General features: G+C 43.6%; 55 protein-coding genes, 16 tRNA genes and 3 pseudogenes (2 of these 74 only partly in view). 36 read left to right on the top strand and 38 right to left on the bottom strand.

Annotated elements, in window-relative coordinates; translation table 11 throughout:
- Nucleotides 1-846, top strand: partial view of a beta-N-acetylhexosaminidase gene (locus CAG57_RS15505; protein ID WP_161428257.1) — the 3' end only. Its footprint begins 1,806 nt before the window's first position; the window shows 846 of its 2,652 coding nt (coding positions 1,807-2,652); its start codon lies beyond the left edge, outside the window; its stop codon occupies nt 844-846.
- Between the two features lie 135 nt (nt 847-981).
- On the opposite strand, the pseudogene CAG57_RS15500 reads toward CAG57_RS15505, so the two are convergent.
- Nucleotides 982-3,198 (bottom strand): annotated as a pseudogene (locus CAG57_RS15500) (heavy metal translocating P-type ATPase); the annotation flags it as partial.
- A gap of 656 nt (nt 3,199-3,854) precedes the next feature.
- Here CAG57_RS15500 and gltX point away from each other — a divergent pair.
- On the top strand, nt 3,855-5,279 hold the full coding sequence (gene gltX / locus CAG57_RS15495; RefSeq protein WP_161428255.1) for a glutamate--tRNA ligase: 1,425 nt from the start codon (nt 3,855-3,857) through the stop codon (nt 5,277-5,279).
- A gap of 109 nt (nt 5,280-5,388) precedes the next feature.
- Here gltX and CAG57_RS15490 read toward each other — a convergent pair whose 3' ends face one another.
- The 3 genes from CAG57_RS15490 to CAG57_RS15480 form a co-directional block, all read right to left on the bottom strand.
- On the bottom strand, nt 5,389-5,895 hold the full coding sequence (locus tag CAG57_RS15490) for a Fe3+-citrate ABC transporter substrate-binding protein (RefSeq protein WP_099611591.1): 507 nt from the start codon (nt 5,893-5,895) through the stop codon (nt 5,389-5,391).
- Nucleotides 5,896-6,052: 157 nt separating this feature from the next.
- Nucleotides 6,053-6,129, bottom strand: a tRNA-Arg gene (locus tag CAG57_RS15485).
- A 54-nt stretch (nt 6,130-6,183) separates the two neighbouring features.
- On the bottom strand, nt 6,184-7,317 hold the full coding sequence (locus tag CAG57_RS15480) for a flagellar assembly protein FlgT (protein ID WP_161427184.1): 1,134 nt from the start codon (nt 7,315-7,317) through the stop codon (nt 6,184-6,186).
- Between the two features lie 160 nt (nt 7,318-7,477).
- Between CAG57_RS15480 and CAG57_RS15475 the strand changes: the two genes are divergently transcribed.
- Nucleotides 7,478-8,113, top strand: a complete 636-nt coding sequence (locus CAG57_RS15475; RefSeq protein WP_161427183.1) for a FlgO family outer membrane protein — start codon at nt 7,478-7,480, stop codon at nt 8,111-8,113.
- 16 nt (nt 8,114-8,129) lie between these two features.
- A complete protein-coding gene (gene flgP, locus CAG57_RS15470) occupies nt 8,130-8,561 on the top strand; it encodes a flagellar assembly lipoprotein FlgP (protein ID WP_099611589.1) in 432 nt (143 codons plus the stop codon).
- 109 nt (nt 8,562-8,670) lie between these two features.
- Here flgP and CAG57_RS15465 read toward each other — a convergent pair whose 3' ends face one another.
- From CAG57_RS15465 to flgA, 3 genes are all read right to left on the bottom strand, one after another.
- Nucleotides 8,671-9,096: a flagella synthesis protein FlgN gene (locus CAG57_RS15465; protein WP_161427182.1), complete on the bottom strand. Its 426-nt coding sequence runs from the start codon at nt 9,094-9,096 to the stop codon at nt 8,671-8,673.
- Nucleotides 9,097-9,126: 30 nt separating this feature from the next.
- Nucleotides 9,127-9,456 (bottom strand): flagellar biosynthesis anti-sigma factor FlgM, encoded by a 330-nt coding sequence (gene flgM / locus CAG57_RS15460; protein ID WP_161427181.1) that lies wholly within the window; start codon nt 9,454-9,456, stop codon nt 9,127-9,129.
- A 109-nt stretch (nt 9,457-9,565) separates the two neighbouring features.
- A complete protein-coding gene (gene flgA / locus CAG57_RS15455) occupies nt 9,566-10,309 on the bottom strand; it encodes a flagellar basal body P-ring formation chaperone FlgA (protein ID WP_161430622.1) in 744 nt (247 codons plus the stop codon).
- 80 nt (nt 10,310-10,389) lie between these two features.
- On the opposite strand from flgA, the gene CAG57_RS15450 reads away from it, so the two are divergent.
- From CAG57_RS15450 to CAG57_RS15380, 16 genes and pseudogenes are all read left to right on the top strand, one after another.
- On the top strand, nt 10,390-11,316 hold the full coding sequence (locus tag CAG57_RS15450; RefSeq protein ID WP_099611585.1) for a chemotaxis protein CheV: 927 nt from the start codon (nt 10,390-10,392) through the stop codon (nt 11,314-11,316).
- Between the two features lie 10 nt (nt 11,317-11,326).
- Nucleotides 11,327-12,154, top strand: coding sequence for a protein-glutamate O-methyltransferase (locus CAG57_RS15445; protein WP_099611584.1), 828 nt, complete (start codon nt 11,327-11,329; stop codon nt 12,152-12,154).
- A gap of 423 nt (nt 12,155-12,577) precedes the next feature.
- Entirely contained in the window at nt 12,578-12,976 is a 399-nt protein-coding gene (gene flgB, locus CAG57_RS15440) for a flagellar basal body rod protein FlgB (RefSeq protein WP_099611582.1), read from the top strand.
- Nucleotides 12,977-13,393, top strand: a complete 417-nt coding sequence (gene flgC / locus CAG57_RS15435; protein ID WP_099611581.1) for a flagellar basal body rod protein FlgC — start codon at nt 12,977-12,979, stop codon at nt 13,391-13,393.
- A gap of 16 nt (nt 13,394-13,409) precedes the next feature.
- Nucleotides 13,410-14,114, top strand: coding sequence for a flagellar hook assembly protein FlgD (locus CAG57_RS15430; protein WP_099611580.1), 705 nt, complete (start codon nt 13,410-13,412; stop codon nt 14,112-14,114).
- A 28-nt stretch (nt 14,115-14,142) separates the two neighbouring features.
- The gene (flgE, locus tag CAG57_RS15425) at nt 14,143-15,447 is read left to right on the top strand and encodes a flagellar hook protein FlgE (protein ID WP_161433770.1); all 1,305 of its coding nucleotides are present in this window, start codon (nt 14,143-14,145) and stop codon (nt 15,445-15,447) included.
- 232 nt (nt 15,448-15,679) lie between these two features.
- Complete coding sequence (locus tag CAG57_RS15420) at nt 15,680-16,429, top strand: flagellar basal body rod protein FlgF (protein WP_099611578.1); 750 nt, start codon at nt 15,680-15,682, stop codon at nt 16,427-16,429.
- 16 nt (nt 16,430-16,445) lie between these two features.
- Nucleotides 16,446-17,234 (top strand): flagellar basal-body rod protein FlgG, encoded by a 789-nt coding sequence (gene flgG, locus CAG57_RS15415; RefSeq protein ID WP_099611577.1) that lies wholly within the window; start codon nt 16,446-16,448, stop codon nt 17,232-17,234.
- 23 nt (nt 17,235-17,257) lie between these two features.
- Nucleotides 17,258-18,037, top strand: a complete 780-nt coding sequence (flgH, locus tag CAG57_RS15410) for a flagellar basal body L-ring protein FlgH (RefSeq protein WP_161431119.1) — start codon at nt 17,258-17,260, stop codon at nt 18,035-18,037.
- Nucleotides 18,038-18,128: 91 nt separating this feature from the next.
- Nucleotides 18,129-19,214, top strand: a complete 1,086-nt coding sequence (locus CAG57_RS15405; RefSeq protein WP_161427337.1) for a flagellar basal body P-ring protein FlgI — start codon at nt 18,129-18,131, stop codon at nt 19,212-19,214.
- Nucleotides 19,215-19,224: 10 nt separating this feature from the next.
- Nucleotides 19,225-20,145 (top strand): flagellar assembly peptidoglycan hydrolase FlgJ, encoded by a 921-nt coding sequence (gene flgJ / locus CAG57_RS15400; protein ID WP_161427338.1) that lies wholly within the window; start codon nt 19,225-19,227, stop codon nt 20,143-20,145.
- Between the two features lie 163 nt (nt 20,146-20,308).
- Nucleotides 20,309-21,698: pseudogene (gene flgK / locus CAG57_RS15395) on the top strand (flagellar hook-associated protein FlgK); the annotation flags it as partial.
- 152 nt (nt 21,699-21,850) lie between these two features.
- Nucleotides 21,851-22,234, top strand: a pseudogene (locus CAG57_RS16315) (flagellar basal body rod C-terminal domain-containing protein); the annotation flags it as partial.
- A gap of 12 nt (nt 22,235-22,246) precedes the next feature.
- A complete protein-coding gene (flgL, locus tag CAG57_RS15390; protein WP_099611572.1) occupies nt 22,247-23,440 on the top strand; it encodes a flagellar hook-associated protein FlgL in 1,194 nt (397 codons plus the stop codon).
- 422 nt (nt 23,441-23,862) lie between these two features.
- Nucleotides 23,863-25,002, top strand: coding sequence for a flagellin (locus tag CAG57_RS15385; protein ID WP_099611571.1), 1,140 nt, complete (start codon nt 23,863-23,865; stop codon nt 25,000-25,002).
- A 452-nt stretch (nt 25,003-25,454) separates the two neighbouring features.
- Nucleotides 25,455-26,588: a flagellin gene (locus CAG57_RS15380; protein WP_099611570.1), complete on the top strand. Its 1,134-nt coding sequence runs from the start codon at nt 25,455-25,457 to the stop codon at nt 26,586-26,588.
- Between the two features lie 191 nt (nt 26,589-26,779).
- Here CAG57_RS15380 and CAG57_RS15375 read toward each other — a convergent pair.
- The 20 genes from CAG57_RS15375 to lolB form a co-directional block, all read right to left on the bottom strand.
- Nucleotides 26,780-26,864 (bottom strand) — tRNA-Leu (locus CAG57_RS15375).
- A 45-nt stretch (nt 26,865-26,909) separates the two neighbouring features.
- Nucleotides 26,910-26,984, bottom strand: a tRNA-Gln gene (locus CAG57_RS15370).
- Nucleotides 26,985-27,061: 77 nt separating this feature from the next.
- Nucleotides 27,062-27,138, bottom strand: a tRNA-Met gene (locus CAG57_RS15365).
- 13 nt (nt 27,139-27,151) lie between these two features.
- A tRNA-Leu gene (locus tag CAG57_RS15360) sits at nt 27,152-27,236 on the bottom strand.
- A 45-nt stretch (nt 27,237-27,281) separates the two neighbouring features.
- A tRNA-Gln gene (locus CAG57_RS15355) sits at nt 27,282-27,356 on the bottom strand.
- 34 nt (nt 27,357-27,390) lie between these two features.
- Nucleotides 27,391-27,475, bottom strand: a tRNA-Leu gene (locus CAG57_RS15350).
- Nucleotides 27,476-27,520: 45 nt separating this feature from the next.
- Nucleotides 27,521-27,595: transfer RNA gene (locus CAG57_RS15345), tRNA-Gln, on the bottom strand.
- Between the two features lie 13 nt (nt 27,596-27,608).
- Nucleotides 27,609-27,695, bottom strand: a tRNA-Leu gene (locus CAG57_RS15340).
- 40 nt (nt 27,696-27,735) lie between these two features.
- Nucleotides 27,736-27,810, bottom strand: a tRNA-Gln gene (locus CAG57_RS15335).
- Nucleotides 27,811-27,848: 38 nt separating this feature from the next.
- A tRNA-Leu gene (locus CAG57_RS15330) sits at nt 27,849-27,933 on the bottom strand.
- Nucleotides 27,934-27,958: 25 nt separating this feature from the next.
- Nucleotides 27,959-28,043: transfer RNA gene (locus CAG57_RS15325), tRNA-Leu, on the bottom strand.
- Between the two features lie 45 nt (nt 28,044-28,088).
- Nucleotides 28,089-28,165 (bottom strand) — tRNA-Met (locus CAG57_RS15320).
- Between the two features lie 79 nt (nt 28,166-28,244).
- A tRNA-Gln gene (locus CAG57_RS15315) sits at nt 28,245-28,319 on the bottom strand.
- Between the two features lie 36 nt (nt 28,320-28,355).
- Nucleotides 28,356-28,440, bottom strand: a tRNA-Leu gene (locus CAG57_RS15310).
- Nucleotides 28,441-28,484: 44 nt separating this feature from the next.
- Nucleotides 28,485-28,561: transfer RNA gene (locus CAG57_RS15305), tRNA-Met, on the bottom strand.
- 291 nt (nt 28,562-28,852) lie between these two features.
- Nucleotides 28,853-29,944: a redox-regulated ATPase YchF gene (ychF, locus tag CAG57_RS15300; RefSeq protein WP_161427193.1), complete on the bottom strand. Its 1,092-nt coding sequence runs from the start codon at nt 29,942-29,944 to the stop codon at nt 28,853-28,855.
- 11 nt (nt 29,945-29,955) lie between these two features.
- Nucleotides 29,956-30,546, bottom strand: a complete 591-nt coding sequence (gene pth / locus CAG57_RS15295; protein ID WP_099611568.1) for an aminoacyl-tRNA hydrolase — start codon at nt 30,544-30,546, stop codon at nt 29,956-29,958.
- Nucleotides 30,547-30,691: 145 nt separating this feature from the next.
- Entirely contained in the window at nt 30,692-31,636 is a 945-nt protein-coding gene (locus tag CAG57_RS15290; RefSeq protein ID WP_099611567.1) for a ribose-phosphate pyrophosphokinase, read from the bottom strand.
- A 29-nt stretch (nt 31,637-31,665) separates the two neighbouring features.
- Nucleotides 31,666-32,553, bottom strand: coding sequence for a 4-(cytidine 5'-diphospho)-2-C-methyl-D-erythritol kinase (gene ispE, locus CAG57_RS15285; RefSeq protein ID WP_161427192.1), 888 nt, complete (start codon nt 32,551-32,553; stop codon nt 31,666-31,668).
- Nucleotides 32,535-33,149 (bottom strand): lipoprotein insertase outer membrane protein LolB, encoded by a 615-nt coding sequence (lolB, locus tag CAG57_RS15280; RefSeq protein WP_161427191.1) that lies wholly within the window; start codon nt 33,147-33,149, stop codon nt 32,535-32,537. The genes ispE and lolB overlap by 19 nt, the downstream gene beginning before the upstream one ends.
- A gap of 333 nt (nt 33,150-33,482) precedes the next feature.
- Here lolB and hemA point away from each other — a divergent pair, with 333 nt between their 5' ends.
- The 7 genes from hemA (at nt 33,483) to ybaK (ending at nt 39,370) form a co-directional block, all read left to right on the top strand.
- Nucleotides 33,483-34,742, top strand: a complete 1,260-nt coding sequence (gene hemA, locus CAG57_RS15275; RefSeq protein WP_161427190.1) for a glutamyl-tRNA reductase — start codon at nt 33,483-33,485, stop codon at nt 34,740-34,742.
- Between the two features lie 37 nt (nt 34,743-34,779).
- On the top strand, nt 34,780-35,868 hold the full coding sequence (prfA, locus tag CAG57_RS15270) for a peptide chain release factor 1 (RefSeq protein ID WP_099611563.1): 1,089 nt from the start codon (nt 34,780-34,782) through the stop codon (nt 35,866-35,868).
- Between the two features lie 3 nt (nt 35,869-35,871).
- Nucleotides 35,872-36,714, top strand: a complete 843-nt coding sequence (gene prmC / locus CAG57_RS15265; RefSeq protein WP_099611562.1) for a peptide chain release factor N(5)-glutamine methyltransferase — start codon at nt 35,872-35,874, stop codon at nt 36,712-36,714.
- 16 nt (nt 36,715-36,730) lie between these two features.
- Nucleotides 36,731-37,114 carry a SirB2 family protein gene (locus CAG57_RS15260; RefSeq protein WP_099611561.1) on the top strand — a complete coding sequence of 128 codons (384 nt, stop codon included), beginning with the start codon at nt 36,731-36,733 and terminating at the stop codon, nt 37,112-37,114.
- A 21-nt stretch (nt 37,115-37,135) separates the two neighbouring features.
- Nucleotides 37,136-37,945, top strand: a complete 810-nt coding sequence (locus CAG57_RS15255) for a SirB1 family protein (protein WP_161427189.1) — start codon at nt 37,136-37,138, stop codon at nt 37,943-37,945.
- A 20-nt stretch (nt 37,946-37,965) separates the two neighbouring features.
- The gene (gene kdsA / locus CAG57_RS15250) at nt 37,966-38,817 is read left to right on the top strand and encodes a 3-deoxy-8-phosphooctulonate synthase (protein ID WP_161427188.1); all 852 of its coding nucleotides are present in this window, start codon (nt 37,966-37,968) and stop codon (nt 38,815-38,817) included.
- A 73-nt stretch (nt 38,818-38,890) separates the two neighbouring features.
- Nucleotides 38,891-39,370, top strand: coding sequence for a Cys-tRNA(Pro) deacylase (gene ybaK / locus CAG57_RS15245; RefSeq protein ID WP_099611558.1), 480 nt, complete (start codon nt 38,891-38,893; stop codon nt 39,368-39,370).
- A 42-nt stretch (nt 39,371-39,412) separates the two neighbouring features.
- On the opposite strand, the gene CAG57_RS15240 is transcribed toward ybaK, so the two are convergent.
- Nucleotides 39,413-40,660: a uracil-xanthine permease family protein gene (locus CAG57_RS15240; RefSeq protein ID WP_099611557.1), complete on the bottom strand. Its 1,248-nt coding sequence runs from the start codon at nt 40,658-40,660 to the stop codon at nt 39,413-39,415.
- Between the two features lie 212 nt (nt 40,661-40,872).
- On the opposite strand from CAG57_RS15240, the gene CAG57_RS15235 reads away from it, so the two are divergent.
- Complete coding sequence (locus CAG57_RS15235; RefSeq protein WP_161427187.1) at nt 40,873-42,012, top strand: DUF2066 domain-containing protein; 1,140 nt, start codon at nt 40,873-40,875, stop codon at nt 42,010-42,012.
- A gap of 150 nt (nt 42,013-42,162) precedes the next feature.
- Here CAG57_RS15235 and CAG57_RS15230 read toward each other — a convergent pair whose 3' ends face one another.
- Genes CAG57_RS15230 through CAG57_RS15215 form a run of 4 tightly spaced genes read right to left on the bottom strand, consistent with a single transcriptional unit; the run spans nt 42,163 to nt 45,026 of the window.
- Nucleotides 42,163-42,591: a DUF2069 domain-containing protein gene (locus tag CAG57_RS15230; RefSeq protein ID WP_161427186.1), complete on the bottom strand. Its 429-nt coding sequence runs from the start codon at nt 42,589-42,591 to the stop codon at nt 42,163-42,165.
- Nucleotides 42,588-43,157, bottom strand: coding sequence for an NAD(P)H:quinone oxidoreductase (gene wrbA, locus CAG57_RS15225; RefSeq protein ID WP_099611554.1), 570 nt, complete (start codon nt 43,155-43,157; stop codon nt 42,588-42,590). The genes CAG57_RS15230 and wrbA overlap by 4 nt, the downstream gene beginning before the upstream one ends.
- Nucleotides 43,154-43,504: an arsenate reductase (glutaredoxin) gene (gene arsC / locus CAG57_RS15220; RefSeq protein WP_099611553.1), complete on the bottom strand. Its 351-nt coding sequence runs from the start codon at nt 43,502-43,504 to the stop codon at nt 43,154-43,156. The genes wrbA and arsC overlap by 4 nt, the downstream gene beginning before the upstream one ends.
- 49 nt (nt 43,505-43,553) lie before the next feature.
- Nucleotides 43,554-45,026 (bottom strand): beta-barrel assembly-enhancing protease, encoded by a 1,473-nt coding sequence (locus CAG57_RS15215; protein WP_161427860.1) that lies wholly within the window; start codon nt 45,024-45,026, stop codon nt 43,554-43,556.
- A gap of 267 nt (nt 45,027-45,293) precedes the next feature.
- On the opposite strand from CAG57_RS15215, the gene CAG57_RS15210 reads away from it, so the two are divergent.
- The 3 genes from CAG57_RS15210 to CAG57_RS15200 all read left to right on the top strand — a co-directional run bounded on the left by CAG57_RS15210 (nt 45,294) and on the right by CAG57_RS15200 (nt 48,585).
- Nucleotides 45,294-45,533, top strand: coding sequence for a sulfurtransferase TusA family protein (locus CAG57_RS15210; protein WP_099611551.1), 240 nt, complete (start codon nt 45,294-45,296; stop codon nt 45,531-45,533).
- The gene (locus CAG57_RS15205) at nt 45,526-46,596 is read left to right on the top strand and encodes an AI-2E family transporter (protein WP_161439550.1); all 1,071 of its coding nucleotides are present in this window, start codon (nt 45,526-45,528) and stop codon (nt 46,594-46,596) included. The genes CAG57_RS15210 and CAG57_RS15205 overlap by 8 nt, the downstream gene beginning before the upstream one ends.
- 117 nt (nt 46,597-46,713) lie before the next feature.
- Complete coding sequence (locus CAG57_RS15200; protein WP_161430909.1) at nt 46,714-48,585, top strand: methyl-accepting chemotaxis protein; 1,872 nt, start codon at nt 46,714-46,716, stop codon at nt 48,583-48,585.
- Nucleotides 48,586-48,713: 128 nt separating this feature from the next.
- Here the strand turns inward: CAG57_RS15200 and bcp are convergent, their stop codons facing one another.
- On the bottom strand, nt 48,714-49,184 hold the full coding sequence (gene bcp, locus CAG57_RS15195) for a thioredoxin-dependent thiol peroxidase (protein WP_161430907.1): 471 nt from the start codon (nt 49,182-49,184) through the stop codon (nt 48,714-48,716).
- Between the two features lie 16 nt (nt 49,185-49,200).
- Entirely contained in the window at nt 49,201-49,743 is a 543-nt protein-coding gene (locus tag CAG57_RS15190) for a glycine cleavage system protein R (RefSeq protein ID WP_099611547.1), read from the bottom strand.
- Nucleotides 49,744-50,025: 282 nt separating this feature from the next.
- On the opposite strand from CAG57_RS15190, the gene dapA reads away from it, so the two are divergent.
- Both dapA and bamC read left to right on the top strand, forming a co-directional pair.
- A complete protein-coding gene (dapA, locus tag CAG57_RS15185; protein ID WP_099611546.1) occupies nt 50,026-50,904 on the top strand; it encodes a 4-hydroxy-tetrahydrodipicolinate synthase in 879 nt (292 codons plus the stop codon).
- A 52-nt stretch (nt 50,905-50,956) separates the two neighbouring features.
- A complete protein-coding gene (gene bamC / locus CAG57_RS15180; RefSeq protein ID WP_161430905.1) occupies nt 50,957-51,979 on the top strand; it encodes an outer membrane protein assembly factor BamC in 1,023 nt (340 codons plus the stop codon).
- Nucleotides 51,980-52,023: 44 nt separating this feature from the next.
- Here bamC and CAG57_RS15175 read toward each other — a convergent pair whose 3' ends face one another.
- Genes CAG57_RS15175 through CAG57_RS15160 form a run of 4 tightly spaced genes read right to left on the bottom strand, consistent with a single transcriptional unit; the run spans nt 52,024 to nt 54,455 of the window.
- A complete protein-coding gene (locus CAG57_RS15175; protein ID WP_161427055.1) occupies nt 52,024-52,272 on the bottom strand; it encodes a DUF2897 family protein in 249 nt (82 codons plus the stop codon).
- Nucleotide 52,273: 1 nt separating this feature from the next.
- Nucleotides 52,274-52,954 (bottom strand): M15 family metallopeptidase, encoded by a 681-nt coding sequence (locus CAG57_RS15170; RefSeq protein ID WP_161427060.1) that lies wholly within the window; start codon nt 52,952-52,954, stop codon nt 52,274-52,276.
- Nucleotides 52,954-54,090, bottom strand: a complete 1,137-nt coding sequence (gene dapE, locus CAG57_RS15165) for a succinyl-diaminopimelate desuccinylase (RefSeq protein WP_161427056.1) — start codon at nt 54,088-54,090, stop codon at nt 52,954-52,956. The genes CAG57_RS15170 and dapE overlap by 1 nt, the downstream gene beginning before the upstream one ends.
- A gap of 17 nt (nt 54,091-54,107) precedes the next feature.
- Entirely contained in the window at nt 54,108-54,455 is a 348-nt protein-coding gene (locus tag CAG57_RS15160) for an ArsC family reductase (protein WP_161427057.1), read from the bottom strand.
- 327 nt (nt 54,456-54,782) lie between these two features.
- Here CAG57_RS15160 and CAG57_RS15155 point away from each other — a divergent pair, with 327 nt between their 5' ends.
- The 3 genes from CAG57_RS15155 to CAG57_RS15145 form a co-directional block, all read left to right on the top strand.
- Nucleotides 54,783-55,070 (top strand): winged helix-turn-helix domain-containing protein, encoded by a 288-nt coding sequence (locus CAG57_RS15155; protein WP_099611540.1) that lies wholly within the window; start codon nt 54,783-54,785, stop codon nt 55,068-55,070.
- Nucleotides 55,071-55,437: 367 nt separating this feature from the next.
- On the top strand, nt 55,438-56,457 hold the full coding sequence (gene galE / locus CAG57_RS15150; protein WP_161427058.1) for a UDP-glucose 4-epimerase GalE: 1,020 nt from the start codon (nt 55,438-55,440) through the stop codon (nt 56,455-56,457).
- A 210-nt stretch (nt 56,458-56,667) separates the two neighbouring features.
- A protein-coding gene (locus CAG57_RS15145; RefSeq protein ID WP_161427059.1) for a UDP-glucose--hexose-1-phosphate uridylyltransferase crosses the window boundary here: on the top strand, nt 56,668-56,749 show its 5' portion. Its footprint extends 986 nt past the window's final position; only the first 82 of its 1,068 coding nucleotides appear in the window; the start codon lies at nt 56,668-56,670; its stop codon lies beyond the right edge, outside the window.

Raw genomic sequence — 56,749 nt, 5'->3', positions numbered from 1 at the left:
CTTGTGAATCAACAAGGAATTCCCCACTTCCAAGCTTGGCAGGATGGATTGAAATACAGTGATAGTCCGGAGTCATTTGCCACTCAAAGCACGCGAGTCAATTTCTGGGATGTCTTGTATTGGGGAGGAACGTCATCCGCTTATGAATGGGCAGAGAAAGGTTATGATGTAATCATTTCTAACCCTGACTATGTTTATATGGATATGCCCTATGAAGCGGACCCTAAAGAGCGGGGCTATTATTGGGCAACACGTGCTACCGATACGCGTAAGATGTTTAGTTTTGCACCAGAGAACTTACCACAAAATGCTGAAACCTCACTGGATCGTGATGGCAATGGATTCAGTGGTAAAGGGGAAGTGAAAGCGAAACCATTCTATGGCCTCTCCGCCCAGCTTTGGTCTGAAACGGTACGCAATGATGAGCAATATGAATATATGGTCTTTCCTCGCGTATTGGCTGCCGCTGAGCGAGCTTGGCACCAAGCCAGTTGGGAGAATCGCTACCGAGTCGATGTTGAATACTCACAGCAAACCTCTCGTGTTAACCAAAAAGCGTTAACGGCGGACTGGAATCGCTTTGCCAATGTGGTTGGGCAACGTGAGTTAGCAAAATTGGAAAAAGCAGGCATTGATTATCGCCTCCCTGTTCCTGGAGCGGTGATTAAGAACGGACATTTGGCCATGAACGTTCAGTTCCCCGGTGTGACGTTGCAATATTCATTCGATGGTGAGCAATGGCAGAACTTTGATGCGGCGAATGCCCCTAAAGTCAATGGTAAAGTGTGGATTCGTTCACTCTCTGCCAGTGGGCAACGAGCAAGTCGTGTTACGATGATTGAATAATCACTCGATACATTGAGTTCATTTCACAATCAAAAAAGCCTCTCACGTGTGAGAGGCTTTTTTATGTTAAGCCAAGGCTTAACAACTTAGGAAAACATCAACTCGATAGCTACCTTTGTGATCACCCTACACCAATTAATCATCAAAACGGGTTTTAACTAAGCGTAGTCGATTGGCATTGCTCACCACAGTAATAGAAGAAAGCGCCATGGCGGCTCCGGCAACAACGGGGCTCAGTAAAAAACCAAATGTGGGATAAAGCACCCCTGCGGCAATCGGAATGCCAAGTGTATTGTAAATAAAGGCACCAAAGAGGTTTTGACGCATATTTTTCAACGTGGCTTTAGAGAGTTCAATGGCATTCACCACGGCTAGTGGTGAGGAGTTTAAGAGTGTCATTTGCGCACTTTCAATAGCGACATCACTGCCGCTACCCATGGCTATTCCAATGTCTGCTTGTGCTAGCGCTGGCGCATCATTGATACCGTCACCTACCATCGCAACATGCCGCCCTTGCTGTTGCAATGCTTGAATATGTTGAGCTTTTTGATCGGGTAACACTTGAGCGATCACTTGAGCAATGCCTAACTGTTTGGCTATCGCATCGGCAACACTTTGCTGGTCACCAGTCAACATAACGCTATGAATACCCATTTCGTTGAGTGCTCGAACGGCTTTAATGGCGCTGCCTTTTATAGGATCGGCAATCGCAATCAACCCGATTAAGCGATTATTGCGCGCAATGGCTACCGGTGTCCACGCTTGTTTAGCAAAAGTGTCGATGGCTTGCTGCGCGATGGTGAGATCAACGGCGAGAGAGTGCATGTGAGGTAAAGAGCCAATGACTATCTCATCCCCTTGATACTGGGCTTTTATCCCCTTACCGCGTTGATTTTCAAATTGCTCAATTGGGGCTGCACTCACTTGCTGCAGCTTGGCATAATCACAAATTGCTTTAGCTAATGGATGTTCGGAGTGTTGCTCTAGTCCAAAGGCGAGGCTCAATAAGGTGGATTCATCCCCTTCAAGGCAGAGCAACTCTTGTACGCTCGGTTTGCCTTGGGTTAATGTGCCGGTTTTATCAAAGACGACCGTATCAATGTTACTGGCCGATTGTAAAACGTTAGCGTCACGAATCAAAATGCCCATTTCTGCGGCTTTACCTACGCCAACGGTCACCGATAGTGGAGTGGCTAAACCAAGCGCACACGGGCAAGCAATGATCAGTACAGTGGTGGCAACCACCAGCATATAACTGGCTTTAGGGTCCGGGCCGAACCAAAACCACATGGCGGCAGAAAAGAGCGCAATGGCGACCACCACCGGCACAAAGACTGCCGAAATTTGGTCAGCTAATTTGGCAATGGCCGGTTTACTGCTTTGTGCTTGGCGAACCATTTGAATGATACGAGCTAGCATGGTTTGTGAACCAATACCTGTCGCTTGGATCAATAAGCTGCCGTCTTGGTTGATGGTGCCTGCGGATACCGAGTCTCCGATTTGCTTATGAACCGGCAGCGGCTCTCCGGTCAGCATCGCTTCATCTACGTATGAGTCCCCCTCTAACACCATACCATCAACTGGGGCTTTTTCTCCCGGTTTGATACGTAAAGTCATTCCTTGAGAGATGTCTGCTACCGCAATGATCCGCTCACCGTTTTCGGTCACTTGGGTGGCTTGTTGTGGCTGTAAATTGATTAATGCTTGCAGTGATTGCGTGGTTCTGGCTTTTGCTTTGGCTTCAATATAGTGACCGAGAGAGATAAGCCCAATAATCATGGCAGAAGCTTCAAAGTAAACATGACGCGCCGCCATCGGGAACCAGTGAGGAAAGCTCACCACTAACATGGAGTAAAACCAAGCAGAGCCGGTACCTAAGGCGACTAAAGTATCCATGGTGGCTCGGCGATGAGTTAAGGCTTGCCAAGCATTGACATAAAAGCTGCGTCCGGCACTGGCGAGCAGAGCGAGACAGGTAAGCCCAACGATACCCCAACCAATTTGGTCTTTGCTGCTTGTAATCATCATGCTGCCACCCAAGACTCCCCAAGCCATCAGTGGAGCACCCAGCAGTAAACCCAGAATAGCGCTGCGTTTATGCTCACGTTGCGAAGCGGCTAATTGTAATTGCTGTTTCGCTTGTTGCTGATTGGGATCGTCAAGAGCTTCAGCCTGATAACCCGCTTGTTTCACTGCGGCTAACAGTTGTTCGGTAAGCGGGTGCTCACTGATGACGAGTGCGCTTTGCTCGGCTAAATTGACTTGAGCTTTTTGGACACCGGAGACAGACATTAATGCCTTTTCCACCGAAGCGACACAACTGGCACAAGTCATCCCCTGAATCAGTAAATGGTCGCTGACCTTACTGATGTCTGGTTGAGCTTCAATATGCGATGTGGTGAGTGGTGATACCTGTTGTGCCGAGTTGAGTTCGGCTTCCACTGTACCCTTATCCTTGGATTGCAAGCTTGCCTGATAGCCAACGTGCTGCACCTTGTCGATAACCTCTGCGTTAGAGAGTGTCGTGACTAAGCTGAGCGTGGTCTTTGTGACATCCAACCGAGCAATCCGTGGCTCTTGGCTCAGCGCTGTGGTGAGTTTCTTGACGCACTTACCACAGTTAAGACCAGCTAAGTAAAAGTGTGTAGGTTGGGCGGTTTGATAGCCTAACGATTCAATGCTATCCACGACATTATCAAGTGAAACTTCTGTATCCAATTCAATAAATGTGGGCGATAGCGAATGGATTTGAACCGTAAAGTCACTCTCTAGTTGACGCTCAAGCTTACGGGCACATCCCATGCAATTCAGCCCAGATAACGGTAAAGCATAGTGGTTCATGGTCATTCCTCCGAAATATTGAGGTAAGGATAAACCTTAACCTAGCGGTAAGGTCAAGCGAGTTTCTGGAAGTTTCTTGGGTCTATGCAATGGGAGTGATAGAATGGCGCACAAAATTTCGCTCATGCCAACTATTCGGCTGAAGTTTCAGAAAAAGGTAATAAATAATGACGGTTAAAACTCGTTTTGCTCCTAGCCCAACAGGTTATCTACACGTAGGCGGGGCGCGTACAGCTCTTTATTCTTGGTTATATGCGAAAAGCCAAGGTGGTGAATTTGTGCTACGCATTGAAGATACCGATTTAGAACGTTCAACTCAGGCTGCGGTTGATGCCATTCTTGAGGGAATGACGTGGCTTGGTCTAGAGTGGGATGAGGGGCCTTATTACCAAACCAAACGCTTTGATCGTTATAACGAAGTGGTTGACCAATTGTTAGCAGAAGACAAAGCCTACAAATGTTATGCCTCAAAAGAGCTGCTGGATGAAATTCGCGCAGAGCAAGAAGCGAATAAAGAAATGCCTCGCTATGATGCAAATCACCCTAAAATTCAAGCTGTGAATGCTGCGGCTAAAGAGGGCGATCCTTGCGTGATTCGTTTCCGTAACCCGAAAAATGGTAGCGTGGTGTTTGATGATCAAATACGAGGCCGGATTGAAATTCGTAATGATCAACTCGATGACTTAATCATTCGCCGGACAGACGGTTCACCAACCTATAACTTTTGTGTTGTAGTCGATGATGTCGATATGGGCATTACTCACGTGATTCGCGGTGAAGATCATATCAATAATACTCCTCGTCAGATTAATATCTATAAAGCAATGGGGGCGACGGTTCCTACTTTCGCCCATTGTGCGATGATCTTAGGCGATGATGGGGCTAAATTGTCTAAACGTCATGGTGCGGTTTCTGTGATGCAGTATCGTGATGAAGGCTATCTCCCTGAAGCTTTAATCAACTATCTTGTGCGCTTAGGTTGGGGGCATGGCGATCAAGAAATCTTTACTCGCGAAGAGATGATCAACCTTTTTAGTTTAAATGCGATATCTAAATCCGCATCTGCCTTTAATACCGATAAATTGTTATGGCTAAATAACCACTACATCAAAACGTCTGATCCTGAGTATGTGGCAAAGCACCTTGAGTGGCACTTTACTCAGCAAGGCATTGATAAAAACCAAGGCCCAGCCTTAGCCGACATCGTTCGTTTGGTTGGCGAGCGTTGCCATACCTTAGTTGAACTTGCCGAACAATCTCGTTATTTCTATCAAGACTTTAATGAATTTGAGGCTAATGCTGCGAAAAAACATTTACGTGGCGTTGCTAAAGAGCCGCTTGCGCTAGCTTTAAGCAAAATTGAAGCGCTAACGGAGTGGAGTGTTGAAAAGCTCCATCAAGTGATTGCTGAGGTTTGTGAAGAGTTAGAGATTGGTATGGGCAAAATTGGGATGCCGCTGCGAGTCGCGGTGACTGGTGGTGGTCAATCACCTTCGGTTGATGCTGTCATGCATTTGATCGGTAAAGAGCGTGTAGTGAAACGTATTCAAATGGCATTGGCTTTTATTACTGAGCGCGAAGCGAACGCATAATTTCGCTTTTCCTCATTGAAACCGTAGCGATGGCTACGGTTTTCTCGAAATAAAAAAGCCCACTTTAGTGAGCTTTTTTATTTTATTGGTAACCAGTAGCATTGCTTGTCTATTTTAAATCAATGCTATTTAAACGTCCCATATAGATAAGAATATCGAGATAGTCTTTATGGGCATCTAGTAATGCTTTTTTGGTTTTTGTATAGGCCGCTAGTTTTCCGTGCCTTTTAATGGAGCAAACGACGCTTTTAAATGCACAGTTCCCAGCGTTATCGTAACTACGCCAGGCGGCAATATAACAAGCGTCACGATAATCAGGGTTTTCTTTGGTCGGGCGAGGCTTATAAATAATCTTTGGTTCCAAGCTATGAGGAAGCCGAGTCATTAAATAAGGATCTTTAAGAATTTGCCGCCAAAATTTTCCCCACATTTCACGACCTAGCTCATTACGTAGCTTAATCGCTTTTTTTAACCCTTTTTTTTCTCCGATACGAATATAACCGACTGACCGATGCAAAACGGCATCATCGGGCGTATGAATATGAATTTTGTAAGCAGTTTTCGCTTTTGAGATAAAGCGATGGCCAGTATTCGTTTCTAGGTTACTTTTTTTCATACCTATCGCTATAGAGTGTTTTGTTAATAACTGAGTGGCAATAGTAATCGGTACAGAGACATTAGTCTAAAACAATAAGAGTATAGTACATCAGAAGTGTGTCAGAATTGTGCGAAAATGGGTTAACGCAGTTATAGGTTAACCCATTTGGTAAGTATGGCGCTCCCGACAGGATTCGAACCTGTGACCTGCCCCTTAGGAGGGGGCCGCGCTATCCTGCTGTGCCACGGGAGCGAAGAGTTGTATCTTACTCAATTATTCCGGTGAGATCATGCTTTCTGGTTGTGTTTATAACTGTTTGTGCATTACATCGCCAATTTGGATACTAGAAGCCAGTTCTGGTTGATCGACCGTTAATTCAGCGTCTTTTTCGTAAACTCGGGTAACGGTTAAAGTAATATCACTTTGGGTCACTTTATTACGTGGAAGCCCATTTTGATCAATAAAAGCTCCCGTATGCCAAAGTTGTAATTTATCACCTTCTTGTACGCCATGAATTCGACCTAAATCCATACTGATGGTATTGCCATATTTTGCAACAACCTCTGGTAGAGTTATTTTACAAGAAAGATTGGCTTCTAGATCGAGCATGATATTACGGCTCACTCTTAGTAGCATCTGTCCGTAGGTCGAAGCCCAAAAGCGCGCACTACGTGTATCGGTATTACTGGTTTTGGCAAATGGCCAGCTAGAAACCTCGCGATAATTTTTTTTCGTGATCTCGTGTCCCGTCTTACCATCAAAGACTCGTAGTTCTAAAGCAAATTGTCGGTTGATGACATCATCGCGCAATAACTTTTGCTCAATGGTGGTGGTTAGATCGGTAATTGATCCCCCGATGATATAGTGAGCGCCAAGATCTTGTGCAATCATTTTTATTCGAGTTGGATTACGAGGGTCAATGTCATAATCTGTGGTTCCCACCGAGATAAAACTGTGGGCTTCTTGCGAGATTTGTCTATCAAGGACATCGGCAAAATCGTCACCTAACTGATAAATTTGTCCCATAACGGCTTGTTGTGGAGAGGCAAGATCAATATTACCGACTAGAACGGTTTTCTTATATTGGTTTGTATGGCAAGCCTTTGCCGATGGATAAATATCTATTCTGGCGACAATTTTCATCACATTACGACGAACTTTTCGACTTTCTATCGAAATATACCGAATTTCATGGTTATTAAATAAATATTCTTGACGATCAGTCTCCAATAGCGGCATTAATGCACTAATGCTACCAATATCAGCTCCAGCAAAGTTGACCGCTTTATAGATGGCATCTTCGAGAGCATGCAATCTTGCCGTCTCTTCTGAAGAAACAACCGTAGCGGTGCCGGTCACTTCATACCAGGCCGCTTGACTGCTTGGTACCCAAAAGTACATAAAAACAATTGAAACGAAAGAATATATATTTTTTTTCATGATAATTTGCCAGTTAGGTACAAAATTTGCTTTACAAATATTAACCGATGTAGGTATGCGTTTCTGAAGCGAAAGCTAATAAAGAAAAGCAAAGAGCGTTCCAGTTTTGCCAATAGGAACAAATGGGACGTTAGCCTTAGTCTATCTGGAGATGAAGAGAATGAAAAAATGGCTGACCTTAGTGCCCGTAGTTTTTTTAACTGCCTGTGCCTATGCCCCCATTTATAACGGCAAAGAGCCATACAATGGTTCACAATTTATGCTCATGGAAAGCCCTCGTCATACGTTGGATTACTTTATTGACAGTTTGACAGAAGATCTCGTTCAGTCCAATACCAGTGTTACGGCTCGGACACCAATTGCCGTGACTTCATTTGTCGATTTACAAAATATGGATACGACAAACTGGCTGGGTAATTCTGTATCTGAAGGGCTAATTTATCAATTCCAGCGTCGCGGTTTTAAAGTGGTGGACTTTAAAACGACGGGTTCAATACAAGTGACACACCAAGGTGATTTCGCCTTTAGTCGTGATTGGAAAGACCTAGCACAAGAGCAAGAGATTCAATACGTATTGACCGGAACGATGTTGCGTCAAGAGGGGGGAGTTCTCGTTAATGCCCGAGTCGTTGGTATGCAATCACGCATTGTGGTTGCGACCGCCCAAGGTTTTTTACCTGAAGACCGTATTGGACGAGATTTAGACACATTAAATACGATTCGTACGCAAGATGGGGTTTTAATTCGCTCTGATCCAACGATGACTCGCCCTTACAATATTATTTTGCGACCTTAGGGCTTAGGAGAGAATAATGAAAGCAGGATGGTTTCTTTTGCTTACACTATTAATGTCTGGTTGCCAGCCTCTGCAATCAATGCGTAGCGATGATTGGTTAACTGCCGTTGGTTACGCCAGTATTAGTGAACAACGAGGCCGTGATGATGAAGAAAAACAAGTGAGAGCGATGAGGGCTTCTAAAATCGATGCGTACCGTGAATTAGCGGAACAAATTTATGGTATGCGAATCTCTGGCAGAGCCGATCTACAGGATCAGCGTCTTGGTACTGAGCTGACTTCGGGGGCCGTTGATGGTGTGATTCGAGGGGCGGAAGTGGTACGGAGTTATAAAGTCGGCGATAGTTATGTCACGGAGTTACGATTGGATATTCGTAAAATGGATCGATTACGTAGTTATGGTGAAGTACAACAAGTGCCAGAAAAGCGTCAACAAACGCTGTTTTAATTTTCCCCTCTCTTCTCTTTTTCTTCGTATAAAAACACCGGCGGCGGTTAATCTTCCGCTGGTCTTACCGTCATCGTTTAGGCTTAAATGAAATGGGAGGAACCCATTTTTACGCTTTTAGATTAGTCCCTAATGTTGAGATGGTATGTGTTTGCCCAGTTGCATTATAGGTCATCCCAATTTTACCATGGCTTTGCTGCATCAAGTTATTGAGTTTATTAAAACTAAGCTGCGCTCTAGCTAAGGCTTCACCGTTGATATTGTTTGATTGCTGGCAGTCGTGAATGATGGAACGAATGTGATTCATCACGCCATGTAAATCGTCATCCTCAGTCAGGCTTTTCACATCCGGATGACGAGAAATCCGCTGATCGGTTTGCTTTAATTGATTTACTAAGGTGATCTTTTGCTTAGCAACCGCTTCAATATCTGAAGAAACTCGACTGGTAATTGCTATTTTTTCTTGATCCAATAATGCAGAGAGTTGTTCGGCATTTTTTAATTGGAATTCGACTAAATCTTTTAACGTTGCCATTAGTCAATCACCTTGTTCATACATTTGCGTTTATTTAAAGCCGCCTAGCTCTTGTTCAAATTTAATCATATTGTCAGCCAGTTTTTCTGGGTCAACAACGTATGAGCCATTTGCAATGGCTTCTTTAATGGCGGCAACTTTTGCACTATCAAAACTTGGAGTAGCAGCCATTTCGTTGTGCATTTCACCCATGGCTTTACTTTGTGTGCTTAATGAAACCGCATCTTGTTGTGGTGCAACACTTGTTTTGCTAGTTGTGTTTGTCGAGCTTGAAGAGCTTGAGTTTGTATCTGAACGAGCAGGTGCACGACTGGTTGTCGTTAACGATTGACCTGAACGTATGTTATCAATACCTGCCATAAAAGAGCCTTTAAAATAATCAACTGGTACCGTCAATATCGACGAAGTAAAGTAAAACTTTAGTATTTTATTTCAGCATAGGGTAAATAAATCACTCACGAGCGATAAATTAAAATCGAACCGTGACTTCACCCATGCCACTGACTTGAGCATCTATTATACGGTTTGAGCGATCATTTTTCACTTTTATCTGATCGCCTAAATTTCCATCAGAGAGAGCAGTGCCTTTTGTTGTGATGTTCATCTCATTACTTACTGCTCTGATCAGCACGTTTTCATTTCGACACACTACACATATGTCATTGTGGTTAATTACATCTCCAAGTTGGAGATTTTTTTTTGTTTTTGCTCCAATAACCATATCTTGTGAGGAAAATCCTTGCCGTCTAAAGCGTAGCAGATCTACCATACTCATAGTAACATCATGTTCTGTTATCATTTGCCCACGAGAAAGGGCGTTGAGAGCTGTTACCATTGGAACCGTTATGGTTAATCTTACTGGTACATACACTCGCCAGCCGTCGGCTGGACATTCGACAAGAACAGTAATATTACTAGTAGAGCCATTATAAGACGATGAAGAAGTGTCTAATTTCTCTGGGCAATCTGTCGCAAAAATACGTTCATCAATGTTGGCCGCATTAACAACCAGTTCTCCACCTATCGGCTTATCTACCGTGTTGAGAACATGATCTTGAGCCGCTTTCTGAATCTGTTCTATCTGTTCTAAAGTGGCGGAAAACGCACAAAGGCTAAAGAAAAATAATAAAAAGCCGATAGAGTTATAAAAAAAGTGGTAGAAAGCTCTACACTTAACAGTGATAAGTAAATATAAACGGGTTTTCGAAAACATAGTTCGTTTCTCTGGTTTCTTTGTGGCCTGATTTAGACTATCACTTTTCCTTATAAAAAGTTTGAGATGGAGATGAGCTTATGACGGGTATTCTTGATTCTGTGAATCAACGTACGCAACTTGTCGGTCAAAACCGAATGGAACTATTGACTTTCCGTCTTAACGGGCGTCAACGTTATGGTATTAACGTCTTTAAGGTTAAAGAGGTTCTTCAATGCCCTAAGCTTACTGCCATGCCTAACTTGCACCGTTTAGTGAAAGGTGTTGCCCATATTCGTGGTCAAACTGTTTCAGTGATTGATATGAGCCTCGCGGTTGGTGGCCGTCCAACGGTTGATGTCGATAAAAGTTTTGTTGTCATTGCGGAATTTAACCGCACCATCCAAGCTTTTCTAGTCAGCTCTGTTGAGCGTATTGTTAATATGCACTGGGAGTCAGTACTACCACCACCTGATGCAGCTGGAAAGGGCAACTATCTCACAGCGGTGACCAATATCGATAATGAATTGGTTGAAATACTTGATGTAGAGAAAATTCTAGCAGAAATCGCGCCAGTAAATGAAACGATGAATTCGAGCATTGGCGAAGAGATCGCGCAAGCTGAGCAAGAAAAACAGATAGTCCGTCGAATCTTGATTGCTGATGATTCAAGCGTCGCTCGTAAGCAGGTACAACGAGCGATTGAGTCGATTGGTTTTGAATGTATTTTGACTAAAGATGGCAAAGATGCCTATGAAAAGCTACTGAGTATGGCTGAAGAAGGTAGTATTTATGAACAGATTTGTCTGGTCATTTCTGATATTGAAATGCCTGAAATGGACGGCTATACATTAACTGCAGAGATTCGCCGTCATAACGATTTAAAAAACCTTTACGTAATCCTGCATTCATCCTTGAGTGGCGTATTTAACCAAGCGATGGTTGAAAGGGTCGGAGCCAATAGCTTTATTGCTAAATTCAACCCTGATGAACTTGGCAATGCGGTGAAAGCTGCATTAGTAGAATAAAGAGAACTGAATGACTGCTATTACTATCAGCGATCAAGAATATCGCGATTTTTGTCGGTTTTTAGAATCCCAGTGCGGTATCGTACTGGGAGACAGTAAGCAATATTTGGTGAGAAGTCGCCTTAGCCCACTGGTGACCAAATTTAAGTTAAGCTCTCTTTCCGATCTACTGCGTGATGTCGTGACCGGGCGAAATCGAGAGCTACGTGTTGCCGCCGTTGATGCCATGACAACCAATGAAACCTTATGGTTTCGTGATTCATATCCTTTTACGGTACTCTCTGAACGCTTACTGCCCGAAATGGCCAAAAATAAGCGGCCACTAAAAATATGGTCAGCCGCTAGTTCTTCCGGTCAGGAGCCATATTCAATGGCGATGACCGTACTTGAACTACAACAAAAAAGACCAGGCATGCTACCGAGTGTATCGATTACGGCCACGGATATTTCTAATAGTATGTTAGATATGTGTCGTGCTGGAATTTACGATAACTTAGCATTAGGTCGAGGGTTATCACCAGAGCGTCGACGTGCTTTCTTTGAGGAAGTCGGAGATGGGCGTATGCGGATTAAAGATAACGTTAAGCGTTTGGTTAATTTTCGCCCACAAAATTTGATGGAAAGTTATGCTCTATTGGGTAAGTTTGATATCATATTTTGCCGTAACGTATTGATTTATTTCTCTCCAGATATGAAAGCTAAAGTGCTGAATCAAATGGCCAGTAGTTTAAACCCCGGTGGTTATTTATTGCTTGGTGCATCAGAGTCACTGACGGGCTTGACCGACAAATTTGATATGGTGCGCTGTAATCCAGGTATCATTTACAAACTTAAATAATACTGAATATATCCAAACAACTTGGAGTTGCAGGTAGGCGGCAAGTGAGTGACAAATTTGTCTGGAACAAATTTGAACAGCCGTTGGCCTTTGGTGAGCGCCACGGATGGCTCTCATCATCCCCATGAGCATAGACAGGCTATGCTCATGGGGTGAAAGAACGTAGCCAACACCCCTGCAGCTTCAAGTGGGAAGGATATAACAAATTAATATCGTATTGACCCGGACTTGTTCCGGGTTTTCTTTCTTTGTCTATTCTTTTTCTATGACTTGGTCTAAATTTTGCGTTAAGGCTTCCTGCACGCATAGGGCGTGTTTATTGTGAGTGGCGAGAGCCGATCATGATACGCAGGTTTTTAAAGTTGGTATGTTAATTGCTTTAAATAATCCAATCACGGTCAGTTCTTAGTTAAAGAGGCAAACATGGCTATTTCTTTTGATAAAGCACTCGGTATACATCAACATACGGTTGGTGTGCGTGAGCGTAATGCTGAGGTCATTGCGACCAACATTGCTCAAGCTAATACTCCAGGCTTTAAAGCGAAAGGAATGGACTTTAAACGGGCATTGCAAGCGGCAAGTTCAGGGGCAAGCATTAGTCTTAGCCGAACAGATGGTCGGCATATTCCTGCCTCAAAAACGGTCACAGGGGAAATGCTTTACCGGACGCCAACTCAACCCGATACCGGTGATGGCAATACGGTCGATGTCGATTTGGAGCGTAATTTATTTATGCAAAACCAATTGCGTCATCAAGCCTCGCTGGACTTTTTAGGAAGTAAGTTTAAGAACCTCACTAAAGCAATTACTGGAGGCAACTAGATGGGCTTATTTAATGTATTCAATGTGACTGGTTCTGCCATGAGTGCTGAGTCTGTTCGTCTAAATACGACCTCAAGTAATTTGGCCAATGCCGACAGCATCAGTAGCTCAGCGAAAGAAACCTATAAAGCTCGGCATGCGGTGTTTGGCGCTGAATTAAATAAAGCCCGTTACCGTAATGATCCGAATGTTCCAGTAAAAGTGTTAGGTATTGTGGAGAGTGACAAGCCACTGACTGCAGAATTTAATCCAGCTCATCCTTTAGCCAATGATGAGGGGTATATTTATAAACCCAATGTTAACGTTATGGAAGAAATGGCTAATATGATTTCTGCTTCTCGTTCATACCAGACGAATGTACAAGTTGCTGATGCAAGTAAACAAATGCTGCTGCGTACGCTGCAGATGGGTCAATAAGAGTAGGAGGTAGCAGATGGCCGGAATCAATAATATTGGTCAAAGCGGATTGTCCTATGTCGACCAGCTAAAAGCGCTGCAAGATCAGAAAAAGCCGACAGAAACCACAGGTAAACAAGATCTTAAGCAAGAAGATTTTCTTTCTTTGCTGACCAAACAGTTAGCACAACAGGATCCGTTTAAGCCCGTCAGTAATGATCAAATGATTGCCCAAATGGCTTCTTTTGCCACTGTTGATGGTATCGGAAAAATGAATGAACAGTTTGAGAATCTCAATTCATCGATGACCTCAAACCAAGCTTTACAAGCCTCGTCACTGGTTGGACGCGATGTATTAGTCCCCGGTGCTGCTGGTATAAAAACCGATGGCCCAATGGCGGCCATGGTGAAGCTTCCGCAATCCGTAGAAAACCTCTTCATCCGCATTGAAAATGAAGCCGGTCAATTAGTTCGTACTTTTGATGCTGGAGCTAAACTCGGCGGTGATAACCGCATTGAGTGGGACGGCAACGATGAAAACGGAAATCCCTTGCCGGACGGCAAATATAAAGTCAAAGCATCAGGGTTACTTGACGGAGAGAACGCTGAATTTGGAGTATCAACCTACGCCAATGTCAATAGTGTTCTGCTTGGAAAGGGTGATGGTAACGTACTACTCAATCTGGCTGGTTTTCAATCACCAGTGCGACTTGCTGAAGTACTCGAAGTTGGCAAAGCATAACCATGCTAGCTAGATAGGAGAATTAGTCATGTCATATATATCTCTTAGTGGTTTATCTTCCGCTCAGTTAGATCTTAATACCACCAGTAATAATATTGCGAACGCCAACACTTATGGCTTTAAAGAGTCAAGGGCTGAGTTTGGTGATGTTTACTCAACATCACTATTTACCAACTCGAAAACAACGCCTGGGCAAGGTGTTCAAGCGAATAAAGTTGCGCAGCAGTTTCATGAAGGTTCAAGTATTAATACTAATAATCCGATGGATTTACGTATTGCTGGAACCGGTTTTTTTGCGGTCGCTAAAGATCGTTTGATTCCTCAGCAAAATGAATTAACGCGTAACGGGGCTTTCCACCTAGATAAAAATAACTATATGGTGACCTCAAATGATCAATATTTATTAGGTTATGAAGTGAATCCAGATAATGGAGAAGTTCTTTCCTACGAGCCTAAACCGATTAATATCCCAGCACAATTTGGTAAACCTAAACAAACAGGCAATGTTGAGCTTTCAGCAAATTTACCTGCTAATGGTGACTTAAAAGATCCCGCCTTGTTCGATTTTAATGATCCCGATACTTATAACCGAACAACCTCTTCGACCATTTATGACTCAATGGGGCAGCCCTATAAGCTCACCACCTACTATTTGAAAGATCAAAACGAAAATAATAAGTGGAATACTTACTACACGGTTACCGATAAAACGGGTGAGAAACCGATTAATATTGCCAATGGTGATGCCACATCACCTTCAGGCCATGTTGGACATACGTTACGATTTAATAATGATGGTACACTCGCCAGCTTAAACAGCGGTAATCCGATTGTCTCTAACCCACTTGGGGATGGTGAGAATCCGATTGATCTAAATGGTGCTGATGGGAGTCAAACACTGGGATTTGATTTAAATGGTGCGACGCAATTTGCCGCTCCTTTTGAACTCACCAAGTTTGATCAAGACGGTGCGACGACTGGCTTTTTAACCAAAATTGATTTTGATGAATATGGTAGTGTATTAGCCACCTATTCCAACGGACAAAATGTCACTTTGGGGAGAGTCGGCATGGTACGAGTTGCCAATGAGCAAGGGTTGGATAAAAAAGGTGGCACCCAATGGGATGCTACGCAACAGTCTGGCGTTAAAATTTGGGGCGAGTCGAGTAAAGGCTCTTTTGGTACCATTAGTAATGGAGTATTGGAGCAATCCAATATCGACATGACTCAAGAACTGGTCGACTTAATTTCTGCCCAACGTAATTTCCAAGCAAACTCTCGTTCGCTTGAAGTACATAGCCAATTGCAACAAAATATTTTACAAATTCGCTAATTATTTGCTCAATTTTAGCCATTGAGCAAATAGAGGGCACAGCTCGAATTGGTTTGATACTGGTTCGAGCTTTTGTTTTTTATTTCCATTCTCATTCATTCTTTACCGCTGTATTGCCGGGTTGCCACTTCATCTGCATATTAAAACTCTAACTTATTGATCTAGAATTGTTTTATGTTTTGGTACGTTAATTGCTTATTTAGTTATTATTGATGATAGTGGAGAACCCCGAATGGATCGTGCTCTGTTTCTTGCCATGAGTGGCGCCAAACAAAATATGCAGGCGATGCAGCTAAGAGCGAACAACCTTGCCAACGTCAGTACGACAGGGTTTCGTGCAGATCTAGAGCAGGCTCGTTCAATGCAAGCGTATGGCGATGGGCTTCCTAGCCGAGTATTCAGTATGACTGAGCGGCCTGGAAATCGCTTTGATCAAGGCAGTGTCATCACCACCGGTCGAGATTTGGATATCACCATTCAAGGTGATGGTTGGTTATCTGTTTTAGATAAAACAGGTAAAGAAGGGTTAACCCGCAATGGTAATCTACGGATTGATGAAAATGGTTTATTGCTGAATGGTAATGATCATCTAGTGCTCGGTGAAACCGGGGCTCCGATTACGCTGCCGATTCCTCTGAATAAAGTTGAGATTGGTAACGATGGCACGATATCTGTTCGTCCGCAAGGGGCTCCCGCGGATGCGATGGAAATTGTTGATCGCATTAAGTTGGTTCGCCCGAATAATCAATCACTTTTTAAAGATATTAATGGGTTATTTCGGTCTAAAGAACCGACAGCCGAATATGAAGCTGATGCGAATGTAAAAATTCTCACCGGTGCTCTTGAAGGCAGTAACGTCAATGCGGTTGGTGAAATGACCAGCTTAATTGATTTACAGCGTCAGTTTGAAATGCAAGTCAAAATGATGAGCACTGCAGAAGAGATGGATAAATCATCGGACTCTTTGCTTCGTATGAGCTAAGTAAGAGGAATTTAATATGCAACCTGCATTATGGGTAAGTAAAACGGGTCTTGATGCACAGCAAACGAATATTGCTACTATTTCGAACAACTTAGCGAACGCTTCCACTGTCGGATTCAAAAAAAGTCGTGCTGTTTTTGAAGATTTGTTCTACCAAAATATTAATCAACCGGGTGGTCAATCATCACAAAACACGGAGTTACCTAGTGGTCTGATGTTAGGGGCTGGCTCAAAAGTGGTGGCAACGCAAAAAGTTCATACCAATGGCAATGCACAAACCACCAATAATAGTTTAGACATGATGATTGAAGGTGATGGCTTTTTTCAAATCTTGATGCCGGATGGAAATATTGGTTATAGCCGTAATGGACAATTCACGCTAAATGCAGAAGGCGTTATTGTAACCTCAGGGTCAGGATACGCCCTTCAGCCAGAGATTGTCATTCCTGAAGATGCCATTTCCATTACCGTCGGTAATGATGGTGAAGTTTCGGTTCGTTTACGCGGTCAGCAAGAAAACCAAGTCTTGGGGCAAATCACTACCGTCGATTTTATTAACCCTGGTGGCTTAGAGCCCGTTGGACAAAACTTGTATTTACCCACTGGAGCCAGTGGCGATCCTCAAGAGGGAGTCCCTGGGTTGGATGGGCTTGGTAACATTCGTCAATCAATGCTAGAAAGCTCCAACGTCAATGTGACCGAAGAACTGGTCAATATGATTGAAGCTCAGCGTGTGTATGAAATGAATTCCAAAGTGATTTCTGCCGTGGATAAAATGATGAGTTTTGTTAACCAACAGCTGTAATGACTAACTAAGAGACTATCTTTATGAAACATCTATTGAGTTTACTCTTTATTGCTTTTCTTTCTGGATGTAGCTTATTACAGCCACCCGTTGAGACTGCGGATGTTATCCAAGGGACAACTGTGGTTGATGCGGTTGAAGGAGATAAAGCTTCAGAAACAAGCTCAGGGCTTATGGATACGCTGCGTAATCGTGCTGACCCGGTCGCTGGCGATCCGGCTTGGGCACCGATTTACCCTAAAGCTAAGCCCGAGCATTATGCAGCGGAAACGGGTTCGTTATTTAATTTGGCTCGAGCGAACAGTCTTTATGATGATACTAAACCGCGTGGTATTGGTGACATCATTACGGTCAACTTGAATGAGAATACCAAAGCGGAAAAAAGTGCTGATGCGGATTTATCCAAAAATAACGATGCAACGATGGATCCATTAAATGTTGGCGGTCAAGAGCTAAATATTGGCGACTATAACTTCTCCTATGCCTTAAAGAACAATAATAAATTTTCTGGTAGCGCCGAAGCGAATCAAAGTAACAGCATTAAAGGTTCTATTACAGTTGAAGTGATTGATGTACTGACCAATGGTAACTTAGTGATCCGTGGTGAAAAATGGTTGATGTTAAATACCGGAGATGAATACATTCGTCTTAGTGGGACGATTCGCCCCGATGATATTGATGCAGAAAACACCATTGCATCTAACCGAATTTCTAATGCCCGTATCCAGTATTCTGGTACAGGAACCAATCAAGATATGCAAGAACCTGGTTTCTTGGCACGATTTTTTAATGTCTCTTTGTAAGGGTTATAGCTCAGTCGATATTTTGACTGTGTAAACGAGGATCAACCGCTAACTCAAGCGTGGTATCTCATAAAGAGCAAGGTGACTCACCATGAAAAAATTTACTGTGTTATTAATGATGCTGGTCGCCACTAACGCTCATGCTGTTCGTATTAAGGATGTGGCTCAGGTTGCGGGTGTCCGTAGTAACCAACTGGTGGGATATGGCCTTGTGACCGGTTTACCAGGCACAGGAGAGTCAACCCCCTTTACCGATCAAAGCTTCAATGCGATGCTACAAAATTTCGGCATTCAGTTGCCGCAGGGAACAAAACCGAAAACGAAAAACGTTGCCGCTGTGATTGTTAGTGCTGAATTACCTCCATTTTCCAAACAAGGGCAGACGATTGACGTCACCGTGTCTTCTATTGGGTCTGCTAAGAGTTTACGTGGCGGGACATTAACACAAACCTTTCTTAAAGGCTTAGATGGTCAGGTTTATGCGGTTGCACAAGGTAATTTAGTGGTGAGTGGCTTTAGTGCAACTGGAGCCGATGGGTCAAGCTTAGTTGGTAACAACCCCACTGTGGGGATTATCTCTAGTGGGGCCATGGTAGAAAGAGAAATTCCGTCCCCATTTGGGCGTGGTGATTTTATTACCTTTAATCTATTCCAATCTGATTTTACAACAGCACAGCGTATGGCTGATGCGGTTAACCAATTTTTAGGGCCAGAAATGGCCTCAGCCATTGATGCGACCTCGGTGCGAGTTCGAGCGCCAAGAGATGTGAGCCAGAGAGTTGCATTTTTATCGGCGATTGAAAATCTCGAATTTGATCCCGCGGATATGGCTGCCAAGATCATTGTCAATTCTCGAACCGGAACCATAGTGGTTGGACAGCATGTACGTTTAAAGCCTGCCGCGGTCACTCATGGTGGCATGACGGTTGCTATCAAAGAAAACTGGAATGTTTCTCAGCCAAATCCTTTAGCGGGGGGAGATACTGCAGTTATTCCGGATACTGAAATGGAAGTTACTGAGAAACAAGGAAAAATGTTTAAATTAGAGCCAGGCGTTACCTTAGATGAACTGGTTCGTGCGGTGAATGAAGTTGGAGCGGCTCCTTCTGATCTGATGGCTATTTTACAAGCCTTGAAAAATGCTGGGGCCATTCAAGGTCAACTGATCATTATCTAAGAGGTTCAGGATGATTAATAACGCGAATGATATTGGCTTTATTCATGATATTGCTAGCTTAGATAAACTTCGCCAGAAAGCGGTAAGTGGTGATGACGGCGCAGAAAAAGAGGCATTAACAGCAGCCGCAAGGCAATTTGAATCGATCTTTACTTCGATGATGTTAAAGTCGATGCGTGATGCGAATTCATCCTTTAAATCAGAACTTTTTAGTAGCCAAAATGAAGATTTTTATCGACAAATGCAAGATGAGCAGATGATCAGTGAGCTCAGTGCATCAGGATCGCTTGGTTTAGCCGATATGATCGTTGCTCAGCTTTCTGTTTCAGATGGTGGTAAACATGTTGAGGGGGATGACCGTTTTCCAGACGCGATGCAACGGGTAAAAGCTGCGCGAGAAGCTGAGAAAAACCGTCCAAGTCATGTTGAGACGACAACGACGTTGGATCATCGTGTGCATGCATTTGATAGTCCTCAATCATTTGTCTCATCGTTAAAACCTTATGCGGATAAAGTGGCTAAAACACTCGGTGTTGATGCCTCCTTACTACTAGCACAAGCAGCTTTAGAGACTGGTTGGGGGCAAAAACTGGTTTCTAATGCACGAGGCAGCAGTAATAATTTATTTAATATCAAAGCGGATCGAAGTTGGCAGGGGGAGCGAGTTGCCACTCAAACGCTGGAATATCATGAGCAAATACCAGTAATGGAAAAAGCAATGTTTCGTGCTTACCCAACATTCCAAGAGAGTTTCGATGACTATGCTCATTTTCTGGCCAGTAATCCTCGCTATCAGACAGCATTAGAGCATGGTGGAAATAATGAAACCTTTATCCGAGGCATTCATCAAGCGGGTTATGCGACAGATCCTCACTATGCGGATAAAGTGTTACGAGTTAAAGCTCAAATCGATCAAATGAATTCTATCTAACAGCCTAGGATGTTTTGCTTATTTTAAGTGAGCATCCAACCCTCAATTATTTTTATCCTTTATTTTCTTGAAGTTAGATGCTTTTTTTCTTGGCTTGAATATTGCTAGATATTTAGTAGTTAGCTAGTCAGAACTGGCATTTACGGTTTTTTTTGGGGGCAATATGGCGTCTGATCTTCTGAATCTGGGTGCGCAAAGCGTATTAACGGCTCAGAGACAACTCAACACCACAGGTCATAACATTGCTAATGCAAATACCGAGGGATACAGTCGGCAGTCTGTGATTCAAGGTACCAATCCACCGCGTCAATACGGTGGTGAAACGTATGGTATGGGTGTTCATGTGGAAAATGTTCGCCGCTCTTGGGACCAATTTGCCGTTAAAGAGTTAAACCTTGCCACTACTGACTATTCCTTCAAGCAAGATACCGAAGAAAATTTGGATATGTTGTCCAAACTGCTTTCTTCGGTGGCATCGAAAAAAATTCCAGAAAATTTAAATGAATGGTTTGATGCTGTAAAGTCACTCGCGGATAGCCCTAATGATGTCGGGGTTCGTAAAGTGGTTTTAGAAAAAGCAGGATTAATTACTCAAAATTTAAATGATTTTCATGAAACGGTACGTCGTCAGTTTGATATTACTAATAAAGGGTTAGATGTAGGTATTGAGCGTATTAACCAACTGGCACTAGAAATTCGTGATGTGCAACGGTTGATGATGAAAACACCGGGACCGCATAACGACTTAATGGATCAGCATGAGAAATTGGTATCAGAATTATCGCAATACACCAAAGTGACGGTGACGCCGCGTAAAAATGCTGAAGGATTCAATATTCATATCGGCAGTGGTCATACGCTGGTATCAGGAACCGAAGCCAGCCAACTAAAAATGATCGATGGTTACCCTGATGTAAAACAGCGCCGGTTAGCGATTGTCGAAGGGAATACCCTTAAACCGATTTCAGAAAAAGAGATTGGGGGAAAATTGGCGGCTCAGTTTGAGATGAGAGATGAGCACATCCCCTATTTAATGGATGAAATTGGTCGACTTGCCATTTCCTTTGCCCATGAAATCAACCAACTACAAAACCAAGGTTTGGATTTACGTGGTAATGTAGGAGAAAATATTTTTAGTGATATGAATTCAGCGTTTATCGCCCGATCACGCGTGGTGACGGCGAGTAACTCAAGCGCTGACATTGCTGTGTATATCGATGATCTTAGCCAGTTAAAAGGTGGCGAGTTTTCGCTGTCATATAATGGCAGTAGCTATATTGCCACCTTACCGGATGGTCAGCAAAAACCATTAACGCTGAATCAGGGCTACCTTTCACTGAATGGTTTAAAGATACAGATCAATACCCCACCAGATATCGGTGAACGCGTTATTATTCGCCCAACTCGTGATGGAGCCGCGGACATCAAAATGGCAACCAATGACGCGACAAAAATTGCCGCACAGAGTTATCAAGCTTCAACCTCTTTTGCGCAGGGCAGCGCTAAATTTACCATTGCGCAAGTTGGCGATGTCAAAGAGTTTGAAGCTTATGTTCTGCCAAGTTCAGACGAGACAAGTAATGAGATGGAAATCCGTATCGTTGATAAAAATGGACAGTTATTGGCAACGCAACCTTATCAATTTGCTCCTGGTGAAGCGGCATTAAATGTGGTGATTCCAGCTCAAACTCCAGGTGGGCAAGCGACAGAGTTTAGCTTAACCAGAGGTGCCGTCGTCAATGATAAATTTACGGCTAACCTTAACCCCGCAGAAGGGGATAACGGTAACTTGCGTAACATGCTATATCTGCAAACCAGTAAGAAAATGAACGATCATGAGTCGACCATTATTAGCCTTTACCATAATTTAAATACTGATTTTGGTTTGCAACTGTCGACCGCTTCACGTCTTACCGATGTCGCTCGTCTAGAAAAAGATTCTGCACAGTCAAGAATTGCCTCAGTATCGGGGGTTAATTTGGATGAAGAAGCCGCGAACATGATGAAATTTCAACATGCTTACATGGCTTCATCTCGCATCATGCAAGCTGCGAATGACACCTTCAATACCATTTTACAGCTAAGGTAAGGGGGATGATAAATGCTCAATCGTATTTCTAGCTTCCATAATTATCAATCCGTACAAAATGATCTTCGTCGGCAAGAAAATAAAGTACACCACAATCAAGCACAGCTCGCTTCGGGTAAAAAGTTACTCTCTGCGGGCGATAATCCATTAGCAACCCATTACATTCAAAATGTCACTCAGCAAGAAGAGCAGTTACGTCAATACCTTGATGCCATTGTGTTAGTACGTAACCGATTAGAGCACCAAGAAGTCATTATCTCCAATACAGAAGATTTCGCGGATAAAACCAAGCGGATGGTGATGGAAATGATCAATGGCTCGCTATCTCCTGAAGACCGAGCGGCCAAAGCACGTGAAATTGAAGAAATTTCTAATAACTTTTTCAACTTAGCCAATGTGCAAGATGAATCTGGTAATTATATTTTTGCTGGGACGAAGCCTAAAAATCAGCCTTTTTTCCGTGATAATTCAGGCAATGTCAGTTACTTCGGTGATGATTATCAACGGAAGATGAAAATATCCAGCAGCTTAGAAATTCCCTTTAATACACCGGGAAGTGATATTTTTATGAATATTGATAACCCATTTGGTGATTTTGAACCAGATTATGATCTCCGTGATGGATCGGAATTACTGCTGGAACGTGCAACCAATACGGACCCTGATGATTTAGCCCGTTATAAAGTGACTTTTGTTGATCTACAAAATGGTAATTTTGCCTATCAACTTGAGCGCAATGGTGAAGTCGTTGCAGTCGATGATCTGAATCCTCGTGAGGGTATCCAGTACCAAGGTGTGACGATTCATTTTAAAGGAGAGATCACGGCAGGTGATGCTATTTCACTCACTCCGCGTAAAACATTTAGTATTTTCGATACGTTTAAGCAGGCAATAGATTTATCAGAAGGTTCCGTTTCTGATGCGTCTAATACCGCAAAATTGCATCAAGTCACCGAAGAGTTCCATAGCGCTTTCATTCATCTAAATAAAGCAAGAACGGAAGTGGGGGCTCGCCTCAGTACGTTAGATATTCAAGAAGACCAGCATGAAGACTTTAAAATCAGCTTAGCGAGGTCGAAAAGTCAGTTTGAAGACTTAGATTATTCTCAGGCTGTGATTGAATTTAACGAAAATTCACGGGCATTACAGGCCTCACAGTTGGCTTTTGGTAAAACAAAAGATTTAACGCTATTTAACTACTTGTAACTTAACTACTTGTAACGGTTTGTGTTGCCATATGTGCTATGCCATATGTGCCAAAGAACAGGAGTGTCACTAACCGGTTTATATGGTTTAGGGGAGTGGACAGAGCGATGGAAAGAAAAGGCTCGATTGAGCAAAAGCGGCAAAAGAGCGGCAAGATGGGCGGTAAATTTTGCAGTGATTCTTTTTGGGCGACTTTTATAAAAAAAGAATGTTTTAAAAGGTCATTAAAAACAATATGTTAATTAATTATTCCTAGTGGGTGAAAAGTTGGCATATAAATTGAATTACTTAAATCAGAGTTGATACAACCCGTTTTTAAATATGCCAGAGGCATGTTTGGCAAGTGATTTACGGTCAGTGCTTCCAAGAGAGTAAAGCTGACCGCTTCGCAAAGGCTTGCGAACTCGATAGGAGAGCAAAGTATGACCATTAACGTAAATACCAACGTATCGGCAATGACCGCCCAACGTTACTTGAATAAATCAAGTAACGATTTAAATACCTCGATGGAGCGTTTGTCCTCTGGTAATCGGATTAATAGTGCCAAAGATGATGCCGCTGGTTTACAAATTTCAAACCGTTTAACGGCGCAATCGCGCGGTCTTGATGTAGCAATGCGTAATGCTAATGATGGTATTTCTATTGCTCAAACCGCTGAAGGGGCAATGAATGAGTCAACCAGTATCTTACAGCGTATGCGTGACTTGGCTCTGCAATCTGCCAATGGAACTAACTCTTTATCTGAGCGCCAAGCGCTAAATGAAGAAGCATCAGCTCTGCAAGATGAGCTGAACCGGATTGCGGAAACAACCTCATTTGGTGGTCGTCGACTGTTGAATGGATCGTTTGGTGAAGCATCCTTCCAGATTGGTTCAAGCTCTGGTGAAGCGATTATTATGGGTTTGACCAGCATTCGTGCTGATGATTTTCGGATGGGTGGACAGTCTTTTATTAGCACGGAAGGTAAAAATAAAGACTGGGCTGTTCCATCAACGGCTAATGATCTTAAGTTTGAGTTCACTGATAAAGCTGGCGAACCTGTTGCCATCGATATTTTAGTCAAAACTGGTGATGATATTGAAGAAGTGGCCACTTACATTAATGGTCAGACTGATCAGCTTACCGCTTCTGTCGATGAAGACGGAAAACTGCAAATTTTTGTCGCTGAACCGAATATTGAAGGTAACCTGACTATTTCGGGCGGGTTGGCTACCGAATTGGGGTTAGAAGGCGGCCCTGGTAAAAAAACAACGGTGCAAGATATTAATATCACAACAGTTGGTGGTTCACAGAATGCCGTCGGGGTGATTGATTCAGCATTAAAATACGTTGACTCACAGCGTGCCGATCTCGGAGCGAAGCAAAATCGCTTGAATCACAGTATTAACAACTTGGCTAATATCCAAGAAAACGTTGAAGCATCAAAGAGTCGCATTAAAGATACCGACTTTGCGAAAGAGACAACGCAATTAACCAAAGCACAAATATTGCAACAGGCTGGTACCTCCATTCTAGCTCAAGCAAAACAGTTGCCAAACTCTGCAATTTCATTATTGCAGTAGTCCCCTGGTTCTTCATTGATAAGCTCAGACGTGAGTATGTAATGAAGATACCTTGGCAAAGTGTGATTATTGGTGATTAGTAAGTTCTCTCAGATACACCTGCTTGCTGATTGAAAGTAATCATACACTCAGGTTAGCCTAAATGTGTTCATTTCTCTTGATCTCCACATTGGCAATGGCTACCTACCATAGCCCCGGTTCTCTCAAAGGAAAAGGGGCTTTTTCTTTCTTTTTTTATTTTTTATTGCTTATTTTTTCTTCATTTTTGGTGTTGCTCCCCTAAATTCCCATCGAGTTCAGATCTTTTTTATCAATAAAGCATAATTTCGTTAAAGAAATATCTCTATGAGTCGTTAATAGAAGTAACTTTGAGAGAACTACGTGGTATTCCGAGACGTCGGAAACCGTTCGGGCAGTTCCGCTACGTCTAAAAACGAATAGGAGACACCAATATGGCGGTCAATGTAAATACCAACGTGTCAGCGATGACGGCACAACGTTACCTAAACAGCGCAACCAGCGCACAACAAACTTCAATGGAGCGTCTATCATCCGGTTTTAAAATTAATAGCGCTAAAGATGATTCGGCAGGTTTGCAAATCTCTAACCGTTTGAATGTACAAAGCCGTGGTTTAGATGTTGCGGTGCGTAACGCGAATGATGGTATCTCAATGGCGCAAACCGCCGAAGGTGCGATGAATGAAACCACCAACATCCTACAACGGATGCGTGATCTATCGCTACAATCGGCCAACGGCTCTAACTCAAAATCTGAGCGTGTTGCGATTCAAGAAGAAGTCGGCGCACTTAATAAAGAGTTGAACCGTATTGCAGAAACGACCTCATTTGCCGGTAACCGACTACTGAATGGCACGTTCCAAACTAAAGCATTCCAAATCGGCTCGCAAAGTGGTGAAGCAGTGATGCTCACCATGAAAGATATGCGTAGCGATAATGAAATGATGGGCGGTAAGAGCTACGTCGCGCAAGACAGAGCTGGCGGTGAAAGCTGGAAAGACTGGCGTGCGGCCGCTGGCGATCAATTAACCATCACGATTAACGGTGCAGCCGACCCGATCACCATCGACGCAAAAGCGGGTGATGATATCGAAGAATTAGCGACTTACATCAACGGTCAAACGGATGCAGTACAAGCATCTGTTAATGAAGAGGGTAAATTACAAGTTTTTGCCAGCAACAAAGATGGCGTAGAAACGGTCGCCTTCGGTGGGGGGTTAGCAACCGATTTGGGGATGTCTGGCCCATCAGAAGTCACCATTAATGATCTTGATGTAACCACGGTAGGTGGTGCGCAAGAAGCGGTGGCCGTTGTCGATGCAGCGTTGAAATATGTCGATAGTCACCGTGCAGAATTGGGGGCATTCCAAAATCGTTTCGGACATGCCATTAATAATCTAGAAAACATTAATGAAAATGTGAATGCATCGAAGAGCCGGATTAAAGATACCGACTTTGCGAAAGAAACGACGGCCTTGACCAAAGCGCAAATTCTTGGACAAGCCTCCAGCTCAGTCCTTGCGCAAGCGAAACAAGCACCTAATGCGGCTTTAAGCCTATTAGGTTAATGAAAAGAAAGAAATAACACAAAAATCCAGCTTCGGCTGGATTTTTTATTCCTTCGATTTGTTATTTGTAGTCGAAGTGTTTCTTACAGTAGATGGTAAGAAAAGATAAATATAGTGATAAACGATAAACGGTAAGATATCTTCAAATGTTAGATAAAACAAAACCCAGCTTAAGCTGGGTTGTTTATTAATGGTGCGGAAGGAGAGACTTGAACTCTCACACCTTGCGGCGCCAGAACCTAAATCTGGTGCGTCTACCAATTTCGCCACTTCCGCACAAATTTTATAGACAATCCGAATGAGTCGAATCATCGTTGTAAATGGCAGGTCTACCTGGATTCGAACCAGGGAATGGCGGCATCAAAAGCCGCTGCCTTACCGCTTGGCGATAGACCTGTAACTTGTTGAATCAATCAACATTAGCAACAAAAATAACTTCATTGCACTTTGAATATGACTAAATATTCAAAAAATGGTGGCTACGACGGGATTTGAACCTGTGACCCCATCATTATGAGTGATGTGCTCTAACCAGCTGAGCTACGTAGCCATAATATAATTAATGGTGCGGAAGGAGAGACTTGAACTCTCACACCTTGCGGCGCCAGAACCTAAATCTGGTGCGTCTACCAATTTCGCCACTTCCGCACAAATTTTATAGATAATCCGAGTGAGTCGAATCATCGTTGTAAATGGCAGGTCTACCTGGATTCGAACCAGGGAATGGCGGCATCAAAAGCCGCTGCCTTACCGCTTGGCGATAGACCTGCAGATGCTAGCCAGGCTATGCATGTTAAAAGCATGGTGCGGAAGGAGAGACTTGAACTCTCACACCTTGCGGCGCCAGAACCTAAATCTGGTGCGTCTACCAATTTCGCCACTTCCGCACAAATTTTATAGATAATCCGAGTGAGTCGAATCATCGTTGTAAATGGCAGGTCTACCTGGATTCGAACCAGGGAATGGCGGCATCAAAAGCCGCTGCCTTACCGCTTGGCGATAGACCTGTAATACTGAACTTGGTGCGGAGAGAGGGACTTGAACCCTCACGTCCTAACGGACACTAGCACCTGAAGCTAGCGCGTCTACCAATTCCGCCACCACCGCAAATTCAGTGAATGCTTTGACAGTATTGAGTTAAATAAATTGGCAGGTCTACCTGGATTCGAACCAGGGAATGGCGGCATCAAAAGCCGCTGCCTTACCGCTTGGCGATAGACCTACATCAGTCAGCAGTGATAAAACTGATAACCTTTAATATGGTGCGGAAAGAGAGACTTGAACTCTCACACCTTGCGGCGCCAGAACCTAAATCTGGTGCGTCTACCAATTTCGCCATTTCCGCAAATTCTTTATTCATAACGAGACGATGGTGCGGAAGGAGAGACTTGAACTCTCACACCTTGCGGCGCCAGAACCTAAATCTGGTGCGTCTACCAATTTCGCCACTTCCGCGTCTCATTATTAATCGTCATTTATTATAAATAACGTTTAATATAATGGTGGCTACGACGGGATTCGAACCTGTGACCCCATCATTATGAGTGATGTGCTCTAACCAACTGAGCTACGTAGCCATCTTTTCAGAGCGAGAAACTATAATACAATCTCGCTTTGAGTTCCAATGGTTTTTACACATTGAAACATAAGGAATAATGGCAGGTCTACCTGGATTCGAACCAGGGAATGGCGGCATCAAAAGCCGCTGCCTTACCGCTTGGCGATAGACCTACAGCCACCTTGCTTTATTAAAGCCAGGCCTAATTATGGTGCGGAAGGAGAGACTTGAACTCTCACACCTTGCGGCGCCAGAACCTAAATCTGGTGCGTCTACCAATTTCGCCACTTCCGCATCTTTCCTAAAAACTCTAAATAAACAAAAGAACATTTAGGAAATGGTGGCTACGACGGGATTTGAACCTGTGACCCCATCATTATGAGTGATGTGCTCTAACCAGCTGAGCTACGTAGCCAAAACAAGGGTATTTTATTTACCATTGCCGTTCTCAGTGAGGTATTGCCTTATCGCTGAGAACGGTGCGCATTATGCGGATATGGCCTCAGAGCGTCAATAGTTTTTTTGAATAAATTCTCTTAAATCAACCGTTCGAGTTTTTTTTAAACAAAGAGCGTTGTTTCTGATCAAAAACAGCGGGTAAAGCGACAAGGTGATTGCTTTTAACTCAATACAACTTTGCAATTATTATTGCATCGATAAAAGAAAAACAGCCAACGCGAGGTTGGCTGTTTGATGAAAAATAAAGTTATACATTAAAACGGAAGTGAATAACATCGCCGTCTTTGACAATGTAATCTTTGCCTTCTAAACGCCATTTTCCGGCTTCTTTGGCACCACTTTCACCATTGTATTGGATAAAATCATCATAACCGACCACTTCAGCACGAATGAAACCACGCTCAAAATCGGTATGAATTTTCCCTGCAGCTTGTGGCGCAGTCGCACCGACAGGAATAGTCCATGCTCTTACTTCTTTGACGCCTGCCGTAAAATAAGTTTGTAAATCAAGCAATTCGTAACCTGAACGAATGACTCGGTTTAATCCGGGTTCCTCAATACCTAAATCGGCGAGGAATTCATCCCGCTCTTCATCCTCTAATTCAGATAGTTCTGATTCAATCGAGGCGCAAACTGCCACGACAGAGGCTTGCTCTTTTTCAGCGTGCTCCCGAACGGCATCAAGGTAAGGGTTATTTTCGAATCCTTCTTCGTTAACATTGGCAATGTACATCGTAGGCTTAAGCGTTAGGAAGTTTAGGTAGCTCACCGCTGACAGTTCTTCTTTGGTTAACGATACAGAACGAGCTGAGCCGCCTTCAGTTAGAACGGGTAACAGTTTTTCCAAAACGGTTAGTTCGAACTTCGCCTCTTTATCACCACCTTTCGCCCGTTTTACTTGGCGTTGAATGGCTCGTTCACAACTATCTAGATCGGCCAGAGCTAGTTCTAAGTTGATGACTTCAATATCTTCAAGTGGTGATACTTTACCTGCAACGTGTACGATATTTTCATTTTCGAAACAACGTACGACATGGCCAATGGCATCGGTTTCTCGGATATTGGCTAGAAATTTATTTCCTAACCCTTCCCCTTTTGATGCTCCCGCTACAAGACCGGCAATATCAACAAACTCCATTGTGGTCGGTAAGATGCGCTGTGGTTTGACGATTTTTGCTAATGCGTCAAGACGTAGATCGGGAACCGGAACAACACCTGTGTTTGGTTCAATGGTACAAAACGGAAAATTTGCCGCTTCAATACCTGCTTTTGTTAGTGCATTAAAAAGAGTTGATTTACCAACGTTAGGCAAACCAACAATGCCACATTTAAAACCCATGCTTTGTAACCTTATTCAGCTTTGAACGTGTGTAAGCGATTTTGCGCTTTTGTTAGGCCATCTTTGAGTAAGATATCTAGGCTGCGAACCGATTCGTCCACCGCTGCTAGTATGCACTCTTGCTCTTTGCTTGGAGCTTTGCCTAGCACATAGCCTGCTACTTTATCTTTATGTCCCGGATGACCAATGCCAATTCGAAGACGGTAAAATTCTTTATTATTGCCCAGTTTACTGATGGTGTCTTTTAAGCCATTGTGACCACCATGTCCACCACCTTGCTTAAACTTAGCAATACCAGGGGGGAGATCAAGCTCATCGTGGGCAATCATGATCTGCTCTGGATTGATTTGATAAAACTTTGCCATCGCAGCAACGGCTTTACCGGATAAGTTCATAAACGTGGTGGGGATCAGTAAGCGTAGATCTTCACCATGCACCATAATCCGGCCTGTTAAACCATAAAACTTCGGTTCACTTTTCAAGACGCAGTGGTGGACTCGAGCCAGTTCTTCTATCACCCATGCTCCGGCATTGTGCCGAGTATTAACATACTCAGGGCCCGGGTTGGCTAGCCCGACAAGTAATTTAATTGGTTGACTCAAGGTTTGGATCCCTTAGCAAACGAAAAAGCGCGGTATGATAGCATAGAAAAGAGTCGTTGGGCGAGATGGCCTTTGCGGTCAGTGCGCGAGAAATAAAACGCCCCATCATCGATGAGGCGTGATTATAGTATGAACGGTTGAACGTTTAGTTAAACATCGCCGAGATAGACTCTTCGTTGCTGATGCGACGGATAGCTTCAGCCAGCATGCTAGAAAGGGTTAACTGAGAAACTTTTCCGGTTGCTGCCATTTCTTTTGATAAGGTGATGGAGTCGGTAACGATGACTTGGTCGAGAACTGAGCTTTTGATGTTTTTCGCGGCATTACCAGAGAAAACGGCATGGGTTGCATAAGCAAAAACTCGTTTAGCTCCGCGCTCTTTCAGAGCTTCAGCCGCTTTACACAATGTACCTCCGGTATCGATCATGTCATCAACAATCACACAATCGCGCCCTTCAACATCACCGATTAGGTTCATGACTTCAGAAACATTGGCACGCGGACGACGTTTGTCAACGATGGCAATATCAATATCACCGAGTGCTTTGGCCGTTGCTCGAGCACGAACAACACCACCTAAATCAGGAGAAACCACAACGGGATCTTCTAAATTACGTGCTTTCATATCTTCGAGTAACACAGGTGTACCAAAAATATTATCAACGGGCACATCGAAGAAGCCTTGGATTTGCTCGGCGTGTAAGTCAATGGTTAATACGCGGTCAACGCCTACGTTAGAAAGGAAATCGGCAACAACTTTTGCCGTGATCGGTACACGTGCAGAGCGAACTCGGCGATCTTGGCGAGCATAGCCAAAATAGGGAATAACGGCAGTAATACGGCCTGCAGAAGCGCGGCGCATTGCGTCAATCATTACCACCAATTCCATTAGGTTGTCATTGGTTGGCGCACAAGTCGATTGAATAATAAATACATCGCTACCACGAACATTTTCGTTGATCTGCACTGCCACTTCTCCATCAGAGAAACGTGAAACAGTAGCATCACCAAGGGAGATGTATAGACGATCAGCAATACGTTGGGCTAGTTCAGGTGTGGCGTTACCAGCAAATAGCTTCATATCAGGCACGGTGGAAACCTCAGGGTTGCGTCCAGTTTTTAATTAGGTTGGGTGTGGGCTGATTGGTAGTCAGCCAGCGTCTCTTTTAGCGGTGATATATTGCGCCCTTGGGACACAAACGCCGAGACATCGTCAGGGAGCCTGGCAAGGACAGCTTCTGCATCTTTTTTGCTCAAAAACTCAGCAAAAACGCAAGACCCCGTCCCGGTCAATCTTGACGGCGCGTATTGTAGCAGCCATGAAAGTTGCTTATCAACCTCTGGGTAAAGCATTCGGACAATTTTTTCGCAATCGTTTTCGTATTTCATGGCGAGAAGGGTCGCTAAATCACGCTTTGGCGTGTTTCTCGATAAATAAGGATGGGTGAAAATATCTTTCGTCGCGATACTGACTTTGGGGCGAATAACTAAAAACCATTTTTCATCAAGCGTAATCGGATGCAACTGTTCGCCAACGCCTTGAGCAAAAGCGGCGGCTCCATGGATGAATACCGGAACGTCCGCGCCTAAGGTGAGCCCGATGTTTGCTAGTTGTATATCGCTTAGCCCAGTGTTCCAGATATAATTCAAAGCTACCAACACGGTTGCCGCATTCGATGAGCCGCCGCCAATACCTCCCCCCATCGGTAATCGTTTTGTGAGTTGAATACGAGCGCCTTGTGAGCAGCCCGTTTGACGCTGGAGGGCAGTTGCTGCTCTCCAAATAAGATTATCTTGCTCTGTTACACCGGCCAGTTGTGGGGTCAGTTGAATGATACCATCCGACGTTGGCGTAATCGTGAGCTGGTCGCCATAATCGAGAAATTGAAACAGAGTTTGTAATTCGTGGTAACCATCAGGTCGTTGTCCGTTAATATACAAGAAAAGATTGAGTTTAGCGGGCGAAGGCCAAGTCGTGGAATTCGGATTCATGGGGTTAACGTCCATTGAGATATCACCAAATTAATAGAAGTCGACTCTTGGGATAGTGTGAGTTTTTCAGGCAAAGGCAAGGTTATTTGTTGCCATGGGTATTCACGGTAACGCTGATAGTTCACTCGCCAAGTCTGTTGTTCGATGGTTTTATCTAACCAAGCCAACGTATTATGGCTGTTGAGATCAAACTGATCGGCTTGGGATGGTAGACCCAATATCCATTCTTGTAATAATTCGATGGGGAGGTCTAAGCCCGTTAATTGCTGAACTAATTGTTGAGCGCTGGTCGCTTGATAGAGGCGATCATCATGAGTCAGAACCTGGGCTCCGTGTTCATTGAACGACAAGTTTAAAATGGTTTGTCCGAGAAAGGTCGTAAGCCTTAACTGAGTACCGTTGCTGTCGGTTTGCCACTGAAAGTGAAGGGATTGCCGTTGTTCTGGAGAGCGATACCCTAACTTTCCCACCAGTTGGAAGTGTTTGATTTTTTTTAATTGATCCTGATGTGTTTGCCATTGGACCTCACTTATCGGCTGCGAGATAGTACTACAGCCAGTGAAGGTAATAATGAAAAAAAACAACAGAAAAATTTGTGCTTTAGCGGTCATAGTGTCTTCGTTATTTATCCATGCTTAACGTATCTGTTATCTCGTTTGTGGTCAGGTGTCGCCAGTTCTCTATCCTATGAGTATTTACCTATCGCATGAGTATTGGGATAGGGCAAGTCATTGCTGTATTGGTACTCACTTTTATTATATTGATACCAACTTATATGTTGAGACTGATGATTCACTTTACGTGTTTTAAGTCTGAAAGTCGCGCTTACTATATCATTGATGTCACGAACTCAGAAAAACAAATCCCGCCGACCCTTTCAATCATTTGGTGCATCAAGTAAAATTCGTCGCTTAATCCATTTCTTACCTGAGAATCCTCGATAGATGTCCTTGCTTGCTATTGGTATCAATCACAATACAGCTTCGGTTGAGTTACGAGAAAAAGTGGCTTTTGGACCCGATAAGCTGTCTGAAGCATTACGCGAGCTCTCGGATCATCCTTATGTAAACGGGAGCGTTATCCTGTCTACGTGTAACCGAACAGAGCTATATTGTGATGTGAAATCAGCCAGTAAGAATAAGTTGATTGAATGGTTAGCGCGATTTCATCAAGTTAATCCAGAGGAGTTAAAACCCAGCCTATACATTCACGAAGAGCAAGCGGCGATTCGCCATTTAATGCGCGTTTCGTGTGGGTTGGATTCACTCGTCTTGGGCGAGCCGCAAATTTTGGGGCAGGTCAAACAGGCGTATGCAGATGCCAAAGAAAACCATATGGTGGATTCGGCACTAGAAAAGCTATTCCAAAAAGCGTTTTCTGTTGCTAAGCGTGTACGTACAGAAACAGAAATAGGAGGTAATGCCGTTTCTGTGGCCTATGCCGCTTGTACTTTGGCAAAACATATTTTTGAATCGCTCGCTGATGCAACCGTGTTGTTAGTCGGTGCAGGGGAAACGATCGAGTTGGTTGCTAAGCACTTGGCTGGGCATCACTGTAAACGGATGATGGTCGCTAACCGAACCCTAGAGCGGGCAAACGTGTTAGCACAGCATTTTGATGCTGATGTGATTACGTTGAATGAAATTCCCGATTATTTAGCGCAGGCGGATATTGTGATTAGTTCAACAGCAAGTCCACTGCCCATTATCGGGAAAGGGATGGTTGAAAGTGCTCTTAAAGTACGTCGTCATCAGCCTATTTTATTGATTGATATTGCGGTTCCTCGTGATATTGAGTCTCAGGTTGGCGATTTGGATGATGCGTATCTTTATTCGGTCGATGATTTGCAGTCGATCGTCGATAGCAACCTACAACAGCGAAAAATTGAAGCGATTCAAGCTGAAGTGATTGTGAGTGAAGAAAGCGCTGATTTTATGAGTTGGTTGCGTTCCTTACAGGCGGTTGACAGTATTCGTGACTATCGTAAAGCGGCGAGTGAGATTCGAGAAGAGCTATTAAGCAAGAGTTTACAAGCGCTGGCGGCTGGTGTCGATGCTGAGAAATTGTTGATCGAACTCAGCAATAAGTTGACCAATAAATTGATTCATACGCCGACTCGAGCGCTGCAAATGGCTGCAGAGCAGGGTGAGCCTGCAAAACTTGCGATTATTAGGCAAAGTTTGGGTCTTGATGACCCACAATAAGTTATCATTCCTTACCTATTTTTATAAAGAAGACACTATGAAAGCATCGATTTTAGTTAAGCTTGAATCTCTGGTGGAGCGCTATGAAGAAGTGCAACACTTATTGGGTGATCCAACCGTAATCGGTGATCAAGATAAATTTCGTACCCTCTCGAAAGAGTACTCACAACTGGAAGAAATTACTCAATGTTTCCAAGCTTACCAGCAAGCCCAAGAGGATTTAGTGGCTGCCGAAGAGATGGCCAATGAAGACGATGCTGAAATGCGTGAAATGGCGCAAGAAGAAATCAAAGTTGCTAAAGCATCGATTGAACGTTTAAGTGACGAGCTACAAGTTCTGCTATTACCGAAAGATCCTAATGATGATCGCAACTGTTTCTTAGAAATTCGAGCCGGTGCAGGCGGCGATGAAGCGGGTATTTTTGCTGGTGATCTGTTCCGTATGTATAGCCGATTTGCCGAGAAGAAAGGATGGCGAATTGAAGTGATGTCGGCCAGTGAAGCGGAACATGGTGGCTATAAAGAGATGATTGCCAAAGTCAGTGGTGATGGTGCGTATGGTATTCTAAAATTTGAATCTGGTGGTCACCGTGTGCAACGGGTTCCGGCGACAGAATCTCAAGGCCGAGTGCATACGTCGGCGTGTACCGTCGCGGTGATGGCTGAAATCCCTGAAACAGAAATACCAGAAATTCGTTCGGTTGATCTAAAAATTGACACCTTCCGCTCATCGGGTGCCGGCGGTCAGCACGTGAACACGACCGATTCTGCTATTCGCATTACTCACTTGCCTACTGGTATTGTGGTGGAATGTCAGGATGAACGGTCGCAACATAAAAACAAAGCGAAAGCGATGTCGGTTTTGGCGGCTCGTATTGCTAAAGCCGAAGAAGAAAAGCGAGCGGCTGAAATTTCGGATACCCGACGTAACCTACTGGGGTCAGGGGATCGCAGTGACCGTATTCGTACTTATAACTATCCGCAAGGACGAGTTTCGGATCACCGTATTAACTTAACCGTCTATCGCTTAAGTGAAGTCATGGAGGGCGATCTACAAGCCTTAGTGGATCCTGTGATACAAGAACATCAGGCGGATTTATTAGCCGCCTTGGCTGAGCAAAATTAACGGATGTCGATGAATATTGGGGCATTATTAGCCCTAGCCAAGACACGATTAGCGGAGAGTGGCAGTGATTCGCCGTCGCTCGATGCTGCGGTATTGCTTTGCCATGTATTACAACAGCCTCGCTCTTACTTATTAACTTGGCCGGAGAAAATGCTCACATTCGAGCAACAATCTGAGTTCGATGCGCTTTTAACTCGACGCCTGAGCGGAGAGCCGGTCGCGTATATTATTGGTGAGCGAGAATTTTGGTCATTGCCGTTAAAAGTGGCTCCTTCAACGTTAATTCCTCGGCCAGATACCGAGCGTTTAGTCGAGTTAGCACTTGAAAAGTCGCAACAAATTGATGGGCAGATTCTTGACCTTGGAACTGGAACTGGAGCGATCGCGCTAGCATTGGCATCTGAATTACCTACACGTCAGATCATTGGTATTGATCTACAGCGTGAAGCGCAGCAATTGGCGATAGAAAATAGCCAACGTTTGCAAATAACCAATGTCACATTTTTACAGGGAAGTTGGTTTACTCCACTAGCAGGCGGTATAAAGTTTGCTTTGATCGTTTCCAACCCGCCTTATATTGAGACGGACGATCCCCATTTAGTCCAAGGCGATGTGCGTTTTGAACCGAAAAGCGCATTGGTTGCCGCAGATAATGGATTAGCCGATATTAAATACATCGCAAAAACCGCGAGAGATTATCTATTGGATGCCGGTTGGCTGCTATTTGAACACGGCTGTGAACAAGGTGCAGCGGTACGGGCGATTCTCGGAGCGTTGGGCTATCAAGACATAACGACAGAGCAAGATTATGCGGGTAATGACCGAGTGACATTGGCTCGATTTTGATTTTTAAGAGGACAATATGTACGAAGGACTCAAACATCTCCATTTATTGACGATTGCACTCAGTGCTTTTTTATTGACGGTTCGTTATTTGCTCATGATGATGGACTCACCATGGTTGCAGCACAAATTTCTCAAGGTTTTCCCTCATGTTAATGACAGCTTGCTCTTGTTTAGCGGCATTTGGTTAATCGTGATCACGGGGTTTATCCCTTATACCTCGGCTGCGCCTTGGATGACCGATAAGTTAACCTGTGTCCTTGCGTATATTGCATTGGGCTTTTTTGCACTTAAATTTGGTCGAAATAAGTTATTGCGCACTTTTGCCTTTCTCGGAGCGATGGGATGGTTAGTGATGGCCGGTAAAGTGGCGATGAGTAAGGCTCCTATATTTTTTAGTTAATTTTATGGACTAGAGCAAGGTATGTTGAACCTATTTGATGAAGATTTTGATGCGATGGAGCTAGTCGAAGGTGCTCTCGCTTTAAATAAAGCCATCAATCCGGAGACGAAAGTGGAATGGGCTCTGGCTGAGTTACGAAGATTATTGCAACAGGCAAAGGAAGCGTTAGCCACTAACCTTGAACCGAAACAACGTTTTGCGGCGTTATTAACGCTGTTTTATCGTCAATGGGGCTTTTGTGGTGATAGGGACGCTTATTTTGATTCACGAAATGGTTTTATTGATAAGGTATTGGAGCGCCGCCAAGGCATTCCGGTAAGTTTAGGGGCTTTATTACTCTATTTTGCACGGCAGCTCGATTTTCCGGTACGTGGCATTACGTTTCCGACTCAGTTTTTACTGGAAGTCCGTTGGCCAGAAGAAGAGCCTTTGTATCTGAACCCTTTTTCAGGTGAGTATGTCTCTTTCCATGTTTTAAATGCTTGGTTGGTGGGGCATAAGGGGCCATTAGCTCAATTACAGCCGCAACATTTGATTCCTGCAGATCATCCAACAATTATTGGCCGTTGGTTAGCATTATTGAAAAGTGCACTGCTGCGAGAAGAGCGGTATACTCTAGCTCTGCGATGTACCAATTTAGCGTTAACGTTTGTGCCTGACGATCCGTATGAAATTCGAGATCGTGGCTTTATATATCAACAGTTGGATTGCCATCAGGTTGCACTCTCGGATTACCAATATTTTATTCAACATTGCCCTGAAGATCCGGCGGTTGAATTGTTAAAAAATCAAATGAATGCACTCACTTATCACCCAGTGACGTTGCATTAATCACACAAAGAGAAATAAATATGGAACAAAAAATTGTTCACATCGATGATATTCAAGTCGCTAACGATAAACCGTTTACACTCTTTGCCGGGATGAATGTATTAGAATCCCGCGATCTTGCTATGCAGATCTGTGAACACTATGTGAAAGTGACAGACAAGTTGGGTATTCCTTATGTCTTTAAAGCTTCATTTGACAAAGCGAATCGTAGTTCAGTGCATTCTTATCGTGGCCCTGGTTTAGAAGAAGGGATGCGTATCTTTCAGGAATTGAAAGAGACTTTTGGGGTGAAAGTGATCACCGATGTTCACACAGAAGCTCAAGCTCAGCCGGTTGCTGATGTGGTGGATGTTATTCAATTGCCTGCGTTTCTTGCTCGTCAAACTGATTTAGTCGAAGCCATGGCGAAAACTGGCGCAGTGATCAATGTGAAAAAACCTCAGTTTATGAGCCCAGGTCAAGTTGGCAATATCGTTGAGAAGTTTGCTGAATGTGGCAATGATAAGATTATTCTTTGTGAACGTGGTTCTTGCCATGGATACGATAACTTAGTGGTTGATATGCTGGGTTTCGGGGTTATGAAAACGGCCTCAAAAGGTAGCCCGATTATTTTTGATGTGACTCATTCACTACAAATGCGGGATCCATCAGGGGCCGCATCGGGAGGGCGTCGTGAGCAAACCGTCGAATTGGCTAAAGCCGGGCTTGCAACGGGTATTGCTGGGTTGTTTATTGAAGCGCATCCTAATCCAGATCAAGCCCGATGCGATGGCCCCTCTGCGCTACCACTTGATAAGTTAGAACCTTTCTTGGCGCAGATGAAACACTTAGATGATTTAATTAAAAGTTTTGCCCCCATCGATATTCGTTAACTAGTCGTTCGGTCACAACGAGTGAGGTCGCCTTGCTCGTTTTTTTATTTTTGGGTGTAAGGAGTGATGGGATATGACCCCTGCAATTAATTTGGCTAAGAAAAAGAAAGTGGCTCACACCATCCATCAATATGAGCATGATCCAAGCCACGCGAGTTATGGTTTAGAAGCCGCAGAAGCACTCGGGCAAGATCCTAACACAGTATTTAAAACGCTTCTTTTTTGTCTTAATGGGGAAGAAAAACATTTAGCGGTCGCGGTGATCCCCGTCGCACAAAAATTAAATTTAAAGTTAGCGGCAAAAGCAGCCAAGGCAAAAAAAGCAGAAATGGCGAATCCTGAGGTAGCACAAAAAATAACCGGTTATGTGGTGGGGGGGATCAGTCCGTTAGGACAAAAAAAATTATTACCCACCTTTATTCATCACAGTGCGAAAAATTTGTCAACGATGTGTGTGAGTGCGGGTAAACGAGGATTAGAAATTGAATTAGCCCCTAATGATTTAGCGCTACTCACCAGAGGCAGTTTTGCCGACTTGTGCCAAGAATCCTAAAGCGATACAAGGCACAAATCGCAGTCATAAGAGCATTAATGGTTATTGATGCTCTTCGATTTGAGTGTTATCCACCACATGGTTTTCACCGAGATCATTCGGCAGAACTAAGTTTAAAATAATAGCGACAATACCGCATAAGCTGACGCCCTGTAGGCTGAAATCGCCGATGCCAAAAGCCATTCCTCCGATACCAAAAACCAATGTAACGGCAACAATTACTAAGTTACGTGATTTATGTAGATCGACTTGGTTTTTAATTAAGGTATTAAGACCAACCGTCGCAATCGAACCAAACAACAAAATCATAATTCCCCCCATGACAGGAATGGGAATCGTTTGTAGTAAAGCGCCCAATTTTCCAACCAGGGCTAAAATAATAGCGGTAACAGCAGCCCAAGTCATAATAACAGGATTAAATGCTTTGGTGAGCATCACTGCGCCAGTCACTTCACTGTACGTTGTGTTCGGTGGCGCTCCGATAAAACTGGCGGCCATAGTCGCGATCCCATCCCCAGCAATCGTGCGGTGTAGCCCCGGCTTTTTCAGATAATCTTTTCCAGTTACATTGGAAATGGCCAGCATATCCCCCACGTGCTCAACAGCTGGAGCGATGGCGACGGGGATCATAAATAAGATAGCATTGATATTAAATTCAGGGAAAGTGAAATTAGGCAAAGCAAACCATGCTGCTTGCTGAACGGGGACAAAACTAACTACACCAAAATAAAGTGAAGTACTATAACCTGCGGCGATGCCAGCACAAATTGGAATAAGTTTGAAAAAACCACGAGCAAAAACGCTCATCCCGACCGTAACTAATAGAGAAATCGCTGAAATCCATAAAGCTGCTTGTGCCTCAACTAATTGTGCAGAGCCATCTCCTGTTCTTCCTAATGCCATATTGACGGCGGTTGGAGCAAGGCCTAAGCCAATAACCATAATCACAGGGCCAACGACAACCGGAGGCAGTAGTCTGTGTACAATCGCGACGCCTCGAACTTTGATAATCGCTCCTAGTAGGATATAGATTGTCCCGGCAGCCATTAAACCTCCCATGGTTGCCGCAATTCCCCATGCTTGAACACCGTACATGATAGGGGCAATAAAAGCGAAAGAAGAGGCGAGAAAGATAGGAACCGAGCGGCGGGTGATAAGTTGGAATAAAAGTGTACCGATACCGGCACCAAACAAGGCCACGTTAGGATCGAGCCCTGTCAATAATGGAACCAAAACCAGCGCGCCAAATGCAACAAATAACATCTGTGCGCCTTGAATGGCATTTTTCATCGTATTTCCCCTGATGCTGAACAAAATTCGCCGGATTCTATCACTTTTGCAAACGATTGCCATGGAAAGTAGATCAAGTTTTTATGATTTCACGATTTCGTACTGAGCCAGAAAAGTTGGAGAAAATTTGACAAGCATATAAGAAGGGTGTCTTGCTCGAAATAGGATAGTTGCTTATCATCAACGCTCATTCGTGAGGATATGGGAATACTATGCGCTACTTATTGGTGTTGATCATCGGATTAATGAGTTTCTCCGGGCTTGCTTCATCTAAACTCAATCTCTATCAAGCTGAGGTTGTGCTTGATGAGCAACAAAGCGATGCGGAAGCAAATGCGAGAATGAGAGGTTTGCAGGAAGTTATTATCCGAACCTCGGGTGATAAGCAATCCGTCAATAATGAGGTGATCGGAAAAGCATTACGACAAAGTGCACAATACCTAAATCAAATCAGTTATGGCCAGCAAGGTGTGAATAAAACCCTTAATATGACGTTTAGTGCGCCTCATATCCGTTCTTTGTTAACCCAGGCTCAATTACCATTTTGGCCGGAAACGCGAACCAACGTCTTGGTTTGGGTCGTTGAAGAATCGAATTATGATCGTTACATTAATTGGGAACACTCTGAAAGCTCATTGATGCAACAATTAAAAACAAGTGCCCAACTGCGCGGATTGCCCATTACTATTCCTGTTGGCGATTTTGATGATATTACAGGTATTCAAACTTCTGATTTATGGGGCGGCTTTACTCAGCCGATCAGCTTCGCTAGCCAACGTTATCCAACCGATGCGGTTTTAGTGGTACGAGTGCAAGGAACCAACCTGCGCTGGACGCTGTATGATCAACCAGCAGAACAAATGTTAACGGCACCGAAAACCCCATTGATTGGTCAAGCAAGTGGTGAACAAGCTATCAGCAGTTTGATTGATGAGGTTAGTGATTATTATGCTAAAAAAGGTGCGCTACTGGTTAGTAGTGAGTCTTCACAAAAATTATTGGTTGAATTTAAGCCCGTTAATCATGCCCGTGATTTTTTTACCTTAGAAGAGGCATTAAATCGTCTAAGTTCAGTTGCGTCGTTGGATGTCGTTAAAATTAAAGGAAATGAAGTTACGTTTAATGTCCATTTATTAGCCAGTCAGACAGAGTTTGAACAAGAAGTGCTAAGAATGAGGCAGGTAGCCACACGATCTGCGCCATTGATTGAAACTCCTTCTCTACAAGCTCACTCTGGCCTATCGACAACGGAGGCATCAGCATCAGAGACGTCAGAGGAAACAGCAAAAGTAGAGTCAGAAGCAACAGAACAACCCCACGAGATCACGCTGTATTTTTCTTGGCAAGAGTAAAAGATCGACTCTATCAGTTTTGATCATGACTAAACTTAACCCCAGTATTTTATCACTGGGGTTTTTTGTTTCGCTTGAATGATTAGTCACTCTGAATAGTTCGTCACTCTGAATAGTTAGTTATCTTGAATAGTTAGTTACTTTGAATGGCTAGTCACGATTAAACTGCGCTTTTTCAGCGCGTTCAAGTTCAGAAAGTTTGGTTAATTTTAACCCCAGCTCTTTACCTCGTAGACGCGCATAAAGTGTGTTTCCGATAAAGGCACTGCTGGTGCAGAGTAATTCGATTGCCGCAAGCCAGCGTTCACCATTATCGACATACAAAAGAGTGAAACTATGTACAAAGTACAGCATGAGAACAAAATTTGCCCAAGCATGCGTATAAGGTTTTCCTTTGATAACCCCCGGTAATGGTAATAATAACGGTATCAGCCAGCCAATGGTGATAGCAACTGGCGAAATATGTGGATGTGGCGACCAGATTAACTGCCAAAGTGTTATCCAAATGATGAGCGAGAGTATGCCTCCCAATGCAAGCCAGCGCACAAAGCGAGTGTGGGGAGAGTAGGGAATGGTCATGATCTTTCCTTGAGCTGACTTGCAATACGTGCAAGTCGTTGTCCTAGTTTTCGAGCTAATTCACTTTCATCGTTTGTTAATGTTGCTGATGAAACATAACTGGCTCCGTAAGGAGTACCTCCAGATCGAGTGGTATGAAGTTTAGGCTCTGAGTAGGGAATGCCAACGATTAACATCCCGTGATGGAGCAAAGGAAACATCATACTGTGCAAGGTTGTTTCTTGTCCACCATGTAAGGTTGCGGAGCTGGTAAAAAGACAAGCTGGTTTATCGATCAAATCTCCATTGATCCATAAAGGTGTTGTTTGATCCCAAAAATGTTTTAAAGGAGCGGCCATATTGCCAAACCAAACCGGGCTGCCTAGCGCTAATCCGTCGCACTGTTGAAGTTCTTTGAGTTGAATGATGGGATCGCACGCCGGTGATTGGCTGTTATCTAGTGAAGCGACTGTGCGTAATAAGGCCTCACAGCCGGCGATAGACTCAATCCCTCTTGCTATCTGCCGAGCCAGAGCAAGGGTGCTACCATGCCGACTGTAATAGAGAACAATGATCTGTGTACTCATAAAATGTCAAGAACTTGCTCAGGAGGACGCCCGTGTCTTGCTTGACCATTGGCGACAACGATAGGGCGTTCTATCAGTTTTGGATGCTCGGCCATCGCCTGAAATAGTGCATCATCAGAGAGGCTTTGATCTGCCAGGTTGAGCGTTTGGTAGAGTGCTTCTTTGGTTCGCATCATGCAACGAACATTGGGTAAGTTGAGTTGAGCATACAGCTGTTTTAGCTCGGCGACATTGGGTGGAGTGTCTAAGTATTTAATAATCGTTGGTTTGATTTGTTGAGCTTCAAGCAAGACCAGCGTTTCTCTACTCTTCGAACATCTTGGGTTATGGTAAATGACAACAGACATAATATTTCCTTTAGATGATTATGATAAGTCATAATAGCTAACATTGAGATTATTTCAGTGATAAAAATCGTTCTCTTTGTACCATGAGTTGATCGATTCTAGCGTCATAACGGGCCTGTTCTAAGCTTCCTAATGAAGCTAATTGACTGGCTTGAGTATAATATTGAATCGCTTTATTCCAATTGGCAGCTAGAGCAAGAAGCTCGGCGCGAGCAGCCAACTCTTCTGGTTCATTTCCTTGATGGTGACTTGCTTCGGCAAGTAAGTTCCAACCATTGCTGTCATTGGGGTTATCATGGGTGTAACGTTGTAATAATCGGGTGGTGTCGGCGTACCTTTCTTCTTTAATAAGCGCATTGGCATAATTAATGATTAAGACCCGATTATTCGGTTTTTGTTGCAGAGCTTGAGCAAGCTGTTGTTGTGCTTCCTTTGTCCGCGTCGTTTCGATAAGCAAATCGGTCATCGCATCAAGATAAAAATTATTATCGGGGCTGGTGATTAATAAGGCTTGCAGTAAAGGTTCGGCCTTTTTGTACTGTTTCGTGTCGAGATAAACCAATGCTCTGCCATAATCAAATGCGTCTTTGATGCTTTCTGGCGATTTTTTTTGGGTACGGGTAAACCAATCTAAAGCCGCATCACTGCTAATTCCTGCGTAGCGAGCAACAACTCGTGCACGAGCAAGATGATAATTGAGTGAAGGAGCGACAGGTATATTGGCATATTGCTGAACCCTCGCTCGGCTATCAGTAATGCGATCTTCTGGTAGTGGGTGAGTGAGAAGCATTGGTGGTGGTGTACTCGCATAACGATATTCATCAGCGAGTCGACCAAAAAAACGTGGCATGGCTTGAACATCAAATCCAGCTTTCGCTAAGGTGGCAATACCAAAACGATCCGCTTCTTTCTCATTACTTCGGGTATAGTTGATTTGGCTTTGCATACTGCCTGCGGTTGTCGCGGTAATGGCTGCAATTCCAGCTTCTGGAGCGGCAATGGCCAGTAACAATGATCCGGCTAAGGCTGCCATGGTCGCAGGTGAACGGCGGGCTTGCTCTTCCATGCTGCGAGCTAAATGACGCTGTGTGACATGGGCTATTTCATGAGCCATGACAGATGCCAGCTCACTTTCTGACTGAGCATGAAGAAATAAGCCGGAATGCAGGGCAACATAGCCGCCAAAAAAAGCAAAGGCGTTAATATTGCGATCGCGGATCATAAAAAAAGTGAATGGAGTTTTAACATCGTCGGCATTGGCGACTAACCGATGACCAAGCGTATCGATATACTCATGAATGACAGGATCGTTGATAATGGGTTTACTGTTTCTGAGCATTCGCATATATGCATCACCATAAATCCGCTCTTGGTCAATGGTTAAGGTTGAACCGGCAACGGTGCCAATATCAGGTAATTCAATACTATTGACTTTAGTTACCTCTGCATAAGAAGCCGATGGGAAACTTAGTGTTGTCGCTAAGCAAAGGCTGATTAGTGAACGTGACCATTTTATTATCATAACTATGGGGAAAACTCCGAATTCATCTTTCACTAAGACATTACTCGTTTCGATAGGTTTCGTATCGGCACTATCAAAGTAAAAATAAACTGGCCATGATAAGTCAATATAAGCTAATAGTGACTCAGAGAAAACGATGGCACCTAGAGTAAAAGCCGATACAATGTAGCATAGCCAAGTGACCTCAATACATGGAGTTACGTAAGATGTTTCGTTCGAGATACTGAGATGACTCGGATACGCCTATATTAAGGGTTGAACTGAAGAATGGAACCCAAGATTCTTGATTTACGCCAACATCGATGCCCAATGACGTTATTACTTGCAAAGCGTCATACCCTGACGCTTGATTATGGTAAGCCAAGTCTCACCATTCTGATCCGCGATGCTAGCTCAGTTCGCGATATTCAATCCTATCTCCAGCAACAGGGCTTTATCTATCAATGCCAATCTGAGGCTGATTATTTCTTATTATATGTTTCAAAGGAGACCTTTCTCGATGTTTGAAATGCTGAACCGTTGGTATCAAAGACGCTTCTCCGACCCGCATGCCGTCAGTTTGGTCGCGATTCTTTTTTTTGGCTTTATCATTATTTATTTTTTCGGTCATTTAATCGCCCCTTTATTGGTGGCTATTGTTCTGGCTTATCTATTGGAATGGCCTGTTGTGCAATTGTGTCGATTGGGTATGCCTCGTTCAGCTTCAGTTGTATTGGTGGTGTTACTCTTTATTGGTTTAATGTTTTTAGCCCTATTTGGATTGGTTCCCACAATTTGGCAACAAGTGGTCAACTTAATTAATGATATACCCAATATGTATAATGGCCTTCAAGCGTTTATTGCTAGTTTACCTGAGCGTTATCCTGAATTGGCCAATTTACAGATTGTTGAATCTTTAATTAATAATGCGAAGAATCAAGCTCTGAGCATGGGAGAATCGATTGTTAAGGGGTCGCTGGCTTCACTTGTCAGTATCGCGACCTTAGCGGTGTACCTTATTTTGGTACCTATGTTGGTGTTTTTCCTACTTAAAGATAAACAAGAAATGCTGAATGTTGCCAGTGGGATTTTACCAAGAAACCGCAAACTGGCGACCAAAGTTTGGTTGGAAATGAACCAACAAATTTCAAATTATATCCGTGGTAAAGTGTTAGAAATTCTTATCGTTGGCGGTGTCAGTTATGTCACGTTCGCTATTTTAGAGCTACGCTATGCCGCTTTACTTGCCGTAGCTGTTGGCTTTTCTGTGTTGATTCCCTATATCGGCGCAGCTCTTGTCACTGTTCCGATTGCAATTGTTGGTTTATTTCAGTGGGGAATGACACCACAGTTTTACACTTTATTGATTGCTTATACCATCATCCAAGTACTCGATGGTAATGTATTGGTTCCAATTCTCTTCTCTGAAGCGGTCAATTTACACCCCATGTTTATTATTATTGCTGTGTTGGTTTTTGGCGGCTTGTGGGGGTTTTGGGGGGTGTTTTTTGCGATTCCATTAGCAACGTTAGTGAAAGCAGTATGGCATGCACTTCCCAGTAATGATGAAAATACCCTGTTAAGCGAATAATATGAGGAATAGAGCGTAATCATCAACTAAAGTAATTAAGGTGATCTCTTAAGTTTTCATTTGGCTTGGCGATATAGAAATCATAACAATAAAAATGGAATGGGAGTCGAGGGAAATATGAAATTTAGTCACAAAATTATAGCCGCTTCATCGGCGCTCTTGTTGGTTATTGTTGTGTTATTATCTTTGCAACAATTGGCGACGGTACGTGCTGAAGTTCAAACGCTAGTGCAAAATAGTTTAAAAGAGCAGGTATTGGGGGTTAAAAATACCGTTGCATCAGAAATGAGCAGTAAAAAAAACTTAGCTCAAGCGATGAGTGAAAGTCTGGAACTCGATCCTGTGAATCGGCAATACGTGCAGGATGTTTTAGAAAAACCGACCTTGAAAGGCAGCTTTTTATCGATCGGTTTAGGTTACGAAGCCGATGGTTCCATGATTGAAAATGATGACAACTGGAGCCCTGACAGCAGTTATGATCCTCGTCGACGCCCATGGTATATTGAAGCGAAAAATCAGCAATCACTGGTAGTGACCGCCCCTTATGTTGATGCTGCAACAAAAAATATGATTATCTCTATCGGTACGCCGATTCGCTCTCAGGGGCAATTTATCGGCTCGATGTATTATGATGTAGAGTTGACTAAGCTTGCTGCTCTCGTTAACAGTTCCAACCTATTTGATGCCGGATATCTATTTATTGTGACTGAAAGCGGAACCACTATTGCTCATCCAGATATCAATAATAATGGACAGCCGCTTTCGAGCTACCTTCCTCAAATTACCTTGCGTGACGGGATGCAACCGATTGAATTAGAAGGGCAGCCTCACCTTGCTTATTTTAGTAAGGTCGCTAATGAAAAATGGTATGTCGGCGCAATTATCGATGAATCGGTGGCTTTTTCGACGTTGGCGAAGCTGCGTAGTAATTCTATTATTTATACTTTAATTGGGGTGATATTAAGTGTAATTGGCTTAAGCATTCTGATTAAAGTGCTGATGCGCCCACTTGGGGTGTTGAATAACGCGATTCAGGATGTGGCATCCGGAGAAGGTGATTTAACCAAACGGTTAAATACCAATACCGATAAAGAGTTTGCTGAACTTGCACATGGGTTCAACACTTTTACCGAAATCTTGCAACAGCAGATTCAACAATCAAAAGCGATTGGCGAAGAAATTATGCGCGGAGCAGAGCAAACGATAGGGAGTGCTGAGGGGTCTTCTTCGGCAATGCGCTCTCAATTGCAAGAGCTAGAGCAATTAGCGACGGCAATGCATGAAATGTCAGTGACTGCAACCGAAGTTGCTAATAATGCTCAAAGTGCAGCATCGGCGACTAAAGAGGCAGATGAAGCCACGCAAGAAGGTTCATCGGTGGTGAGTGATACGACGGAATCTATTGATCGCTTATCGGCGCATATTGATATGGCGGTCGAAGAAGTGCGTGGCTTAGAGTCGGCAACGGCCAACATTGAAACGATTTTGAAAGTGATTAATGATATTGCTGATCAAACCAACTTGTTAGCATTAAATGCGGCGATTGAAGCCGCAAGAGCTGGAGAGTCTGGTCGAGGTTTTGCCGTGGTTGCTGATGAAGTCAGAACCCTTGCTCAACGCACGCAGCAATCAACAACTGAAATTCGTACGATGATCGAGCAATTACAAGTTGGTTCTAATTCGGTTTCTGTGGCGATGAATGAAAGTAAAACCACAGCTGAAGATGTGGTTGCTAAAGCCCAACTGGCTGATACAGCACTGCAACGGATTCGGCATTCGATTCAGCAAATCAGCGATATGAACTTGCAAATTGCCTCTGCTGCGGAACAACAAAGCCTTGTTGCCGAAGAGATCAATAATAACACCGTCAAAATTAAAGATCTTTCTCTTCAAGTTGCAGAATCTGCCGAGGAAGCCAATATTGCAATGCAAGTCCAAGCTGAAAATGTTCGTGAACAAAATGCAATTTTAAGTAAGTTTACCGTCTAGTTTGTGGTCTTATACTGCGAATCGGTAAGTTAAAACGTTATCGAAAAAAGCCATCCTAATTGATCGGATGGCTTTTTCTTAGCAGCAATAAAATGTATCTATCATAAGAGGAATAAAGGTGTTCCTGACTATGAATTTTGGGCAAGATAGTCTAAAACGACTTGGTGATGATCCTTGGTTTTAAATTTATCAAAGACCTGCTCAATGATCCCCTGTTCATTGATTAAAAAGCTGATACGGTGCAAGCCATCATAAGTTTTCCCCATGAACTTTTTCTCTCCCCATACTCCGAATTGTTCGGCAACTTGGTGATCTTCATCTGACAATAACGTGAAGTTGAGATTATCACGCGCGATGAACTTATTGAGTCGAGCCACAGGATCGATACTAACGCCTAACACAACAACATTATAGTGGTCTAATTCGGCTTTGCTGTCTCGCAACCCCTGAGCTTGTACTGTGCAGCCCGGTGTCATCGCTTTGGGATAAAAATATAAGAGCACTTTTTTATCGCTAAAGTCGCTAAGCGAAACCGTGTTGCCGTGTTGATCGGGCAGTGCAAAGGCGGGAGCGGAAGAGCCTGCTGTTAAAGTATTCATATTAATTCCTTTCCTTTTATTGGCTGTTTTTTATAAAATTTAATGCGCCTTGAACGTCTAAGTGCTGGCATAGGATTTGAAAATCTTCTTGTAATTGCATTAAATTACATTCGCTATTAACTTGAGCGGTGATCGCAATATGGAATTGATCCATTTCTGTGCCGAGTTTCGATTTATGAAGGGTTTGAGCACTGAGGGATGCAAGACCAATATGGCGTTCAGCAAAAAAATAAGTGAATTTTTCGGTTAGCCCTAGTTTGTCATCGGATTCGATATACACTTCAACGGTATAAGTGCTAGATTGCTGTTGATGGGGAGAAGTTCGTTTCATCATGGTAATCAAATCCTGTTGCTGACCCAACAGTGGCAGGGTGGTTTCAACCCGAGTAATACTATTTGCATTGCCAGAGACTAACATAATCAGCGTGAATTCATTTCCAAACAGCGCAATGCGGCTATCGACAATATTACAGCCAGCCTGCGTAACAAGCTGGACTACTTGATTACAGATTCCTGCTCGATCTGAGCCGATAGCGGTGATCACAAGATGTTGAGTCATAATGTCGCTTCATTTGATGTTTTCTTGTATGTTAACACAGTTATGAAATGATAGAGAAATCGTAATAAGCTAGGGTTTATTGACTCACGACTAAGCATAAAATTACGGGCGATTGACAAAGCCGGATGCTTGCTGGCGCTAAGCTTTAGCGAGGAGAGAGTTGGTCGGATCAAACATCTGATAAATATTCACCGATATGCGCCGTTTAAGCGGATTTCCCCCCTTGTCTTTTTTAAGTGCCATGCAGTACCATGCAAAAGTTATCAATCTAGGGAGATAGACATGTTTTCAGGAAGTATGGTTGCGTTAATAACCCCTTTTCATCAAGATGGTGAAGTTGACTATTCCAGTTTGCAAAAATTAGTAGATTATCATATCGCAGCCGGTACTGACGCGATCGTTTCGGTAGGGACCACCGGAGAGTCAGCAACACTCTCAGTTGAAGAGCATGTTAAGGTTGTAGAAAAAACCGTTGAATTTGCAGCGGGTCAAATTCCTGTGATCGCGGGAACTGGAGCCAATGCGACTCATGAATCGATCACCTTTAGCCGTTTATTACATAATACCGGAGTAAAAGGCTTTTTGAGTGTCACTCCTTATTATAATAAGCCGACTCAAGAAGGCCTATTTCAACACTATAAAGCCATTAGCCAAGAAACGGACACACCAATCATTTTGTATAATGTCCCGGGACGTACCGCTGTTGATTTACGCCCTGAAACGGTCGCTCGCCTTGCGGAACTAAAAAACATTGTTGCACTCAAAGATGCTACGGGTGATTTGAGCCGAGTTACACTCCATCGTGAATTATGTGGCAATGACTTTATTTTACTCAGTGGTGATGATGCTACCGGGCTTGAGTTTGTCAAATTAGGTGGGCAAGGGGTCATTTCTGTCACTAACAATATTGCAGCGGCGGATATGGCAAAAATGTTGAAACTGGCTTTGGCTGGAAAATTTGCAGAAGCAGAGATTATTAATCAACGTCTGATGCCTCTGCACAAAGGACTCTTTGTTGAATCGAGCCCGATTCCAGTAAAATGGGCTGCGCAACAATTAGGTTTAATCGCCGACGGTCATTTACGTTTACCACTAATTGAGCTTTCAGAGCAAGCTCGTCCTCTGGTAGCGAAAGCGATGACCGAAGCTTGTGTTTTATAAAAAATGATAACAATAGGGCTGAGCTTTTCGTTTCAGCCATGTAGGAGTTTCAATGAAGTTATCCCGCCAGCTGGTTATGGGTTCACTGGCTGTTTTGGTTTTAAGTGCCTGTTCAAGTAGTCCGGCGCAACGACGCCAAGCAAAAAATGATTTTACTTACTTAGACACAAAACCGATTACCCCTTGGGTTTTACCGGAAGATGCAACCCCACAGTATTATCCTCATTATGAGATTCCTGCTGGAGAGTTTGCAGGGCCTGTTGGACGGGAGGTTGATGTACGCCCTCCTCAACAAATCCTTGAGCTTATCCCTGGTGCTCGCGCAGAGCGACAAAAAAATGGTGAAGTGATCTTATGGATGATTCGCCAAGATGAGGTCGATACTATCTGGCAAACAGCCTTAAGCATGTTACAAGAGCGAGGCATAAAGGTTCTTCAGCAGAGTGATAACAAGCTAGAAACCGATTGGATCAATTGGATCTCGCAAGATGAAGATGCTACGTTGGGAAGTCGTTACCAACTAACGCGAGTGGCTGCTAATAATCGGTATGGCTTTAAGATATCCCTGATTGATTGGCGTGAAAATGGTAAAGCGCTCCCTATTAGCGAGGTCAATAAAGAGCGTTATAATACCTTTATGACCAACTTAGTGACTAGCCGTTATGATCAACATCGACGTGAAGAAGCTGCTCGTCGAGCGCAGGAACTGGTGAAACAGATCCCGATAACTATGGGAGCGGATCGTAGTGGTTTCCCTGTCATCATCGCTCGAACACCTTATGATGTCTTATGGCAGCGCTTACCGAATTTGATGCCCGGTATGGGGTTTACCATTGAAGAACGTAACCAGTCGCAAGGAACGGTTAAAGCGAAATATGCCTCACCGAATGATGAATTCTGGAATCAAATAGGTGTGAAACCGATGAATTTAAAATCAGGCTCTTATACTTTCTTATTTGGTGATCTAGGTAATCGTACATCGATTAATGTCACTAACTCTGCAGGTAAGCCAGTTGAACAAGAACTGTTACAAGAAATGGTTCCAGTCTTGTCAGCTATAGTTCAGTCTGAATAATAAAATATTGACTTAATAAGATAAAGGGGACGCTTGTGCGTCCTTTATTTTTTTGAATTTATCGCTTTCTCTGGCGCGATTGTTTGCTTTGTCGCCGTGGTAGGTTTTTCGGTCGTGTTTTGGTCAAGTAACTCGGAATGGAGTTTTTTATCCAGCTCATTGAGTTTATCTAAATCACTTTTTTCTTTTCGATGAAAGCGAATTTTTGAGAGGTATTTTAAAGCGACTAAATTGCCGATGATCACGCTCATCGCGATGATTGAAATTATCCAAGGGTTGAGTAAAACGTCCATATTAATTCGCCTTTGCGATATTAATGATGTAATGATTGTAGATCATCTCTAGGTTTTGCAGTACCGTTTCTTGCCCTTCAAACCTCTCGTTGATCAACTCTGCGTGAAGTGCCTCGAGTGTGAGTGAGGTTAAACAATATTCAGCCGTATGGCTATGGCTGATGTGCCAAGGTTCGAAAGCAACACCAGTATGCTGGCCTTGATAAGGGAAGAAAAACCCAAAATCGTTTAAATGAGCCTTTAACCAAGTATAAAAAGGGGCTTGATGGTCTTGTAAGTATTCCCACGGTTCCAAATGTAATAACCCATTTTCTGGTAATGCTCGTCTATCAAAAACATCAAAGTCGGTCCCCCAGTGGTGACGACTGGCTCCTGGTAAAGCTGACCAACGCAAAATTGCCAAGATCTTTTCTTTTTCAGAGTAAGTCGATATCGTTAAGGGGCGGTTATGATCATCTAAAACAGCCGATTTCCCGGTCATTTTTCGATCCCAAATGTTTTTCTGGCGAGCAAAGGAGCGAAAGCCGCTGGCAATATTGAGATCAAAGCCCGCTTGTTTGGCTGCCTGTTTTAAAGCCAGTAAATCGTGGCTGACTTGAGGGTGGACCCAAAAGGCTTTTTCTCCGATGATCACCGCGGTTAGGTGATCATCAACTTTGCCTGTTAATTGCTTTGGTAACATCATTGGACGAGTAGCTTCTCTAAAATTTTTTCATACATGTCGGTCAGCTTTTCTAAGTCAGCAATACTGACACACTCATTTACCTTATGAATGGTGGCATTGACCGGGCCAAGTTCAACGACCTGAGCTCCCATTTTGGCAATAAAGCGTCCATCAGAAGTACCGCCTGTTGTTAATAGTTGTGGTGCTTGGTGATTGACTTCAGTCACACCATCAATCACTGCTTCTAATAAGGCACCGGTATCGGTTAAAAAAGGATGACCGCTCAAGGTCCATTTTAATTGGTAATCTAACCCATGAGCATCAAGAATGGAGTGTACTCGCCGTTTGATCTCTTGGTCGGTTAACTCGGTGCTAAAACGAAAATTAAATTGAACATCAAAGTCTCCAGGAATCACGTTGGATGCTCCGGTACCTGCCTGAAGATTGGGAATTTGAAAACTGGTGGGAGGGAAATAACTGTTCCCGTCATCCCAAGTGGTTGTTGCTAATTCAGCCAAAGCAGGAAGAGCGTGGTGAACTGGATTATGGGCTAGGTGAGGGTAGGCAACATGTCCTTGGACCCCTTTAATTTTTAAATCGCCAGTAATAGAACCACGGCGACCATTTTTCACAACATCCCCGACTTTTAAGGTACTTGAGGGTTCACCAACAATGCACATATCAATCAGTTCATTACGAGCCATTAAGGTATCAACAACTCGGGTTGTACCATTAATAAAGGGGCCTTCTTCATCGGAAGTAATTAAGAAACCTATGGAGCCTTTATGCGTTGGGTTCTGTGCTAGAAAACGCTCCAGCGCGACCAGCATGCAAGCTAATGAGCCTTTCATGTCTGCCGCGCCGCGTCCGTGCAAATAGCCATCAATGACGGTCGGTTCAAATGGTGGGGTATGCCACTCAAATAGTGGCCCAGCTGGAACGACGTCGGTGTGTCCAGCAAACACAAAAAGTGGTGCTTCCGTCCCTTTCCGAGCCCATAAATTAGTGGTGTCATCAAAGATCATTTCTTCAATGGTAAATCCCAATTTTTTTAACCTTTCGATCATCACTTGTTGGCACCCTGCATCATTGGGGGTGACGGATTCACGGCTAATTAAATTTTTTGCAAGTGCCAGTACTGGGCTGTCTGTCATCCTTGAAATCCTTGTATTTAAGAGAAAATTTCACTGTATTGCTGAGCATTAAAGCCAAGATAGAGCGTATCTTGCACACGTAAAATAGGCCGTTTGATCATCGCTGGCTGTTCAAGAAGAAGTGCCAAGGCACTGGCTTCATTTAGCTTCTCTTTTTGTTCTTGGCTTAGTTGGCGGTAAGTGGTTCCCCGTTTATTAATAACGTGTTCCCAACCTAACGACTGGAAAAACTCGCTTATTAATTCGAGAGTAATACCATTTTTTCGGTAATCATGAAATTGATATTCGATTGCCTGTGTTTCTAGCCACTTGCGTGCTTTTTTTATGGTGTCACAGTTTGGGATACCGTAAAGCGTGATGAGCATATTATTCCTTTGAAATTGATGGTGATTATTTTTATCGCACCTTGTTTGAGTAGAGAATCCTAACAGGAAGCGAGAAGAGTGACAAAATGAAAGCCGTAGATTTTGTTGTTTATTATATCTAGACGATACCCAAACAAGGTGCCATAACGCTGAATGAGTCAATCTATGATGATAGATAATCGAGAATGATCAATCTCGCTGCTCAAAGAGACAGAAAAGTACCAGAAAGTACTAGATAGAAGGTTCGATTAGCAAGTTCTTGATCTATCTCAACAAAATTACTGGTAAAACAGAAATAATGTGTCTTGCACTATTTAGGAGGTATCAATGGAACTGAGTCCTGTTTTTGCAAGGCGTTTATATTTGGCTTTATTGGTTGAAAGCCTTGAGCGGCCTAATGTCCCCAAGTTGATTGAAAAAACCGGATGGCCGCGTCGCACCATTCAGGATGTGATTAAAGCGATGCCCGGGATCGGGATTGAACTTAATTTTGTTCAAGATGGACGTCGTCATAATGATGGTTATTATCGATTATCCGATTGGGGGCCATTTGATAGCCAGTGGGTTGTCGAACGTAAACACGATATTGCCGCGAGCCTTGGCTTTCATGCTTAAGTGAGCGCGAGTTAATCAAACCATCCTTAATTAGACGATAATCATTTCGTCGTTAACGTGATGTATGATAAGTGAATCTATGATCAGTCAAAGCCAGCAGTGCTGGCTTTTTGCTTATCTGGACGTGATTTCCCTTTTTCTAATTTGTTTCTTCTCTTCTTTTTGAACGGCTTATTGTTGTGTAAACGTTTATCATTTTTCTGGCGATTTTTTATTTTTTCTGTCTTTATTAAATGAAATGCCTTTATAATAGATTGCACCTTTAGTGTAAACGTTTCCACTTTGAGGCTTTTATCACAGAAAAACATCACTATCTGCTGATAGACTGCTTGTCATTGAAGCCAATTTGAAGAGTTAGGGGGGGCTTATGAGTGTTTTGATTACCGGAGGGCTGGGCTACATCGGAAGCCATACTTGTGTGCAGATGATTGAGGCGGGCCTTGAACCCATCATTATTGATAATTTATCTAACGCTAACGTGGAAGTGTTAAACCGTATTGAAGTGCTCACGGGGAAGCAACCTACCTTCTACCAAGGCGATGTTCGTGACGAAGCCTTTTTGGACTCCGTGTTCGCCAAGCACGATATTCAAGCGGTGATCCACTTTGCGGGCTTAAAAGCGGTTGGCGAATCAGTGGCGAAACCACTTGAGTACTACGACAATAACGTCAATGGTTCATTGGTGTTGGCGCGCAGCATGCGTAAAGCGGGCGTGAAAAGCATTGTTTTTAGTTCATCGGCAACGGTTTATGGTGACCCAGAAATCGTGCCGATCACCGAAGATTCACCCACAGGCGCAACCACCAACCCATACGGACGCAGCAAATATATAGTGGAGCAGTGCTTAGGCGATCTATTCCATGCTGAAAACGATTGGAGTATCACGTTATTGCGTTACTTTAACCCGGTTGGTGCACATCCATCCGGGACGATGGGGGAAGATCCGCAAGGCATGCCAAATAACTTGATGCCGTTTATCGCCCAAGTCGCCGTTGGTCGCCGTGAAAAACTCGCGGTATTTGGCAATGACTATCCAACCTCAGACGGCACCGGCGTGCGTGATTACATCCACGTGATGGATTTGGCCGATGGGCATATTGCGGCTTTGAAATCGGTGGGGGAAACATCGGGTTTGCACATTTACAACTTAGGTACGGGTAAAGGCTCGAGCGTACTTGAGATGGTGGATGCGTTCGCGACCGCTTGCGGTAAACCAGTGCCTTACGAGTTATGCCCGCGTCGCCCGGGGGATATTGCTGAATGTTGGGCGAGCACGGAAAAAGCCGAGCGTGAACTAGGCTGGAAAGCAACACGCACGGTGGCTGAAATGACGGCCGATACCTGGAACTGGCAATCAAACAATCCCAATGGTTATTCCGCTGCGTGATTGTAGTTACCGCTTTGTGATATGAGCTTCTTATGGTTTTGGGAAGTTGATCCTCAAACTACTTGCAGTTTTAGATCGGTGTTAAATGAGTGAATCTCCATCAGCGTAGATAGACGATGTGATTGAGGTAAACGAATATTGCTAACACCGCCGTTACTTCAAGTAGAAAGGGGATCGTTTAAAGAATTTTTAAGAGTTGAGTAAGTTAAGATGTCAAATGTTGAATTTAACCCAGTGGACCATCCACACCGCCGTTATAACCCTCTGACTGGGCAATGGATTTTGGTTTCCC

This window comes from Vibrio sp. V30_P3S12P165, assembly GCF_009904905.1.
In the GTDB taxonomy this organism is placed as follows: domain Bacteria; phylum Pseudomonadota; class Gammaproteobacteria; order Enterobacterales; family Vibrionaceae; genus Vibrio; species Vibrio fujianensis.
The sequence above is the reverse complement of the archived record's forward strand: the minus strand, read 5'-3'. Positions and strand labels throughout refer to the sequence as shown.

Coding starts and splice junctions, on each gene's coding strand:
- CAG57_RS15205 (WP_161439550.1), top strand. CDS start 45,526: ATGTTTGAAATGCTGAACCGTTGGTATCAAAGACGCTTCTCCGACCCG.
- dapA (WP_099611546.1), top strand. CDS start 50,026: ATGTTTTCAGGAAGTATGGTTGCGTTAATAACCCCTTTTCATCAAGAT.
- flgL (WP_099611572.1), top strand. CDS start 22,247: ATGCTCAATCGTATTTCTAGCTTCCATAATTATCAATCCGTACAAAAT.
- prmC (WP_099611562.1), top strand. CDS start 35,872: ATGTCGATGAATATTGGGGCATTATTAGCCCTAGCCAAGACACGATTA.
- ispE (WP_161427192.1), bottom strand. CDS start 32,553: ATGGACGTTAACCCCATGAATCCGAATTCCACGACTTGGCCTTCGCCC.
- flgB (WP_099611582.1), top strand. CDS start 12,578: ATGGCTATTTCTTTTGATAAAGCACTCGGTATACATCAACATACGGTT.
- flgG (WP_099611577.1), top strand. CDS start 16,446: ATGCAACCTGCATTATGGGTAAGTAAAACGGGTCTTGATGCACAGCAA.
- CAG57_RS15430 (WP_099611580.1), top strand. CDS start 13,410: ATGGCCGGAATCAATAATATTGGTCAAAGCGGATTGTCCTATGTCGAC.
- ybaK (WP_099611558.1), top strand. CDS start 38,891: ATGACCCCTGCAATTAATTTGGCTAAGAAAAAGAAAGTGGCTCACACC.
- CAG57_RS15200 (WP_161430909.1), top strand. CDS start 46,714: ATGAAATTTAGTCACAAAATTATAGCCGCTTCATCGGCGCTCTTGTTG.
- wrbA (WP_099611554.1), bottom strand. CDS start 43,157: ATGAGTACACAGATCATTGTTCTCTATTACAGTCGGCATGGTAGCACC.
- CAG57_RS15235 (WP_161427187.1), top strand. CDS start 40,873: ATGCGCTACTTATTGGTGTTGATCATCGGATTAATGAGTTTCTCCGGG.
- lolB (WP_161427191.1), bottom strand. CDS start 33,149: ATGACCGCTAAAGCACAAATTTTTCTGTTGTTTTTTTTCATTATTACC.
- bcp (WP_161430907.1), bottom strand. CDS start 49,184: ATGAATACTTTAACAGCAGGCTCTTCCGCTCCCGCCTTTGCACTGCCC.
- prfA (WP_099611563.1), top strand. CDS start 34,780: ATGAAAGCATCGATTTTAGTTAAGCTTGAATCTCTGGTGGAGCGCTAT.
- flgC (WP_099611581.1), top strand. CDS start 12,977: ATGGGCTTATTTAATGTATTCAATGTGACTGGTTCTGCCATGAGTGCT.
- flgA (WP_161430622.1), bottom strand. CDS start 10,309: ATGTTTTCGAAAACCCGTTTATATTTACTTATCACTGTTAAGTGTAGA.
- CAG57_RS15445 (WP_099611584.1), top strand. CDS start 11,327: ATGACTGCTATTACTATCAGCGATCAAGAATATCGCGATTTTTGTCGG.
- flgH (WP_161431119.1), top strand. CDS start 17,258: ATGAAACATCTATTGAGTTTACTCTTTATTGCTTTTCTTTCTGGATGT.
- CAG57_RS15420 (WP_099611578.1), top strand. CDS start 15,680: ATGGATCGTGCTCTGTTTCTTGCCATGAGTGGCGCCAAACAAAATATG.
- flgP (WP_099611589.1), top strand. CDS start 8,130: ATGAAAGCAGGATGGTTTCTTTTGCTTACACTATTAATGTCTGGTTGC.
- bamC (WP_161430905.1), top strand. CDS start 50,957: ATGAAGTTATCCCGCCAGCTGGTTATGGGTTCACTGGCTGTTTTGGTT.
- flgM (WP_161427181.1), bottom strand. CDS start 9,456: ATGGCAGGTATTGATAACATACGTTCAGGTCAATCGTTAACGACAACC.
- flgJ (WP_161427338.1), top strand. CDS start 19,225: ATGATTAATAACGCGAATGATATTGGCTTTATTCATGATATTGCTAGC.
- CAG57_RS15230 (WP_161427186.1), bottom strand. CDS start 42,591: ATGACCATTCCCTACTCTCCCCACACTCGCTTTGTGCGCTGGCTTGCA.
- CAG57_RS15465 (WP_161427182.1), bottom strand. CDS start 9,096: ATGGCAACGTTAAAAGATTTAGTCGAATTCCAATTAAAAAATGCCGAA.
- CAG57_RS15160 (WP_161427057.1), bottom strand. CDS start 54,455: ATGCTCATCACGCTTTACGGTATCCCAAACTGTGACACCATAAAAAAA.
- dapE (WP_161427056.1), bottom strand. CDS start 54,090: ATGACAGACAGCCCAGTACTGGCACTTGCAAAAAATTTAATTAGCCGT.
- CAG57_RS15380 (WP_099611570.1), top strand. CDS start 25,455: ATGGCGGTCAATGTAAATACCAACGTGTCAGCGATGACGGCACAACGT.
- flgE (WP_161433770.1), top strand. CDS start 14,143: ATGTCATATATATCTCTTAGTGGTTTATCTTCCGCTCAGTTAGATCTT.
- gltX (WP_161428255.1), top strand. CDS start 3,855: ATGACGGTTAAAACTCGTTTTGCTCCTAGCCCAACAGGTTATCTACAC.
- CAG57_RS15240 (WP_099611557.1), bottom strand. CDS start 40,660: ATGAAAAATGCCATTCAAGGCGCACAGATGTTATTTGTTGCATTTGGC.
- CAG57_RS15480 (WP_161427184.1), bottom strand. CDS start 7,317: ATGAAAAAAAATATATATTCTTTCGTTTCAATTGTTTTTATGTACTTT.
- CAG57_RS15155 (WP_099611540.1), top strand. CDS start 54,783: ATGGAACTGAGTCCTGTTTTTGCAAGGCGTTTATATTTGGCTTTATTG.
- CAG57_RS15450 (WP_099611585.1), top strand. CDS start 10,390: ATGACGGGTATTCTTGATTCTGTGAATCAACGTACGCAACTTGTCGGT.
- hemA (WP_161427190.1), top strand. CDS start 33,483: ATGTCCTTGCTTGCTATTGGTATCAATCACAATACAGCTTCGGTTGAG.
- CAG57_RS15475 (WP_161427183.1), top strand. CDS start 7,478: ATGAAAAAATGGCTGACCTTAGTGCCCGTAGTTTTTTTAACTGCCTGT.
- CAG57_RS15190 (WP_099611547.1), bottom strand. CDS start 49,743: ATGACTCAACATCTTGTGATCACCGCTATCGGCTCAGATCGAGCAGGA.
- CAG57_RS15385 (WP_099611571.1), top strand. CDS start 23,863: ATGACCATTAACGTAAATACCAACGTATCGGCAATGACCGCCCAACGT.
- CAG57_RS15215 (WP_161427860.1), bottom strand. CDS start 45,026: ATGATAATAAAATGGTCACGTTCACTAATCAGCCTTTGCTTAGCGACA.
- CAG57_RS15170 (WP_161427060.1), bottom strand. CDS start 52,954: ATGTTACCAAAGCAATTAACAGGCAAAGTTGATGATCACCTAACCGCG.
- CAG57_RS15210 (WP_099611551.1), top strand. CDS start 45,294: ATGGAACCCAAGATTCTTGATTTACGCCAACATCGATGCCCAATGACG.
- CAG57_RS15175 (WP_161427055.1), bottom strand. CDS start 52,272: ATGGACGTTTTACTCAACCCTTGGATAATTTCAATCATCGCGATGAGC.
- arsC (WP_099611553.1), bottom strand. CDS start 43,504: ATGTCTGTTGTCATTTACCATAACCCAAGATGTTCGAAGAGTAGAGAA.
- galE (WP_161427058.1), top strand. CDS start 55,438: ATGAGTGTTTTGATTACCGGAGGGCTGGGCTACATCGGAAGCCATACT.
- CAG57_RS15490 (WP_099611591.1), bottom strand. CDS start 5,895: ATGAAAAAAAGTAACCTAGAAACGAATACTGGCCATCGCTTTATCTCA.
- CAG57_RS15255 (WP_161427189.1), top strand. CDS start 37,136: ATGTTGAACCTATTTGATGAAGATTTTGATGCGATGGAGCTAGTCGAA.
- kdsA (WP_161427188.1), top strand. CDS start 37,966: ATGGAACAAAAAATTGTTCACATCGATGATATTCAAGTCGCTAACGAT.
- ychF (WP_161427193.1), bottom strand. CDS start 29,944: ATGGGTTTTAAATGTGGCATTGTTGGTTTGCCTAACGTTGGTAAATCA.
- CAG57_RS15260 (WP_099611561.1), top strand. CDS start 36,731: ATGTACGAAGGACTCAAACATCTCCATTTATTGACGATTGCACTCAGT.
- CAG57_RS15405 (WP_161427337.1), top strand. CDS start 18,129: ATGAAAAAATTTACTGTGTTATTAATGATGCTGGTCGCCACTAACGCT.